At 72.4% G+C, this 55,711-nt stretch carries 55 protein-coding genes (2 of these 55 cut by a window edge); 34 read left to right on the forward strand and 21 right to left on the reverse strand.

Annotated features, from left to right (window positions below; translation table 11 throughout):
• Together ACPYO6_RS13795 and ACPYO6_RS13800 are read right to left on the reverse strand one after the other, a co-directional pair.
• Positions 1–409 carry the 5' end (the start) of an ATP-binding cassette domain-containing protein gene (locus tag ACPYO6_RS13795; RefSeq protein ID WP_425715331.1) on the reverse strand. It extends 497 nt beyond the left edge of the window, so only the first 409 of its 906 coding nucleotides appear in the window; it begins with the start codon at positions 407–409; its stop codon lies off the left edge, out of view.
• Positions 406–1,194, reverse strand: a complete 789-nt coding sequence (locus ACPYO6_RS13800) for a TetR family transcriptional regulator (protein WP_425715332.1) — start codon at positions 1,192–1,194, stop codon at positions 406–408. Before ACPYO6_RS13800 ends, ACPYO6_RS13795 begins: the two co-directional genes overlap by 4 nt.
• Before the next feature lie 83 nt (positions 1,195–1,277).
• Here ACPYO6_RS13800 and ACPYO6_RS13805 point away from each other — a divergent pair, with 83 nt between their 5' ends.
• Positions 1,278–2,543, forward strand: coding sequence for an IS1096 element passenger TnpR family protein (locus ACPYO6_RS13805; RefSeq protein WP_425715333.1), 1,266 nt, complete (start codon positions 1,278–1,280; stop codon positions 2,541–2,543).
• A 42-nt stretch (positions 2,544–2,585) separates the two neighbouring features.
• Here the strand turns inward: ACPYO6_RS13805 and ACPYO6_RS13810 are convergent, their stop codons facing one another.
• Together ACPYO6_RS13810 and ACPYO6_RS13815 are read right to left on the reverse strand one after the other, a co-directional pair.
• On the reverse strand, positions 2,586–3,311 hold the full coding sequence (locus ACPYO6_RS13810) for an NAD(P)-dependent oxidoreductase (RefSeq protein ID WP_425715334.1): 726 nt from the start codon (positions 3,309–3,311) through the stop codon (positions 2,586–2,588).
• Positions 3,308–4,354, reverse strand: coding sequence for an EamA family transporter (locus ACPYO6_RS13815; RefSeq protein ID WP_425715335.1), 1,047 nt, complete (start codon positions 4,352–4,354; stop codon positions 3,308–3,310). The genes ACPYO6_RS13810 and ACPYO6_RS13815 overlap by 4 nt, the downstream gene beginning before the upstream one ends.
• 79 nt (positions 4,355–4,433) lie before the next feature.
• Here ACPYO6_RS13815 and ACPYO6_RS13820 point away from each other — a divergent pair, with 79 nt between their 5' ends.
• From ACPYO6_RS13820 to ACPYO6_RS13830, 3 genes are all read left to right on the forward strand, one after another.
• A complete protein-coding gene (locus tag ACPYO6_RS13820) occupies positions 4,434–5,300 on the forward strand; it encodes a LysR family transcriptional regulator (protein WP_425715336.1) in 867 nt (288 codons plus the stop codon).
• A 95-nt stretch (positions 5,301–5,395) separates the two neighbouring features.
• Positions 5,396–5,680, forward strand: a complete 285-nt coding sequence (locus tag ACPYO6_RS13825) for a type II toxin-antitoxin system Phd/YefM family antitoxin (protein WP_425715337.1) — start codon at positions 5,396–5,398, stop codon at positions 5,678–5,680.
• The gene (locus ACPYO6_RS13830) at positions 5,677–6,072 is read left to right on the forward strand and encodes a type II toxin-antitoxin system VapC family toxin (protein ID WP_425715338.1); all 396 of its coding nucleotides are present in this window, start codon (positions 5,677–5,679) and stop codon (positions 6,070–6,072) included. The genes ACPYO6_RS13825 and ACPYO6_RS13830 overlap by 4 nt, the downstream gene beginning before the upstream one ends.
• A gap of 30 nt (positions 6,073–6,102) precedes the next feature.
• Here ACPYO6_RS13830 and ACPYO6_RS13835 read toward each other — a convergent pair whose 3' ends face one another.
• From ACPYO6_RS13835 to ACPYO6_RS13850, 4 genes are all read right to left on the reverse strand, one after another.
• Positions 6,103–7,056 (reverse strand): AEC family transporter, encoded by a 954-nt coding sequence (locus tag ACPYO6_RS13835; protein WP_425715339.1) that lies wholly within the window; start codon positions 7,054–7,056, stop codon positions 6,103–6,105.
• A 94-nt stretch (positions 7,057–7,150) separates the two neighbouring features.
• Positions 7,151–7,546 carry a hypothetical protein gene (locus ACPYO6_RS13840; protein ID WP_425715340.1) on the reverse strand — a complete coding sequence of 132 codons (396 nt, stop codon included), beginning with the start codon at positions 7,544–7,546 and terminating at the stop codon, positions 7,151–7,153.
• Positions 7,547–7,573: 27 nt separating this feature from the next.
• Entirely contained in the window at positions 7,574–7,873 is a 300-nt protein-coding gene (locus ACPYO6_RS13845; RefSeq protein WP_425715341.1) for a hypothetical protein, read from the reverse strand.
• Positions 7,870–8,055, reverse strand: coding sequence for a hypothetical protein (locus tag ACPYO6_RS13850; RefSeq protein WP_425715342.1), 186 nt, complete (start codon positions 8,053–8,055; stop codon positions 7,870–7,872). The genes ACPYO6_RS13845 and ACPYO6_RS13850 overlap by 4 nt, the downstream gene beginning before the upstream one ends.
• A 404-nt stretch (positions 8,056–8,459) precedes the next feature.
• Between ACPYO6_RS13850 and dnaK the strand changes: the two genes are divergently transcribed.
• From dnaK to ACPYO6_RS13870, 4 genes are all read left to right on the forward strand, one after another.
• On the forward strand, positions 8,460–10,358 hold the full coding sequence (dnaK, locus tag ACPYO6_RS13855) for a molecular chaperone DnaK (protein ID WP_425715343.1): 1,899 nt from the start codon (positions 8,460–8,462) through the stop codon (positions 10,356–10,358).
• Positions 10,355–11,125 carry a nucleotide exchange factor GrpE gene (locus ACPYO6_RS13860; RefSeq protein ID WP_425715344.1) on the forward strand — a complete coding sequence of 257 codons (771 nt, stop codon included), beginning with the start codon at positions 10,355–10,357 and terminating at the stop codon, positions 11,123–11,125. Before dnaK ends, ACPYO6_RS13860 begins: the two co-directional genes overlap by 4 nt.
• 178 nt (positions 11,126–11,303) lie before the next feature.
• Complete coding sequence (locus tag ACPYO6_RS13865; RefSeq protein ID WP_425715345.1) at positions 11,304–12,290, forward strand: DnaJ C-terminal domain-containing protein; 987 nt, start codon at positions 11,304–11,306, stop codon at positions 12,288–12,290.
• Positions 12,287–12,769, forward strand: coding sequence for a heat shock protein transcriptional repressor HspR (locus tag ACPYO6_RS13870; protein ID WP_425715346.1), 483 nt, complete (start codon positions 12,287–12,289; stop codon positions 12,767–12,769). Before ACPYO6_RS13865 ends, ACPYO6_RS13870 begins: the two co-directional genes overlap by 4 nt.
• Before the next feature lie 14 nt (positions 12,770–12,783).
• On the opposite strand, the gene ACPYO6_RS13875 is transcribed toward ACPYO6_RS13870, so the two are convergent.
• A complete protein-coding gene (locus tag ACPYO6_RS13875; protein WP_425715347.1) occupies positions 12,784–14,217 on the reverse strand; it encodes a YfcC family protein in 1,434 nt (477 codons plus the stop codon).
• A 218-nt stretch (positions 14,218–14,435) separates the two neighbouring features.
• Between ACPYO6_RS13875 and ACPYO6_RS13880 the strand changes: the two genes are divergently transcribed.
• Together ACPYO6_RS13880 and ACPYO6_RS13885 are read left to right on the forward strand one after the other, a co-directional pair.
• Positions 14,436–14,957, forward strand: coding sequence for a DinB family protein (locus ACPYO6_RS13880; protein WP_425715348.1), 522 nt, complete (start codon positions 14,436–14,438; stop codon positions 14,955–14,957).
• Between the two features lie 163 nt (positions 14,958–15,120).
• Positions 15,121–15,903, forward strand: a complete 783-nt coding sequence (locus ACPYO6_RS13885; RefSeq protein WP_425715349.1) for a hypothetical protein — start codon at positions 15,121–15,123, stop codon at positions 15,901–15,903.
• A gap of 320 nt (positions 15,904–16,223) precedes the next feature.
• Here the strand turns inward: ACPYO6_RS13885 and ACPYO6_RS13890 are convergent, their stop codons facing one another.
• Complete coding sequence (locus ACPYO6_RS13890; RefSeq protein ID WP_425715350.1) at positions 16,224–18,344, reverse strand: prolyl oligopeptidase family serine peptidase; 2,121 nt, start codon at positions 18,342–18,344, stop codon at positions 16,224–16,226.
• A gap of 260 nt (positions 18,345–18,604) precedes the next feature.
• Positions 18,605–18,793, reverse strand: coding sequence for an antitoxin (locus tag ACPYO6_RS13895; RefSeq protein ID WP_425715351.1), 189 nt, complete (start codon positions 18,791–18,793; stop codon positions 18,605–18,607).
• Positions 18,794–19,031: 238 nt separating this feature from the next.
• Between ACPYO6_RS13895 and ACPYO6_RS13900 the strand changes: the two genes are divergently transcribed.
• From ACPYO6_RS13900 to ACPYO6_RS13915, 4 genes are all read left to right on the forward strand, one after another.
• Positions 19,032–20,492, forward strand: coding sequence for an amidase (locus ACPYO6_RS13900; protein ID WP_425715352.1), 1,461 nt, complete (start codon positions 19,032–19,034; stop codon positions 20,490–20,492).
• Positions 20,493–20,707: 215 nt separating this feature from the next.
• The gene (locus tag ACPYO6_RS13905) at positions 20,708–23,497 is read left to right on the forward strand and encodes an ATP-binding cassette domain-containing protein (protein ID WP_425715353.1); all 2,790 of its coding nucleotides are present in this window, start codon (positions 20,708–20,710) and stop codon (positions 23,495–23,497) included.
• An 85-nt stretch (positions 23,498–23,582) separates the two neighbouring features.
• Positions 23,583–24,194 carry a hypothetical protein gene (locus ACPYO6_RS13910; RefSeq protein WP_425715355.1) on the forward strand — a complete coding sequence of 204 codons (612 nt, stop codon included), beginning with the start codon at positions 23,583–23,585 and terminating at the stop codon, positions 24,192–24,194.
• A gap of 148 nt (positions 24,195–24,342) precedes the next feature.
• Positions 24,343–24,723 (forward strand): hypothetical protein, encoded by a 381-nt coding sequence (locus ACPYO6_RS13915; protein ID WP_425715356.1) that lies wholly within the window; start codon positions 24,343–24,345, stop codon positions 24,721–24,723.
• A 117-nt stretch (positions 24,724–24,840) separates the two neighbouring features.
• On the opposite strand, the gene ACPYO6_RS13920 is transcribed toward ACPYO6_RS13915, so the two are convergent.
• Positions 24,841–25,920 (reverse strand): hypothetical protein, encoded by a 1,080-nt coding sequence (locus ACPYO6_RS13920; RefSeq protein ID WP_425715357.1) that lies wholly within the window; start codon positions 25,918–25,920, stop codon positions 24,841–24,843.
• 187 nt (positions 25,921–26,107) lie between these two features.
• On the opposite strand from ACPYO6_RS13920, the gene clpB reads away from it, so the two are divergent.
• On the forward strand, positions 26,108–28,729 hold the full coding sequence (gene clpB / locus ACPYO6_RS13925; RefSeq protein ID WP_425715359.1) for an ATP-dependent chaperone ClpB: 2,622 nt from the start codon (positions 26,108–26,110) through the stop codon (positions 28,727–28,729).
• 229 nt (positions 28,730–28,958) lie between these two features.
• Here clpB and ACPYO6_RS13930 read toward each other — a convergent pair whose 3' ends face one another.
• Positions 28,959–30,950, reverse strand: coding sequence for a VWA domain-containing protein (locus ACPYO6_RS13930; RefSeq protein ID WP_425715360.1), 1,992 nt, complete (start codon positions 30,948–30,950; stop codon positions 28,959–28,961).
• A 13-nt stretch (positions 30,951–30,963) separates the two neighbouring features.
• Entirely contained in the window at positions 30,964–32,481 is a 1,518-nt protein-coding gene (locus tag ACPYO6_RS13935) for a sigma 54-interacting transcriptional regulator (protein WP_425715362.1), read from the reverse strand.
• Positions 32,482–32,515: 34 nt separating this feature from the next.
• On the opposite strand from ACPYO6_RS13935, the gene ACPYO6_RS13940 reads away from it, so the two are divergent.
• From ACPYO6_RS13940 to ACPYO6_RS13950, 3 genes are all read left to right on the forward strand, one after another.
• Complete coding sequence (locus ACPYO6_RS13940; RefSeq protein ID WP_425715364.1) at positions 32,516–33,175, forward strand: histidine phosphatase family protein; 660 nt, start codon at positions 32,516–32,518, stop codon at positions 33,173–33,175.
• 154 nt (positions 33,176–33,329) lie between these two features.
• On the forward strand, positions 33,330–34,055 hold the full coding sequence (locus ACPYO6_RS13945; RefSeq protein ID WP_425715365.1) for an SCO1664 family protein: 726 nt from the start codon (positions 33,330–33,332) through the stop codon (positions 34,053–34,055).
• 212 nt (positions 34,056–34,267) lie between these two features.
• Positions 34,268–35,086 (forward strand): serine hydrolase domain-containing protein, encoded by an 819-nt coding sequence (locus ACPYO6_RS13950; protein ID WP_425715366.1) that lies wholly within the window; start codon positions 34,268–34,270, stop codon positions 35,084–35,086.
• 37 nt (positions 35,087–35,123) lie between these two features.
• On the opposite strand, the gene ACPYO6_RS13955 is transcribed toward ACPYO6_RS13950, so the two are convergent.
• Together ACPYO6_RS13955 and ACPYO6_RS13960 are read right to left on the reverse strand one after the other, a co-directional pair.
• Positions 35,124–35,789 carry a hypothetical protein gene (locus ACPYO6_RS13955; protein ID WP_425715367.1) on the reverse strand — a complete coding sequence of 222 codons (666 nt, stop codon included), beginning with the start codon at positions 35,787–35,789 and terminating at the stop codon, positions 35,124–35,126.
• Between the two features lie 88 nt (positions 35,790–35,877).
• Positions 35,878–36,669: an exodeoxyribonuclease III gene (locus tag ACPYO6_RS13960; RefSeq protein ID WP_425715368.1), complete on the reverse strand. Its 792-nt coding sequence runs from the start codon at positions 36,667–36,669 to the stop codon at positions 35,878–35,880.
• A 258-nt stretch (positions 36,670–36,927) separates the two neighbouring features.
• Between ACPYO6_RS13960 and exaC the strand changes: the two genes are divergently transcribed.
• From exaC to ACPYO6_RS13995, 7 genes are all read left to right on the forward strand, one after another.
• Complete coding sequence (exaC, locus tag ACPYO6_RS13965) at positions 36,928–38,451, forward strand: acetaldehyde dehydrogenase ExaC (protein WP_425715415.1); 1,524 nt, start codon at positions 36,928–36,930, stop codon at positions 38,449–38,451.
• Between the two features lie 58 nt (positions 38,452–38,509).
• Complete coding sequence (locus ACPYO6_RS13970) at positions 38,510–38,956, forward strand: DUF779 domain-containing protein (RefSeq protein WP_425715369.1); 447 nt, start codon at positions 38,510–38,512, stop codon at positions 38,954–38,956.
• Positions 38,957–39,060: 104 nt separating this feature from the next.
• Positions 39,061–39,648: an orotate phosphoribosyltransferase gene (gene pyrE, locus ACPYO6_RS13975; protein WP_425715370.1), complete on the forward strand. Its 588-nt coding sequence runs from the start codon at positions 39,061–39,063 to the stop codon at positions 39,646–39,648.
• Positions 39,641–40,285, forward strand: a complete 645-nt coding sequence (locus ACPYO6_RS13980; RefSeq protein ID WP_425715371.1) for a TrmH family RNA methyltransferase — start codon at positions 39,641–39,643, stop codon at positions 40,283–40,285. The genes pyrE and ACPYO6_RS13980 overlap by 8 nt, the downstream gene beginning before the upstream one ends.
• A gap of 139 nt (positions 40,286–40,424) precedes the next feature.
• Positions 40,425–41,447: a class II fructose-bisphosphate aldolase gene (gene fbaA, locus ACPYO6_RS13985; protein ID WP_425715373.1), complete on the forward strand. Its 1,023-nt coding sequence runs from the start codon at positions 40,425–40,427 to the stop codon at positions 41,445–41,447.
• 122 nt (positions 41,448–41,569) lie between these two features.
• On the forward strand, positions 41,570–41,875 hold the full coding sequence (locus ACPYO6_RS13990; protein WP_425715374.1) for a hypothetical protein: 306 nt from the start codon (positions 41,570–41,572) through the stop codon (positions 41,873–41,875).
• Positions 41,865–42,182: a hypothetical protein gene (locus ACPYO6_RS13995; protein ID WP_425715375.1), complete on the forward strand. Its 318-nt coding sequence runs from the start codon at positions 41,865–41,867 to the stop codon at positions 42,180–42,182. Before ACPYO6_RS13990 ends, ACPYO6_RS13995 begins: the two co-directional genes overlap by 11 nt.
• Before the next feature lie 50 nt (positions 42,183–42,232).
• On the opposite strand, the gene ACPYO6_RS14000 is transcribed toward ACPYO6_RS13995, so the two are convergent.
• Positions 42,233–42,448, reverse strand: a complete 216-nt coding sequence (locus tag ACPYO6_RS14000) for a hypothetical protein (protein WP_425715376.1) — start codon at positions 42,446–42,448, stop codon at positions 42,233–42,235.
• A gap of 47 nt (positions 42,449–42,495) precedes the next feature.
• A complete protein-coding gene (locus ACPYO6_RS14005; protein ID WP_425715377.1) occupies positions 42,496–42,972 on the reverse strand; it encodes an SRPBCC family protein in 477 nt (158 codons plus the stop codon).
• 66 nt (positions 42,973–43,038) lie between these two features.
• Here ACPYO6_RS14005 and ACPYO6_RS14010 point away from each other — a divergent pair, with 66 nt between their 5' ends.
• A complete protein-coding gene (locus ACPYO6_RS14010) occupies positions 43,039–43,680 on the forward strand; it encodes a TetR/AcrR family transcriptional regulator (RefSeq protein ID WP_425715378.1) in 642 nt (213 codons plus the stop codon).
• Positions 43,681–43,786: 106 nt separating this feature from the next.
• The gene (locus ACPYO6_RS14015) at positions 43,787–45,073 is read left to right on the forward strand and encodes an adenylosuccinate synthase (RefSeq protein WP_425715379.1); all 1,287 of its coding nucleotides are present in this window, start codon (positions 43,787–43,789) and stop codon (positions 45,071–45,073) included.
• 193 nt (positions 45,074–45,266) lie between these two features.
• Here ACPYO6_RS14015 and ACPYO6_RS14020 read toward each other — a convergent pair whose 3' ends face one another.
• Complete coding sequence (locus tag ACPYO6_RS14020; protein ID WP_425715381.1) at positions 45,267–46,235, reverse strand: hypothetical protein; 969 nt, start codon at positions 46,233–46,235, stop codon at positions 45,267–45,269.
• A gap of 213 nt (positions 46,236–46,448) precedes the next feature.
• Here ACPYO6_RS14020 and ACPYO6_RS14025 point away from each other — a divergent pair, with 213 nt between their 5' ends.
• The 5 genes from ACPYO6_RS14025 to purQ all read left to right on the forward strand — a co-directional run bounded on the left by ACPYO6_RS14025 (position 46,449) and on the right by purQ (position 51,804).
• The gene (locus ACPYO6_RS14025) at positions 46,449–48,302 is read left to right on the forward strand and encodes a phosphoenolpyruvate carboxykinase (GTP) (RefSeq protein ID WP_425715382.1); all 1,854 of its coding nucleotides are present in this window, start codon (positions 46,449–46,451) and stop codon (positions 48,300–48,302) included.
• Between the two features lie 30 nt (positions 48,303–48,332).
• Positions 48,333–49,718: a phosphoribosylamine--glycine ligase gene (gene purD / locus ACPYO6_RS14030; RefSeq protein WP_425715383.1), complete on the forward strand. Its 1,386-nt coding sequence runs from the start codon at positions 48,333–48,335 to the stop codon at positions 49,716–49,718.
• 101 nt (positions 49,719–49,819) lie between these two features.
• A complete protein-coding gene (locus ACPYO6_RS14035) occupies positions 49,820–50,737 on the forward strand; it encodes a phosphoribosylaminoimidazolesuccinocarboxamide synthase (protein WP_425715384.1) in 918 nt (305 codons plus the stop codon).
• 48 nt (positions 50,738–50,785) lie between these two features.
• On the forward strand, positions 50,786–51,106 hold the full coding sequence (locus ACPYO6_RS14040; RefSeq protein ID WP_425715385.1) for a phosphoribosylformylglycinamidine synthase subunit PurS: 321 nt from the start codon (positions 50,786–50,788) through the stop codon (positions 51,104–51,106).
• Positions 51,103–51,804, forward strand: a complete 702-nt coding sequence (gene purQ, locus ACPYO6_RS14045) for a phosphoribosylformylglycinamidine synthase subunit PurQ (protein ID WP_425715386.1) — start codon at positions 51,103–51,105, stop codon at positions 51,802–51,804. Before ACPYO6_RS14040 ends, purQ begins: the two co-directional genes overlap by 4 nt.
• Positions 51,805–52,039: 235 nt before the next feature.
• On the opposite strand, the gene ACPYO6_RS14050 is transcribed toward purQ, so the two are convergent.
• Positions 52,040–53,158 carry a hypothetical protein gene (locus ACPYO6_RS14050; protein ID WP_425715387.1) on the reverse strand — a complete coding sequence of 373 codons (1,119 nt, stop codon included), beginning with the start codon at positions 53,156–53,158 and terminating at the stop codon, positions 52,040–52,042.
• Positions 53,159–53,418: 260 nt separating this feature from the next.
• On the opposite strand from ACPYO6_RS14050, the gene ACPYO6_RS14055 reads away from it, so the two are divergent.
• Both ACPYO6_RS14055 and ACPYO6_RS14060 read left to right on the forward strand, forming a co-directional pair.
• Positions 53,419–53,988 carry a dihydrofolate reductase family protein gene (locus ACPYO6_RS14055; RefSeq protein ID WP_425715388.1) on the forward strand — a complete coding sequence of 190 codons (570 nt, stop codon included), beginning with the start codon at positions 53,419–53,421 and terminating at the stop codon, positions 53,986–53,988.
• A 93-nt stretch (positions 53,989–54,081) separates the two neighbouring features.
• A complete protein-coding gene (locus ACPYO6_RS14060) occupies positions 54,082–54,651 on the forward strand; it encodes a dihydrofolate reductase family protein (protein ID WP_425715390.1) in 570 nt (189 codons plus the stop codon).
• A 130-nt stretch (positions 54,652–54,781) separates the two neighbouring features.
• Here the strand turns inward: ACPYO6_RS14060 and ACPYO6_RS14065 are convergent, their stop codons facing one another.
• Positions 54,782–55,711: the 3' portion of a hypothetical protein gene (locus ACPYO6_RS14065; RefSeq protein ID WP_425715391.1), read on the reverse strand. 219 nt of this gene lie beyond the right edge of the window; only the last 930 of its 1,149 coding nucleotides appear in the window; the start codon falls outside the window, past its right edge; it ends in the stop codon at positions 54,782–54,784.

Raw genomic sequence — 55,711 nt, forward strand, 5'->3', positions numbered from 1 at the left:
TGCCCTTGGAGTAGGTGCGGGACTTCTTCGTGGGGTCGAGCTCGAAGCGCTCGATGAGCTCGTCGCGGCGCCTCCGGTCGGCGGTCCCGCCGTGCAGGCGGGTGAAGACGTCGATCGCCTCGCCGCCGGTGAGGTTCGGCCACAGGCTCGTGTCGCCGGGGACGTAGGCGAGGCGGCGGTGGACGGCGACGGAGTCGGTCCAGGGGTCCTGCCCGAGGACGGTCGCTCGGCCCGAGTCGGCGCGCAGCATGCCGAGCAGGACGCGGATGGTGGTGGACTTCCCGGCGCCGTTCGGGCCGAGGAAGCCGGTGACCTGGCCCGTCGGGACGGTGAGCTCGAAGCCGTCGAGCGCGCGGGTGGGGCCGAAGGTCTTGACGAGGTCGGCGACCTCGATCGCGTGCGTGGTCATGCGGTGCTCCTGTGGTCGGAGGTGGGAGGTGCGGTGTCGGAGGGGTCGGCGTCGCCGGCCGGTGTGTCGGGTGCGCCGGTGGGTGGGGCGCCGGGGGTGGCGTCGTCGTGCGGGGGTGGAGGTGGCGCGTCGTCGGCGACGGCACGCCTGCCCTCCGGGGAGTCGAGGTACGCGTCGAGCAGGGTGGAGTTGGTGAGCAGCGGCTCGGTGTAGATCTCGAGCAGCGGGAGGACCATCCGGTCGGTGTAGCTGCGCAGCATGTCGGGCATCTCGTCGAGGTCCCACTCGTCACGGTGCCCGGGCAGCTCGAGGAGCAGGGCGCCGAGGGACATGACGGACAGGGCGCGCGCGCGACGGCTCGGGCTCCGGCTCGGCCGCGCGATCCCGTCCCGGACGGCGTCGGCGAGGTACGTCTCGGAGCTGGTCACGAGGGCGTCGAGGAAGTGGTCGGTGAGGGCTCCGCCGGTCTGCATGGCGCGGAGGACGTAGGCGACGAGCTCGAGATAGCCGTCGAGCTCGGCCATCTGGGCGAGCGCGGTCGCGAACCCGACGTCGCCCCGGAGGATCTCGGTCTTGCTGTCCCGGATCCGCGCCAGGACGTGGTCGTCGCACGCCTCGCGCAGGCCGGCCCGCGAGCCGAAGTGGTGGAGGATCAGGCCCGCGCTGACGCCGGCGTCGGCCGCGATGCTGCGCAGGGACGCGTCGAAGCCGTGGGCGGCGAACCGCCGGATCGCGGTGTCCCGGAGGCGGGCCCGGGTGCTGAGATCCTCGGACGTTGAACTCATGTTCAGCACGCTATACGCGTGTTCAGTCGGGTGGCAAGGGGTTTTCGCGACTGCTGTGCACCGGCCCGTGCCACGCTGGAGCCATGGCGCGCACATGGCTGACGGTGACGGTCGAGCTCCTCGGCGGGCGGTGGGAGGAGCTCTGGCCACAGCCGGGGCGGGTGTTCGCCGTCGGGCCGTCCCACACGTTCGAGGCGCTCGCCGACGCGATCAACGACGCCTTCGGGCGCTGGGACCTCGCGCACCTGTCGGTCTTCACGCTCGAGGACGGGCGGGTGGTCTCCGACCCGGAGACCGTCGACGAGGCGGTGAGCTCGATGGCGGGGCCGCTCGTCGGCGGGCTCGACTCCGGTGCCACCAAGGTGGCGAAGGTCGTGGGCACGGGCGACGAGATGAGGTTCGAGTTCGACCTCGGCGACGGCTGGGTGCACCGGTGCGTGGTGGGGGTGAAGGTCGATCCCGACGAGGTGCTCGGGCTGCGGCCGAAGCGCCCCGTGGCGTTCCGGGGCTGGGGCACGCTCCCGGACCAGCACGGCCGCCGGTGGTGGGGCGACGACGGTGAGGGCCGGGTGCCGCGGCGACCGCCGCAGGCGGACCCGATGCTCGCGGGGGAGTGGCCGCCGGCGGACCGGGCGCCGGGGCTCGATCTCCGCGAGGTGCGTGCAGCCGTCGCGGCGCGGGATGCGCAGTGGTTCCTCGACGCGGTCCTCGGCCGCGACGTCGACGACGCGCTCCAGCAGGTGGGCGCCGGACTCCCGTGGGCGCTCGTCGATGATCGCGGGGCCGTGGAGGGGCTCGCGCTGGCGATCGTCAACCGGCTCGGCGTGCGTGACTTCGAGGGGGACCGCGTGCTGGCGGACGACCTGCTCGCCCTGCTGAGGCAGGAGCCGCTGGGTGACCGACTACTCCCGGTCGACCTCGCGACGCTGGCCGAGGTCATGCACGAGGACCCCGAGTCCTCCGAGGCCGGTTACGTCGACCTGGAGACCGGCGCGGTGTTCCACGCCTTCGAGGCGGACGACGGAGTCGTCGGCGACGACGTGGCGATCGACGTCGAGTCCGACCCGGACCGGTACCTCGAGGTCGAGCCGGTCGAGAAGCGGGCCGCCTGGCAGGACATGGCGGCCTTCGCCGAGGCGCAGGCGGGGCGCGAGGGCGGGTCCGAGGTTCAGGATCGGCTCGAGCGGGCGATCGACGGGTCCGGTGCCTTCCGCCGGTTCCGGGACCTCATCGAGAAGGAGGGACTGGTCGAGCGCTGGATGGCGTTCTCCGAGGACCGGCGGATCGGCCGTGCGCGGGCGGTTCTCGCCGACGAGGGCATCCGGGTGGGGGAGCCTGTCAGGGACTGACGGCTGACGGTTGATGGCTGACGGCTGACGGTGGTTGGCCGCTCAGGTCTCGGCGACCGTGACGTGCCTGTCGTGGCCCGGGTGTTCGAGCTCGTCGACAACTGCCGCGGCGAGGTCCTCGGCGGAGATCCGGGAGACGCCGTCGGCATCGGTGAGCAGTGTCGTCGTGCCGCGACGGTAGGAGCCGGTGCGCTCGCCGGGCTCGAGGACGGCCGGGGGGCTGAGGTAGACCCAGTCGCGGTTCGCGTGCCGCTCGCAGATATCGAGCTGGGTGACGCTCGCGCCGGCGATCTCGCGCCACTGCGCCGGGACGTACGCGGGGTCGTCGACCACGACCCGGTCCGCGCCGCGGGGTGATCGCAGCGGACCCGCCCCGCCGACGACGAGGAGTCGCGCGCCCCGGCGCCCTGCGGCGTCGAGCACGGCCTCGGTCACGGGCACGATCGCGCCGGGTCGGCCCGCGGGAGCGCGCACGGTTAGGACCGCCGCGTCCGCCCCGCCGAGGGCGTCCGCCACCTGGTCGGTCGCGGCGGCGTCGAGCGCGAGGGGCTCGACGGTTCCTGTCGGTTGGTGGACGTGCGTGCCGGGATCGAGTGCAGCGTGGACGTGCGTGCCGAGGACGTCCGCGCCGGGAACGTGCGCGCCGTGGGTGTGGCGGTGCCGGCCCGGCGTCCGGGCGGCCGCGGTGACGTGATGCCCACGCGCGGCGGCCTCGGCGACGATCCGCGTGCCCACCATGCCGGTAGCGCCGATGACGAGGATCCTCACGGCGCGACCACCTCCTCGCGGTCCGCGTCCGCGTGTGGGTGCTCCGGCGGCTCCGGCTGTTGCGGAGGCTCCGGCGCCTCCGGCCCCGGCCGGCCACGACGTGTCCGCGGCGAGAGCTGCCCCGTCGCCAGGGCAGCGAGAGCCACGGCGAACCCGACGAGCTGGACCCCGTTCAGCGACTCGCCCGCGAGGAGCGCGCCGAGCGAGGCCGCGACGAGCGGTGAGAGCAGCCCGAGCAGGGCGGTCGGAGCGACCGGGAGCCGCCCGATGCCGCGGAACCACAGCGTGTAGGCGAGCAGCCCGCCGACGAGGCCGAGCCAGAGGTAGCCCGCCACGCCCCCGGCGTCGACGTGGGTGGGAACGCCGTCGATCACCAGCGCGGGGACGAGGAGCACGAGCCCGCCGGCGGTCAGCTGCCACGACGCGAGGCCAACCGCGCTCACCCCCGCCGGCCGCCCCCACCGCTTGGTGAGCACGACCCCGGTGCCCATCGAGGCGGCGCCCGCGATCCCGGCGACCACCCCGACGAGATCCAGCCCTGCTCCCGGTCCGAGGACGACGAGACCCACCCCGACGACGCCGGTCACGCCCCATGTGAGCCGCCATGCGGAGAGCCGCTCGGGAAGCAGCGCAGCCGCAAGGAGGGCGACGAGCAGGGGTTGCGTGGCCCCGAGTGTCGCGGCGACGCCGCCCGGCAGCCGCTCGGCCGCGACGAACAGGAGCGGGAAGAAGATCCCGATGTTGAGCGTGCCGAGGACCGCGGCGCGCCACCACCAGTCGCCGCTGGGGAGCTGCCGCGCGACGAGCAGGCCGAGGAGTCCCGCGGGCAGGGCGCGCATGAGGCCGGCGAAGACCGGGTGGTCCGGCGGCAGCAGCTCGGTCGTCACGATGTACGTGGTCCCCCAGACGGCGGGCGCGACGGCGGTCGCGAGCAGGAGGCCCGCGCGCCGGGCGCCGTGCGGTGCCGGAGGAGAGGTCGTGGCCGGCGCGGACACCGGTGGGGTGACGCCGCGGGTGGGCGTCGTCGTCGGCTGGATCGTCATGTCCTTACCTTCCGCCTCCGACCGGCGATCGGTCCAACACATCGTTGTCATGGGAACGATCGCGCAGCATGATGGATGGATGGAGCTCCAGCAGCTGCGCTACGTCCTCGCCGTCGCCGAGACGCGGAACTTCACGCGCGCGGCGGCGCAGTGCTTCGTCGTCCAGTCGGCGCTCAGCCACCAGGTGGCCGCGCTCGAGAAGGAGCTCGGCGTCCGGCTGTTCGCCCGCACGAGCCGCCGGGTCGAGCTCACGGCCGCCGGCGAGGCATTCCTCCCCGCCGCCCGGGCGAGCCTCGAGGCGGCCGAGCGTGCGGCGGCGCAGGCTTCGGCGGCCGCCGGGGAGGTGCGGGGCACGCTGCGGATCGGCCTCATCCCCACCGTCACCGCCCTCGACGTGCCCGCCACGCTGCGCCGCCTTCACGACGCGCACCCCGCCGTCCGGGTCACGGTGCGGGGCGGGGACAGTGACCGGCACGTCGCGGCGATCCGGGCCGGGGAGCTCGACGTCGCCGTCCTCGGCCTGTCCGAGCGGACGCCGCCGGCCGGGGTCGCCTCGCGCGAGCTCACGCGGGACCGGCTCGTCGCCGTCCTGCCGGCGACGCATCGCCTCGCTCGTCGTCGTCGGATCCGACTGGCGGACCTCGAGGGCGAGACGTTCGCCGACTTCGGCGAGGGCTCGCCCGGGCGGGCCCAGAGCGACCTGGCGTTCGAGGCGGCCGGCCTCGCGCGGTCGGTGACCTTCGAGTCGATGGGCTCGGAGCTCATCCTCGGGCTCGTGGCGGAGGGGCTCGCGGTGGCGCTGCTCCCGCCCGCCGTCGTCCCGGCCGATCGGCGCACGGTCACGGTCGAGGTGACGGACGGCCCGGTCCGGGTCGAGCACCTCGCGTGGAGCGACTTCAACCCCGCCCCGGCGACGACGGCGTTCCTCGAGCTCGTCGGTCCCTGACGGCAGCATCTGACGCACTCATGGTCGCGGTCGTGTCGCCGCGAGGGCCGCGCCTGCCGGTCGACGTGTAGCACATGAAGTGCTACCGTGTGGGGATGGAACGTATCGGTGTCCGCGAGCTGCGACAGAACGCGTCGCGCTACCTGGCGCTCGTCAAGTCCGGATCGACGGTCGAGGTCACCGAACGAGGCGAGCTTGTCGCGCTCCTCACCCCGCCGTCTGGAGCCGTGACCGCACGGGATCGACTGGTGGCCTCCGGCCACCTCCGGCCGGCAGGCAGCCCGAGCGGTCGTGCGCGAACCCCCCGGCCCTTGTCGATCGCGAACGGCGGGCCGACGAACCAGGAGCTGCTCGACGTCGAACGGCAGGAGCTCCTGTGATCTACCTCGACTCGTCGGCGCTCATGAAGCTCGTGCGTCGTGAGGCCGAGACCGATGCTCTGGTCGAATGGATGGGCGCGCGTCCGGACGACCTCCTGGTGACGAGCGAGCTGGGAAGGGTCGAGGTCCTCAGGGCGGCGCGGAGGGCGGGCGATCTGGCCCTCGCCGAGGCCCGGCTCGTGGTCGGTGACCTCGATCTGGTCCCTCTCGGCCGTGACGTTCAGGATCTCGCGTGCGACCTCGGTGTGCCGATGCTGCGCACGCTCGACGCCCTGCACCTCGCGTCAGCACTGGTGCTCGGGAATGCGCTCGGCTCGTTCGTCGCCTACGACCACCGACTTGTCGATGCCGCCGGGGCTGCCGGTCTTGCCGTCGTCGCACCCGGCACCTGATCGGCCCTCCGCTCGCCTGCGTACAGCCGGCTACATCCACCCGGCAGCGGACAGGGCGAGCATCCAGCCCGTCAGCGTGAGGAACGAGCACGCGGTCTGGAGCATCATCGTCGCCGTCGGCACGTCGGTCTCCCCGTACTGCTCGGCGAGCGCCGGCAGCACCGAGTAGGTCGGCAGCGCGCACATGAGCACGGCGGCGGCCCGCAGTTCGTCCGGCAGCGAGGGCAGTCCGGCGGCGTCGAACGCCAGGAGCAGCCCGACGGCGATCGCCGGCATCACCGCGAGCTTCCCGACCACGGTGGCGAGCACGTCGCCGAGCGCCCCGCGGATCCGTAGGCCGACGAACATCCCGCCGACGGCGAACAGCGCCACCCCGGTCGACGCCCCCGCGAGGAGGTCGACGCCGTTGCCCAGCGCGGACGGCACCTCGAGCCCGGCGGCGCTGAGCGCGAGCGCGGCGACGATCGCGACGACCATCGGGTGCAGGAGGACGCCGCGGACGGTCGCGACGAGCCGGTCCCTCACCGTGCCCGTGCCCGTGGCCCGCTCGGCCAGGAGGAGGGTGAGCGGGATGATGAGCGCGTTGTCGACGATCATCCCCATCCCGACGGCGGCTCCCGCCTGCTCCGTGAACAGCAGGAGGAAGACGGGGAACCCGATGAACCCGTTGTTCGTCCCTGCCATCCCGGTGCCCATGAACACCGTGCGCACCCGGTCGCGACCGCGGGCACGGCCGTAGAGGGCCGCGAGGCCGAACATCACCAGCGCGGCGAGGGCGTAGGTGAGCAGGTAGGCGGCGTGGAAGACCTCGGCGGGGGAGCGGCCGGCGAGGTTGGCGAAGATGAGCAGCGGGAGCGCCACCTTGACGACGAACCGCGAGAGCACGCTCGCGTCCTCGCGCCGGAACATCCCGATGCGCGTGAGCACGTAACCGAGCGCGACGACGAGGAACACCGGCACCGTCGCCGCCAGCACGTGCTGCACGTTGCCTCCAGGGTGGTCGACGCGGGGTTCGTCGTCGTCGGGCGATTGTCGCCCTACCCGAAGGTGTCGGTGTGCTTGCTCGACCCGCCGTTGGTCACAGTGCTTGAAGCCGCGACGTGTTCGTCGGTGGCGCAGGATCGGGTGCGGTGATGCGATAGCCCAGCTCGTCGAGGATCGCCACGGCCTCGTCCGGGGCGTCGCGGACGACGGAACGAGTCTGCTGGCGTCGCCAACGTTCGCGACCTCGGCGAAGAGACTCGCGCCCCTCGGGGGACACGTCGACGCCGAGCTCCGAGACGAGCATCTCGAGCAGGTCCTGGAGGCACGGGCGGAAGCGGTGACCGCCGAGTGGAAAGTGCAGCTCCGCGAGCTTCGGGACCTCGGTGGCCGCGGCGCGACGTTTGCCGCGCATCGTGGACGTCCCGGCCTGGGACATGACGTAGGTAGCAGCGTCGCGATGGGCGTGCACCTGCAGGTGGGCGCCCGGCATCTCGGACTTCGGATGACGGACGTAGTCTTAGCGGAACAGGGGCTCGCCGGAGGCCCGCTCACCGGCGTATACCGCGAAGCTCGAATGCTCGACCGCGAGGAACGTCGCTGACGAGTCGAGCTCGCAGTGGAACTTCACCTTGAGGGTGAGGAGGCGACCGCCGTCGACGTTCAGCGGTATCCCGGTCGCGGGAGCCTGTTCAACGGTCACCCGGTTCTCGAGGGCCACGGCGGTGAAGGGTGCGGCGTCCGGTGCGAGCGACCGGACGGTGTCGGAGATGTCTGTGGCGAACGCCTGGGCCTGGCGGACCAGGTCGTCGGACGTCACCTCGACAGGAGGAAGTCGAGGCTCTCGAGCTCGTCGAACAGCGCCAGCTCCTCGGCCGAGAGGAGGTACTCGGACGCGCGCGTCCGGAACGCGTCCTCGTCCTCGCCGACACGGCTGAGGATCGCGTCGCGCCGCGCGTTCGCCTCGACGGCATTCAGGTGGCTGACGACGACCTGGGTCATGGCGTGGGCTCCTTCGGGGATGGAAGGGCCGACGGTATCCGTAGGCACTGACAGTAGCGCTGCGACGGGGCGACTCGGCTGATGCTCGTGTGTGGCGAGGCTGCGGCGGCTCCCGGTCCTGGGCGCGGTGGGCCTCACCTGCGATCTCGACGACGAACCGCAATCTCGACGACGACGAACCGCAATCTCGACGACGACGAACCGCAATCTCGACACCGAGGGGCGGGCGAGGGAATGGATCCCGCAGCGCCAAGGTTGAGCCATGCAGACTCAACTTCACACCCGCGCGGCTGGACAGCGGAACCGCGCACGGTGCAAGGTTGAGTGCATACGACTCAAGACCCAGTCGGGAGTCGCGGCCGCCCCGGTCGCGTCGCCGGCGTGACCACCAAGGAGCACCTCTTATGGCACGAGCAGTCGGGATCGACCTCGGCACCACGAACTCCGTCGTCTCCGTCCTCGAGGGCGGCGAGCCCACCGTCATCGCGAACGCCGAGGGCGCGCGCACCACGCCGTCCGTCGTCGCGTTCAGCAAGTCCGGCGAGGTCCTCGTCGGCGAGATCGCCAAGCGTCAGGCCGTCACCAACGTCGACCGCACGATCTCGTCGGTCAAGCGCCACATGGGCACCGACTGGTCGGTCGACATCGAGGACAAGTCCTACTCGGCGCCCGAGATCTCGGCGCGCATCCTCGGCAAGCTGAAGAAGGACGCCGAGTCCTACCTCGGCGAGCCCGTCACCGACGCGGTCGTCACCGTGCCGGCGTACTTCAACGACGCCGAGCGCCAGGCCACGAAGGACGCCGGCCAGATCGCCGGCCTCAACGTCCTGCGCATCGTCAACGAGCCCACCGCGGCCGCCCTCGCCTACGGCCTGGAGAAGGGCAAGGAGGACGAGCTCATCCTCGTCTTCGACCTCGGCGGCGGCACGTTCGACGTCTCCCTGCTCGAGGTGGGCAAGGACGAGGACGACTTCTCCACGATCCAGGTCCGCGCGACCTCCGGCGACAACCGCCTCGGCGGCGACGACTGGGACCAGCGCGTCGTCAGCTGGCTCGTCGACACGGTCAAGGGCCGCGGCGGCCCCGACCTGTCCAAGGACAAGATCGCGCTCCAGCGCCTCAAGGACGCCGCGGAGCAGGCCAAGAAGGAGCTCTCCTCGGCCACGTCGACGAACATCTCGCTGCAGTACCTGTCGATGACCCCCGAGGGGCCGATCCACCTCGACGAGCAGCTCACGCGCGCCAAGTTCGAGGACATGACCAAGGACCTCCTCGACCGCACCAAGGCGCCGTTCGAGAACGTCATCCGCGACGCCGGGATCCAGCTCTCCGAGATCGACCACGTGGTTCTCGTCGGCGGCTCGACCCGCATGCCGGCCGTCACCGAGGTCGTCAAGTCGCTCACCGGTGGCCGCGAGCCCAACAAGGGCGTCAACCCGGACGAGGTCGTCGCCGTCGGCGCCGCCCTCCAGGCCGGTGTCATCAAGGGCGACCGCAAGGACGTCCTGCTCATCGACGTCACCCCGCTCTCCCTCGGCATCGAGACCAAGGGTGGCGTGATGACCAAGCTCATCGAGCGCAACACGGCGATCCCGACCAAGCGGTCCGAGGTCTTCTCCACGGCCGAGGACAACCAGCCCTCGGTGCTCATCCAGGTCTTCCAGGGCGAGCGCGAGTTCGCGCGGGACAACAAGCCGCTCGGCACGTTCGAGCTCACCGGCATCGCGCCGGCGCCCCGCGGCATGCCGCAGGTCGAGGTCGCGTTCGACATCGACGCCAACGGCATCGTTCACGTGTCCGCCAAGGACAAGGGCACCGGCACCGAGCAGTCGATGACGATCACCGGCGGCTCCGCCCTGCCCAAGGACGAGATCGACCGCATGATCAAGGAGGCCGAGGCCCACGCCGCCGACGACGCCAAGCGTCGCGAGGAGGCCGACACCCGCAACACCGCCGAGCAGCAGGTCTACTCGGTGGAGAAGCAGCTGACCGACAACGCCGACAAGCTCCCCGAGGACGTCTCCTCCGAGATCCAGGCGTCCGTCGACGAGCTGAAGAAGGCGCTCGAGGGTGAGGACGTCGAGGCCATCAAGACGGCCCAGAACGACCTCAACACGAAGGCCATGAAGATCGGCGAGGCGCTCTACGCCGCGCAGGGCGCCGAGGACGTCGGCGCGCAGGACCAGCCGAACTTCGGTGACGCCGGTGCGACCGATGCCGGGGCCGGCGAGGGTTCCGGGTCCGGTTCCGACGAGGACGTGGTCGACGCCGAGATCGTCGACGACGAGGAGGACAAGAAGTGACCGAGCAGCCCGACCGACCGCGGGAGGAGCCGGTGGTCAACGACCGTCGGCGCATCGACCCCGAGACCGGCCGGGTGCGTCCGCCCGCGGCGGGCGGCGCCGGTGCGGCGCCCGAGCCGGGTTCCGGTCCGGGTGCGGCTGCCGGTCCCGACGACGCGGCGAGCGTCCCGGGGCCCGACGGCGCGGGCCAGGTCCCGGGGGAGGCTCCGGCCGCGCAGGGCGCAGGCGGGCCCGACGCCGGGGCGGCAGGTGCCGCCGGCTCGCCTGATGGCGCCGGCGATGCCGGGGACGCCGGTTCCGCCGGTGACGCCGACCCGCTGGCCCAGGCGCAGGCCGAGGTCCTCGACCTGCAGGACCAGGTCGCGCGCCGCAAGGCGGACCTCTACAACGTCGAGCAGGAGTACGCGGCGTTCGTGCGGCGCTCCCGCACGGAGGCCTCGGGCCACCGGCAGGCCGGCGTCGAGTCCGTCGTCGAGTCGCTGTTCGGCGTCCTCGACGACGTCGCGCTCGCGCGGCAGCACGACGACCTCACCGGGCCGTTCGCCTCGATCGCCGACAAGCTCGAGCAGACGCTCCAGCAGCGGTTCGGGCTCGAGCGGTTCGGCGCCGTCGGGGAGGAGTTCGACCCCACCGTGCACGAGGCGCTCATGAGCACCGACAGCGCGGAGGTCGAGGTCACGACGATCGACCAGGTCCTCCAGCCGGGCTACCGCATCGGCGAGAAGGTCGTGCGGGCCGCCCGCGTGGCGGTGCACTCGCCCGCGTGAGGACGGCCGACGATGCCCGTGGGCGCCGCAGCGATGTGGCGCCCACGGGCACGCGCTCGCGGCGGGGCATGTACCCGCCCACGGGCACGCGCTCGCGGAGCGCAACGAACCCGCGGATGCGTGCGAACCCGCGGCGGGAGGACCACAGGTGGAGCTGGGACGAGGGAGGTGGTGAGTGATGGCAGGGCAGGACTGGCTGGAGAAGGACTTCTACCAGGTGCTCGGCGTGTCCAAGGACGCCGACGCCGACACGATCAAGAAGGCGTACCGGAAGCTCGCGCGGAAGTACCACCCCGACCAGAACCCCGGTGACACCAAGGCCGAGGAGACCTTCAAGAAGGTCGGCGAGGCCTACGACGTGCTCTCGGACCCCAAGGACCGCAGCGAGTACGACGCGCTGCGGGCCATGGCCGGCGGGCGGCCCCGGTTCTCCGGCGGCCCCGGCGGGAGCGCGGGGGCCTCGGGCTTCGAGGACGTCTTCTCCTCCGGCTTCGGTGCCGGCGGGCGCGGGCAGTCCTACGCGTCGGCGGGGGACGCCCCCGGGTTCGACGACATCCTCAGCTCGATGTTCGGGTCGGCGGCGCCGTCGGGCTTCGGCTCGCGGCGTCGGGCGCAGCGCGGCCAGGACGTCCTTGCCACCACCACGCTGCCGTTCCGGCAGGCGGTCGACGGGTCGACGGTCGAGCTGACCGTGGACGGGCGCAGCGTCACCACCCGCATCCCGCCGGGCGTGCGCGACGGCCAGAAGATCAAGATCTCCGGCAAGGGGCGCCCCGGCTCCGGCGGGGCTCCCGCGGGCGACCTCATCATCACGGTCGAGGTCACGCCGCACCCGGTGTTCACGCTCGACGGCGCCAACCTCCGCGTGACGGTGCCCGTGACGTTCGACGAGGCCGCGCTCGGGGCCACGATCGAGGTGCCGACGCTCGACGGCGACCCGGTGCGCGTCAAGGTGCCGGCGGGGACGCCGTCGGGCCGGACGCTGCGCGTGCGCAAGCACGGCGTCCAGCGCGCCAAGGGTGCGCCGGGCGACCTCATGGTCACGGTCAACGTGGTGGTCCCCTCGCGGCTGAGCGCAGCGGCGCGGAAGGCGGTCGAGGAGTTCGCCGCCGCGAACGGTGACGCGAGCCCGCGCGAGTTCCTCTTCGAGCAGGCCGCCCGATGAGCGCGGCCCGGGCAGGGGCGGGTCGCGGGCGCGGCCGTGCCCGGGTGCGGGCGGAGGACCAGATCGGGCCCGACTCCGCCGTCCTCACCATCTCGGTCGCGGCCGAGCTCGCCGGCATGCACCCGCAGACGTTGCGCCAGTACGACCGGCTCGGGCTCGTCGAGCCGCACCGCACCCCGGGGCGCGGGCGCCGCTACTCGCTGCGGGACGTCGCGCGGCTGCGGGAGGTCCAGCGGCTGTCCCAGGACGAGGGCGTCAACCTCGCGGGCATCCAGCAGGTCCTCCGCCTGCGCGACGAGCTCGACCGCGTGACCGCCGAGCTGGAGTCGCTCCGCGCGCGCGTCGAGCCCGGCAGCCGGGTGTTCACGGCGAGCCCGACCGGCGTCGTCGTGGCGGGTCCGCGCGGGAGGCGCGTGCGCGGGGAACGGCGCGAGACCGGGGCGCTCGTCCTGTGGCAGGGCTCCCGGTACGGGCGCTGACGCCGTGACCTGCGTCAGCTCCAGCCGGTGAGCTGGGCGTAGACGAGGAACCCGACGGCGACGAGCGCCCAGATCCCCAGCAGCGGCGCGTAGAAGCGCAGCCACTTGTTGTACGGCACGCGGGCCACCACGAGCGAGGCCATGAAGTAGCCGGACATCGGGTAGACCACGTTGGTCAGGCCGTCGCCGAGCTGGTACGCGAGCACCGCGCTCTGCCGCGAGACGCCGAGGATGTCGGACAGCGGTCCGAGGACCGGCAGCGTGACGAGCGCCTGCCCCGAGCCCGAGGGCACGATGAGGTTGAAGAACGCCTGGACGACGAACATGCCGACGACGAACAGCACGGGCGGCAGGACGCCGACCACCTCGAGCCCGTGGACGATCGAGTCGAGGATCTGACCGTCCTCGAGCAGGATCGCCACACCGCGCGCGACGCCGACGACGATCGCCCCCGAGAGCACGTCCCGCATCCCCTGCTCGAACCCGTTCGCGACCTCGCTCGGACGTAGCCCGCCGACCAGCCCGACCACGAGGGCGATGACGATCCACATGCCCGCCATCTCGGGGAAGAACCAGCCCTGCGCGATGATCCCCCAGATCAGCAGGCCGGCCAGCGCGAGGAACGCGATGCCGGCAGCGACCTGGCGGCCGGTGAAGGCGTGGTGCTGGGTCGTGTCGAGGACGACGTCCTTGCCGTCGGCGCGCTGCTCCGCGGTCAGCAGCGAGCGGCTCGGGTCCTTCGCCACCCGGCGCGCGTACCAGGTGACGTAGAGGCAGGCCGTCGTGATGAGGACGACGTAGAGGACGATGCGCAGCCCGATGCCGGAGAACGGCTCGAGGCCGGTGATCTGCTGGCCGAGCCCGGTGTTGATCGGGTTGAGGAAGCCCGCGGCGAAACCGGCGCCGGTCCCGAGCAGGGCGACGGCGGCGGCCACGATGCGGTCGTACCCGAGCGCGAGCATGAGCGGGAGGATCGCGGGGATGTAGACGAGGCTGAGCTCGGGGACGCCGATGAAGCTGGCCACCAGCGAGAACGGCACCATGAGCGCCGGGATGACGAGCGCCCCGCGGTTCGCGAACACGCGGGCCACCCACGAGAGCACCGTGTCGATGAGCCCGGTCCGGCGGACCACCTCGAACATGCCGCCGACGGTGAACACGAAGAAGACGATCTGCCCCGCGTCGATGAGGCCGCGCGGGAACGCCGTGAGGAGCTGCATCGCCGAGACGGGGTCCGCGTCGACCCGCCGGAAGCTGTCCGGGTCGACGACCTCCCGCCCGTCCGGCCCGGGCACGCGGTCGTAGAGGCCGGCCGGGACGAGGTAGCTGAGGATCGCCGCGAGGAGACCCAGGGCCACGAGGACCACGAGGACGTGCGGGAACTCCCGACGGCGGCGCTCGGTGGTGGTGGTCGGCTCGCTCGCGTCGGGACGCGGTGATTCGGACATGCTCCGACCCTAGGAACGTGTGTCTGGTCCCGTGCGGCTCCCGGACTCGGTCTCAGATCCTGGTCCGGCGATGGTGCGGCGCTCCTCACCGGCTCGAGATCAGGTGAGGGTGGCGAGACCAGGGGTGGTGTCACCTGGTCTCGTGCACCTTCCCCTCCTCTCGTCGGGGCGTGCGGCGTAGCGTGGCCGGTGACCGCGCCGCGAGAGGGAGGATCACCGTGATCGAGCCGGAGACGAAGGACTGGACCTGGGTCCTCACGAGGCGCTGCGAGGAGTGCGGGACGGAGTCCTCCGCGTTCACGCCCGCCGACGTCGCGTCCGAGCTCGCCGACGCCGCCCGTCGCTGGGCCGAGGTGCTGCGTCGCGACGCCGTCGCCGACCGCCCGGACGACTCGACCTGGTCGCCCCTCGAGTACGGCGCCCACTCGGCCGACGTCCTCGACGTCATGTCGACCCGGCTCGCGCTCATCCGCGGCGGCGACGGCCCGACGTTCGCCGACTGGGACCAGGACCGCGCTGCCGTCGACGGCAACTACCTCGCGCGCGACCCGGGCGAGGTCGCGCGCACGTTCGCCGAGCGGGCGGAGGAGACCGGCATCGTGTTCGGCGCCGTGCCCGAGGCCGCGTGGGAGCGCCCCGGCTACCGCTCCGACGGCGCCGCGTTCACCGTGCGCACCCTCGCCCAGTACCTGCTGCACGACATCCGCCACCACCTCCACGACGTCGGGAGTGCGGCCTAGCCCCACCCCCTTCCGTCGAGATTGCGGTTCGTTGTCGTCGAGATTGCGGTTGGGAGCCCCACCAACGGTCGAGAGTGAGGCTGAGGCGGCCGTTCGTCGTCGAGAGTGCGGCTGAGGACGGCCGGTCGGCGTCGGCGGTCCGAACCCTTGGCACACTGGGCGGGTGACATCCGCGCCCGGTGAGCAGCCGGACCCCGACGCCGAGCCGGTCCGCGACCCCGAGCCGGAGCCCGACCCGTCCCGCGACGACGCGCGAGGCCCCGACGACGCCGAGCCGGAGCCAGACCAGTCCCTCGACGACGCGCGAGGCCCCGACGACGCCGAGCCGGAGCCAGACCAGTCCCTCGAAGCTGCGCGAGTCCCCGACGACGCCGAACACCCGTCCGCCGACGACCGCGGCACCGGCCCCGCGCCGAGGCGGATTCGCCCGACCACGACCCGCGCGGCGGTCCTCTGGATGATCGTCGGCGTCCTCGTCGGCGCGCTCGTCCCGGCGTTCGCCCTGGCCTGGGGGACGAACTCGGCGACGGGCGTCGTGCGCGAGGCCGTCGACGCGGCGTCGCCCGTCGGCACCGGCCGCCACGAGCTGGCGGGGGAGAGCACGTATCTCATCGTCGGCGAGCGGGGCACGACGGGGCAGTGCGTCGTCACCGGCCCCGACGGCTCCTCGCTCGACATCGAGCTCGAGGAGGTCTTCCAGGCCGGCGGGGGCTCGCGCGAGGTCAGCCTCGGCAGCTTCGCCGCGGGCTCGGACGGGACCTACGACGTCGACTGCGACGCCGGCGGCGCGGACCTCGGCATCACGCAGTCACCGTCGCTCGGCGGCTGGTCGGTGATGGGGGCGCCCCTCGTCGTCGGGATCCTCGGCCTCCTCGCGGGGTTCGCGATCGGTCTCACCGGCCTCTTCGCCTGGATCAAGGCGCGGCAGAACCGCTGGAACCGCTGATCTGCGCAGCGCACCGTTCATCGAGATTGCGGTTGGTGCACGCCGAGATTGCGGTTGGTGCGACGCAACCCAACCTCGGCGACGACGCCGACGAACCGCAACCTCGACCGTGTGCCGACCTGTCCGGCGGTGCTGAGCCGCACTCTCGACACGAGCGAGGCGGAGCTCCCAACCGCAATCTCGACGACGACGAACCGCAATCTCGACGACGACAAACCGCAATCTCGACGACGACAAACCGCAGTCTCGACGACGACGAACCGCAATCTCGACGACGACGAACCGCAATCTCGACGAAGGAGACGAAGGAAGCTGCGCGGTCAGTCGCCGAGCTGCTGCCAGAGGAACTCGTACGCCAGCGCCTGGAGGTAGGCGCGCTGGGCGTTCGTCGCTGCGCCCCCGTGGCCGCCCTCGATGTTCTCGTAGGAGCGGACGTCCTTGCCGGCCTCGAGCATCTGGGCCGCCATCTTGCGGGCGTGGCCGGGGTGCACGCGGTCGTCGCGGGTCGAGGTCGTCAGCAGCAGCGGGGGGTAGTCCTTGTCGGCGTCGAACAGGTGGTACGGCGAGAAGGTCTTGATGAAGGACCACTGCTGCGGGTCGTCGGGGTCGCCGTACTCGGCCACCCACGAGGCGCCGGCGAGCAGGTGCGAGAACCGCTTCATGTCGAGGAGCGGGACCTGCGCGACGACGGCGCCGAACTTCTCCGGGTAGAGAGTGAGCATGACGCCCATGAGCAGGCCGCCGTTCGACCCGCCCTGGATGCCCAGGTGCGCGGGGTCGGTGACCTGGCGGTTGACGAGGTCGTCGGCCACGGCGGCGAAGTCCTGGTATGCGCGGTGTCGCCGGTGGGTGAGGGCGGTGCGGTGCCAGCGCGGCCCGTACTCGCCGCCGCCGCGGATGTTGGCCACGACGTACACGCCGCCGCGCTCGAGCCAGGCCCGACCCACGGAGCCCGAGTAGGACGGCAGCAGGGAGATCTCGAAGCCGCCGTACCCGTAGAGCAGGGTGGGCTGCGGCTTCCCGCCGTCGCGCCGCCACTCCGCCGTGCCGACCCCGGCCTTGCCGACCTGGAAGTACGGGACCTGGGTGCCGTCGTCGGAGGTGGCGAAGAACTGCTCGACGACGAGGTCCTCGTCGTCGAAGAACTGCGGCATCATCTTCAACGGCTCGACGGCCTTGGTCTGGCCCGCGCCGGAGAGCCGCACGAGGTTGAGCGAGCTGGGCTGGAGGAAGTCGGCGGTCGTCAGCCACACGTCGTCGGACTCGAGCTCGTCGACGGCGGCCACCGACATCGACGCCATCCGGGACACGGCCAGGCGCGGCGACCCGGCGGCGGACAGGGCGAGCGGACGCTCGAGCCACTCGCCGTCGGAGGTGGGCGGCGGCGTGCGCAGCTCGAGTCGGTTCGTCACGTCCTCGAGGACGTTGAGCACGAGGTGGTGCCGGGTCCAGGCGTAGCTCGACAACGCCGTGGTCGGCGTCGGCACGAACAGCGTGGAGATCGTGCCCTCGCCGGCGAGGAACTCCTCGAGGTCGACCCCGAGGAGCGTGCCCGCGCGGTACATCGTGCCGCGCAGCTTGCCGGTCTCGCGCAGGAGGATCGTCAGCCACTCGCGGTGGACGTCGACGGACGCGGTGGTCGGGACGTCGATGCGCACGAGCGAGCCGTCCTCGCGCTCGAGGTGGATCTCCTCGTCGAAGAAGCCGACCGCGCGGCTGACGAAGGTGCGCTCGAAGCCGGGCGTCGAGTCGTACGAGGCCGCGACGGCCACGTCCGAGACCTCGCCGGCGAACAGCTCGGGCGCGTCCGCGAGGTCGGTGCCGCGCGCCCAGCGGCGCACCGTGCGGGGGTAGCCGGACTCGGTGAGGGAGCCCTCGCCGAGGTCGCGGCCGACGAGCAGCACGTCCCCGCTCGCGTCGCCCCACGCGGCGAAGCCCTTGGACTCCTCGAGCCGGAAGCCGTCCTCGACGAACTCGCGGGTGGTGAGGTCGAACTCGCGCACGACGTCAGCGTCCGAGCCGCCCCTCGAGAGCGAGACGAGGGCCCGGTCGAAGTCGGGGCGCCGCACCCGCGCGCCGTGCCACACCCACTGCTCGCCCTCGGCCTCGCCGAGTGCGTCGACGTCGAGCAGGACGTCCCACTCGGGCTCGCGCGTGCGGTAGGACTCCCAGGTGGTGCGGCGCCACAGGCCGCGGGGGTGCTCGGCGTCGATCCAGTAGTTGTAGAGGTGCTCGCCGCGCTGGACCACGGCCGGGATCTTCTCGGTCGAGTCGAGGACCTCGAGGATCTCGGACCGGATCTCGTCGAACCGCGTCGTCGAAGCGATCTCCTCGGTGACCTCGGCGTTGCGTTCCTCGACCCAGGCGAGGGCGTCGGCCCCCTCGACCTCCTCGAGCCACTCGTGGGCGTCGTCGGGCTGGGCCTGGGCCGTCGAAGTCATGCGCACATTCCACCACGTCGTCATGCAGGTCACATGGGTACCGCTGCCGGAGATGTCGCCCGGGCCGCCTCACCGGGTCGGCGTGTCACTGTGCGGTCGGCGCGCGGACGGCGGGGTCGGCGCGCGGACGGCGGGGTCGGCGCGCGGACGGCGGTCCGAGCGATCGCACGGCAGACAGAGCGACGGCCGGCCCCCGGACTGGGGGACCGGCCGTCGAGCGTCGGGGGCTAGCTCCCCGAGAGTGTGCTGATCGGTCGCGCTCAGTTCTCGCCGGCGCCCTCGTTGCCGATGCGGCCGTCGGCGCCCTCGCGAGCGCTGTCGATCTTGTCGGAGTACTTCCCACCGGTGGCGTTGTCCGCGGCGTTGCCTGCGGCGTCGAGCCCCTTGTCGGAGAACTCCTCACCCTTGTCGCTGGAGACTGCGTCCTTGGCCTTGTCGAAGATGCCCATACGTGCTCTCCTTCCAGTCGCGTCAACCGTCCGGGTGGCACGGCCGATCTCCATCCTTGCGCATCCCGGGGGGCCCGGGTCAAGCGCGATCGACGACGACGAACGGCGCGTGGGCCCTCCCTGCCGAGACGGGCGACCGCCCCGTGGGCCCACGACAGAAGGGGCCTGGGACGACCCGGTCGGTCCCTCGACCCGACCGCCCCGACCGGTCCCTCTGCCCGGCCCGTAGTCTCGGGTCATGGCCCAGATCCACGAGCTGACCGCCCTCGACCTGGCCGCCGCGATCCGGTCCGGCGACGTCTCGCCGACCGAGGTCGCCGAGCACACGTTGCGCCGCATCGAGGCCCTCGACCATCGGGTGGGGGCGTTCGTCCACGTCGCCGCCGACCGCGCGCTCGCGGACGCGACGGCCGCGGAGCAGGTCCTCGCCTCGGCCTCGCCCGGACCCGGCGGCTCGCCCGACGCCGACTCGCTGCCCCCGTTCCTCGGCGTCCCCGTGCCCATCAAGGACCTCAACCAGGTCGCCGGCCTGCCCTTGCGCCTGGGCTCGGCCGCGTTCGCGGACAACGTGGCCACGCTCGACGACGGCATCGTCACCCTGCTCTCCGACGCCGGCACGACGATGGTCGGCAAGACGACCACCCCCGAGTTCGGCATGCCGCCGTACACGGAGCCGGACGTCGGACCGACCGCCCGCACGCCCTGGGACACGACCCGGTCGGCGGGCGGCTCCTCCGGCGGCGCCGGGGCGGCGGTCGCGGCGGGTCTCGTCCCCGCGGCCCAGGGCTCCGACGGCGGCGGGTCGATCCGGATCCCGGCCGCCGCCTGCGGACTGGTCGGGCTGCTGCCGACCCGGGGTCGCATCTCGTCCGGCCCGCACCAGACCGACGGCGTGGGGCTCACCCGCAGCGGCGTCCTCACCCGCACGGTGCGCGACACGGCGGCGCTGCTCGATGTCCTCGCCGTTCCCCGGCCCGGCGATGTCTATCGCGCGCCCGAGCAGGCCGGTACCTTCCTCGCCGCCTGCGACACCCCGCCGGAGCGGCTGCGCATCGGCGTGCTGCGCGAGCCGATCTCGATCGCGACCGAGGTGCACCGCGAGGCGCTCGCCGGGGTCGACCGCGCGATCGCGCTGCTCGAGGCGATGGGGCACGAGGTCGTCGACGTCGGCGTGCCGTTCGGGGTGGCGGAGTGGGAGGCGTTCCAGCCGGTGTGGGCCACCGGCGCGGCGGCCGCGCCGCTCGAGCCGGAGCAGGAGGAGCTGCTCGTCCCACTCACCCGGTTCCTGCGGGAGCAGGGTGCGTCGGTCACCGGGGTCGAGTACTCGAACGCGGTGACGGCGATGCACCTGCTCACCCGCCGCACCGCACAGGTCTGGGCCGACGTCGACGTGGTGCTCAGCCCCACCCTGTCCGGCCCGCCGGCGCCGGTGGGGTCGATGCGCGACGACGACGACCCGCAGCAGGACTTCCTCGACCAGCGCGCGTACACGCCGTGGACCTCCACCTGGAACATCACCGGCGCCGCGGCGATCTCCGTGCCGCTGCACCGCGCACGGGTGGACGACGCCGGACCCGAGCTCCCGTTCGGCGTCCACCTCGGCGGGAAGGTCGGGTCGGAGGCGCTCCTCCTCGGCCTCGCCGCGGCGCTCGAGGCGGCGGACCCGTGGCCGCACGTCGCACCCGCCTGGGAGGCGTGACGCGTCCCGCGGGGGAGCGGCGAACCGGTCCGACGCACGTGCCCGGACCTTCCGGCGCGCCGGCCGTCGACGGGACCGGGTGACGCGGACGACCCGGCCCGGGGACCTCTGACGCGTCCTCGGCGTCCCGTGGCCATTAGCATGCCGTGGGGCGGCGCCCCGCAGGACGGCGCCCGGCGGTCGCACGACCCACGCTTTTCGAGAGGAACCACTGCATGCGGACGGGCATCGAGATCGCCTCGCCGATGGGGACCGCCACGCGGCCCCCGGGCGGACGGGCACTGGTCGGCAGCGCCCCGCCGGCCGACCTCATCATCGGCCACCCCGCGGTGGCGCCACAGAACCTCGAGATCGCCGAGACACCGAACGGCTGGATGATGCGCGTCGTCGGCGGCGCCGCGTTCGTCGGCGGCCGCCAGCTCACCGCGCCGGCCGCGATCGGGCAGGGCGTCGTCGTGCGGCTCGGGCACCCGGCGCAGGGCCCGGAGATCCGGATCCGTCCCGTCGGCGCGCCCGCCGGTGCGGGTGGCCCGACAGCCGGCCCGTCAGCCGCCTCGGCCCACTCCGCCGGCCCGTCCGCGGCATCGGCCCACTCCGCGGGCCCCTCCGCCGCGTCCGCCCACTCCGCAGGGCCGTCCGCGGCGTCGGCCGCGAGCGCCGGCCCGCCGGCCTCGTCGGTCCCCACGCCTGCCAACCCGCGCTCCACGCAGGCGCCCCCCTCCCCGCAGGGTGCCCCTGCGGCGTCGGGCGCCCGGCCGGCCGACTCCCGACCGCCGGCCGGCCCCCCGACGGGAGCTCCGGCGTCGGGCCCGTCCCGTCCCGCACCCACGCCCTCGAACGCGGAGCCCTTCAGCGGCGCGAGCGGCCCCGATGCCCCCGGCGCCCGCCGGCCGTCCACCCAGGAGCTGACGGTCGGCGCGCCGCTCGCGCCCGCCCCGTCCGGCAGCCCGGCGGCCGGCTCACCCGCGTCCGCCGCTGCGGGCCGACCGCCCGGCACGCTGACCGTCGGCCGCGCCCGCAGCGCCGACATCACGCTCGACGACCCGCTGGTCTCCGGCCGGCACGTCGACCTCGTCCCCACCCAGGGTGGCTTCCGCGTCATCGACCGCGGCTCGCTCAACGGTACGTTCGTCAACGGCGCCCGGGTCACCCAGGGGATGCTCCAGATGGGCGGGATCCTCGGCGTCGGCGGCTCGTTCCTCCAGCTCGTGCCCGGCGGCCTCGTGCCGATCGACATCTCCGGCGGCGAGGGCAGCCTCGAGGCTGAGGACCTCACGGTGCGGGTCGACGCATCCTCGGAGGAGCGGAAGAAGCTCAAGGCGCAGGGCGCGAAGGACCCGTCGAAGAAGACGATTCTCGACGACGTCACCTTTTCGCTGCCCGGGCGCTCGCTGCTCGCCGTCATCGGCCCCTCGGGCGCCGGCAAGTCCACGCTGCTGCGCTCGCTCGTGGGCCGCCCGCCCGCCGACGAGGGCATCGTCCGCTTCTCCGGCCTCGACGTGTACGAGCACGAGGCCACGATGCGCAACCGCATGGGCGTGGTCCCGCAGGACGACGTCGTGCACCGCACGCTCACCGTCCGCAAGGCCCTCGACTACGGCGCCGAGCTCCGGTTCGACGAGTCGGTGCAGCGGCGCGACCGCGAGCAGGCCGTCGAGCGTGTGATGAGCCAGCTCGGGCTCACCGAGCACTCCTCGACCCGGATCGACCGGCTCTCCGGCGGTCAGCGCAAGCGCGTGTCCGTCGCGCTCGAGATGCTCACCCAGCCGGACCTGCTCTTCCTCGACGAGCCGACGTCGGGGCTCGACCCCTCCCTCGACGCCGAGGTCATGCACCTGCTCGCGGAGATCGCCCACGGCGACGACTCCCGGGGCGTGCGCGGCCGCACGGTCGTCGTCATCACGCACAACGAGGTCAACCTCGCCCAGTGCGACAAGATCCTCCTGCTCGCGCCCGGCGGCAAGACCGCCTTCTACGGGGCGCCCCACGAGGTCAAGCCGTACTTCGCCAAGGCGATGCGCTACCTCGGCCGCGAGGTCAAGGACCCCGACGACCTCACCTACGCGCAGATCTACGCGTTCATCAAGGAGGACCCGACCCGGTCCAAGCAGATGTTCGAGGGCGCGTCCGCGCGGCCGCACGTGCGCCGCGTCAACGTGGCCCGGCCCCAACAGCTCGACCGCCGCAGCAAGCAGTCGGTGGGCAAGCAGGTCTCCACGCTCGCGCGCCGCCAGCTCAGCCTGATGTTCGCCGACGGGAAGTACCTGTTCTTCCTGCTCGTGCTGCCGGTGCTGTTCGGCCTGCTCACGGTCGCGGTCGGGGGTGAGCTGGGCCTGCGGCAGCCCGATCCCGGCGAGACCATCACCGGGGAGTCGATGCAGATCCTCACCGTGCTCATGGTGGGGCTCGCGTTCGGCGGCCTCGCCGTCTCGGTCCGAGATCTCGTCGGCGAACGGCACATCTACAAGCGGGAGTCGGCGGTCGGGCTCAGACCGGACGCCTACCTCACCGCGAAGATGGTCGTGCTCGGCGCCTTCGCGGTGTACCAGGGGCTCGTCGCATCGATCATCACGCTCATGCTCCACGACCCGCCGACGAACTCCGCGCTCCTGCCCGACGGAAGCATCGAGATCGTCGTGGCCGCCGTCGTGCTGGCCTTCACCTGCATGGTCATGGGGCTCATGCTGTCCGCGATCGCCTCGAACTCCGAGCAGATCATGCCGCTGCTCGTCGTGGCCGTCATGCTCCAGCTCGTGCTCTCCGGCGGCGTCATCGACGTGGCCGGCCAGCCCGTGTTCGAGCAGATCGCCTGGCTGATGCCGGCGCGCTGGGGCTTCAGCATGGCGATGTCGAGCGTCGGCATCACCGACTGGCACCCGTACCAGGACGACCCGCTGTGGGCGCAGGAGCCGAGCATGTGGTTGCTCGGGCTCGGCATGCTGATCGTGTGGGCGATCGTCTACGCGATCGTCGCGCGCTGGCGGCTCGTCAAGCAGGCGGACTGACAGGAGACCGGATGTGAGCGACGTCGGCGGGGCACAGGGTGGTGCCCCGGGTGGGCAGGCGGGGAGCCGGCGACGGTCGTCACCGGTGCTTCTCGTCGTCGGGCTGCTCGTGGGCGCCGCCCTCGGTGTGGGCGGGACCCTCGCCGTGACGGGCGGGCTGCTGAGCTCGGAGCCGGACGGGGTGACGCTGCCCGCCACGCTCGGCGGGATGCGGCCCCACTCCGAGGTCGCCGCCGACCAGGACGGACCCGCCGAGTTCGCGGCGTTGCGCGAGGAGGCGGTCGCCGAGGTGGCCGACGGCCTGTCCGCGGCGCACGACGGCGCCGCCGCTGCCGGCCAGGTCTACATGTCCGACGATCTGGCGGAGACCGTCACCGTCTACGCGGTCGCTGCCGAGGCGCCGGGTCTGTGGTCGTCGGAGGACTCGCTCGCCGCGGCGGAGACGATGGGGATCGCCACCCCGATGGCGTGGGTGGAGACGGACGGGGAGGCGCAGTGCCTCGTGCGACAGCGCGAGTTCGGCCCGTTGCTCCAGGAGGGCGAGACGCCGTCACGCGATGTCGAGAACGTGGTCGTCTCGATGTGCCAGGAGGTGCGGGACGGCGTGACCGTCCTCGTCGAGGCCCACGGTGAGGTGCCGCTCCCGCGCGGCCTCGAGCTGGTGCGCGAGGCCGCCGACCAGGTGCAGGTCGACTGAGCGGTCGGGCGCGTGACGACGGCGGCGTCGTTGCGGGTGGGATCGCCGATCGATAGCGTCGGGGTGACGGCAGGCGTCCCCACCGTCCGGACCGTGATCGCCCCAGGCTCGCCCCTACCGCAGCGCCCGAGGCCATGGAGGTTCCCCGATGACTGCACCGACGACCCCTCGCTCCGTCCACGACCGGACCGCCCGACTCGTCTACATCGGCCCGCTGCTCGGGTTCCTCGCCGCGGGGGCGCTCGTCCTCACCGGCCTCGATCCGGCGCGCGACGGTGGGAGCACGAACCTGCTCTCGCTGGTTCCCGTGTACATCCCGCCGCTCATGCTCGCGCTCGCCGTCGGCAACCCGCCGAAGAACCACCCGCGCCGCCACGTCCTGCTGACGACGCCCGCCGCCGCCTTCGGTCTGGTGACGGTGACCCTCGTCGTCGGGTCGATCCTGCTCGACACCCTGGCCTGGTGGATCGGGGGAGCGGTCGGCAGTGCGGTGCCGTTCGTCGTCGTGGGGCTCGCGGCGCGGCGCTGACGCACGAGGGGTGACGCCGGGATGCGCCGGGCGTCGTCGTCGACCCCTTGCCGACGCCGGTGGTGACCGGACTCGGACCGGACGGGGCGACCCCTGGGCGCGACGGCGCGCTCTCGGTCAGCGACCGGGGACGACCACCCCGTAGGTCTGCGAGAGGACGTGGAGGAGCACGTCGAGGTTGGCGATCTCGGCGGGGTTGATGATCACCTGGGTGGCGCCCTCCCGGTCGCGCACGTGCAGCGAGAGGTTGTCCTTCTCCTTGACGAGGTTGATCGCGGCCAGCGACCCGGCGTCGAGCTTCTTCTTCCTGAACGTCACCGTGCGGCCCGCGAGCGTGACCGCACGGAAGTCGACGGGCTCGCCGGTCTCGGCGCTGCGCTCGACCCGCGCGCGGGTGAGGGTGTTGATGCGGGCGCGCATCGTCGCGAAGAACTCCTCGTCGTCGATCGAGAGCTGGCGCTTGGACCCCGTCCAGCCGAGCTCCATGAACGACGACGACTGGAGGTCGACGAAGTACTGCATGTCCTCCCATGCCACGTCGTGCGACCGGCTCTGCGTGACGATGCGGACGTGCGAGTCGTAGGCCCACACGAGCGTGCTGCCCTTTGGCCGGGCCATCCACAGGATGACGAGGCCGCTGACGGCGCCCGCCGCCATGATCGCGAGCCCGATCGGATTGAGGTCCGAGACCCCGCGCAGCCAGACCCCCACGCCGAGGCCGCCGGCGCCCACCGCGGCCGCCCCGAGGAAGCCCATGCCGGCGCCGATGCTGGTGGTGGTGGAGTACGAGGTCACCGGGGCCTGCTGGCCGTCGAGGGTGCGGGCGAGCGCGGTGTCGCGGCGCCATCGGATGACGACCAGCACGATGAAGATGACGGCGATGACCGCGACCGCGATCCCCGCCCACACCCATGCCTCGTGGCCGCGGGCGGCCGCCTCGAGCCGCTCCTCGTACGTGTAGGTGGAGGTGCCGCCGCCGGCACGCCTCCGGCGCCGGCCCGACGACATGGTGCACATGTCGCCCGGTGCCATCGTGTCGTCACCGCACATGGCGATCGCCTCGGCCCCGAGGTGGCGGGAGGCGAGGTACAGGCCGGCCGCGACGAAGAGGCCGAGGAAGACGGTGATGCCGACGGGGAACCGGCGGAAGGCGGCCATCGCGTCGGTGGTCGGGCGCGGGGTCGAGGGTGTGGTCACGGCGGATGATGGTAGTGCCTGCCTGGAGCGCGTCGGCCAGCCGCGTCCTGTGCCGAGAGTGCGGTTGAGCGGCGCCTTCCTCGCGCCACTCCACCACCACCCCTGGCGCCCCAACCTTGAGCGGAATAGACTCAACTTTGCGTGCGTTCCATCATCAGCGACCGCACACACCGCATCGAGGAGACCGATGGACACGAAGCTCACCACCCGCTCGCAGGAGGCCGTCGCCTCCGCTCTCCAGCTCGCCACCACCGGCGGCAACCCGCAGATCGAGCCCAGCCACCTGCTCAAGGCGCTCCTCGAGCAGGGCGAGGGCATCGCGCTCGCCCTGCTCGACGCCGTCGGCGCCGACCGCGCGGACCTCACCCGCCGCACCGACGCGGCGCTCGCCGCCCTGCCCGGGGCCTCCGGGGGATCCGTCGCGCAGCCGCAGACCTCGCGCGCCTTCCTCACCGTCATCAGCGGCGCCACCGACGAGGCCCGCGCGCTCGGGGACGAGTACGTCTCCACCGAGCACCTCCTCCTCGGCCTGGCCGCCGCGCCCGGCACGGACCAGGTCCTCGGCCACGCCGGCGCCACCGCGGACGCCCTGCGCGCCGCTGTCCCGTCCGTCCGCGGCAACCGCCCCGTCACGAGCCCCGACCCCGAGAACACGTTCGAGGCGCTCGAGAAGTACGGCCAGGACCTCACGGCCGCCGCGCGCGAGGGCAAGCTCGACCCGGTCGTCGGCCGTGACGCCGAGATCCGCCGCGTCGTCCAGGTCCTCTCCCGGCGGACCAAGAACAACCCCGTCCTCATCGGCGAGCCCGGCGTCGGCAAGACCGCCGTCGTCGAGGGCCTCGCCCAGCGCATCGTCGACGGCGACGTCCCCGAGTCCCTGCGCGGCAAGACCCTCGTCGCGCTCGACATGGCGGGCATGGTCGCGGGCGCGAAGTACCGCGGCGAGTTCGAGGAGCGCCTCAAGGCGGTCCTCCAGGAGATCGCGGACTCCGACGGCCAGGTCGTCACGTTCATCGACGAGCTGCACACCGTGGTCGGCGCGGGCGCCGGCGGCGACTCCTCCATGGATGCCGCCAACATGCTCAAGCCGATGCTCGCGCGCGGCGAGCTCCGCCTCGTCGGCGCCACCACGCTCGACGAGTACCGCGAGCACATCGAGAAGGACCCCGCGCTGGAGCGGCGCTTCCAGCAGGTCCTCGTCGGCGAGCCGTCGGTCGAGGACACGGTGACGATCCTGCGCGGTATCGCCCCGAAGTACGAGGCGCACCACCAGGTGACGATCTCCGACGGCGCCCTCGTCGCCGCTGCCACCCTCTCCGACCGCTACATCACCGGCCGCCGTCTCCCGGACAAGGCCATCGACCTCGTGGACGAGGCCGCGTCGCGCCTGCGCATGGAGCTCGACTCCTCCCCGGAGGAGGTCGACGTCCTGCGCCGCCAGGTGGACCGGCTCGGCATGGAGGAGGCGTACCTCGCGGAGAACATCGACGACGACGACGCCGCCACGGCCGAGCGGCTGGACGCCCTGCGGGCCGAGCTCGCGGACCGGCGCGAGGAGCTCAACGGTCTCACCGCGCGCTGGGAGTCGGAGAAGGCCGGCCACAACCGGGTCGGTGACCTGCGTGCCCGCCTCGACGAGCTCACGACCAAGGCCGAGCTCGCTGAGCGTGAGTCCCGCTACGAGGACGCCGGCCGACTGCGCTACGGCGAGATCCCGCAGCTGCAGTCCGAGCTCGACGCGGCCGTGGCGAGCGAGGAGGCCGAGTCCGCCGACACTTCGTCGTCGGACCCGATGATCGCCGACAAGGTCTCCGCCGAGGAGATCGCCGAGGTCGTGGGCGCGTGGACCGGCATCCCGGTCGGTCGCCTGCTCCAGGGCGAGTCCGAGAAGCTCCTGACGATGGAGGACGAGATCGGGCGGCGACTCATCGGGCAGACCGCGGCCGTGCGCGCCGTGTCGGACGCGGTGCGACGCTCGCGCGCCGGCATCGCCGACCCCGACCGGCCGACAGGCTCCTTCCTGTTCCTCGGCCCCACCGGCGTGGGCAAGACCGAGCTCGCGAAGTCGCTGGCGGACTTCCTCTTCGACGACGAGCGGGCGATGGTCCGCATCGACATGTCCGAGTACTCCGAGAAGCACGCGGTGTCCCGCCTGGTCGGGGCCCCGCCCGGGTACGTCGGGTACGAGGAGGGCGGGCAGCTGACCGAGGCCGTTCGTCGTCGGCCGTACACGGTGGTCCTGCTCGACGAGGTGGAGAAGGCCCATCCCGAGGTCTTCGACATCCTGCTGCAGGTGCTCGACGACGGCCGGCTCACCGACGGCCAGGGCCGAACGGTCGACTTCCGCAACGTCATCCTCGTGCTGACGTCGAACCTCGGGTCGCAGTTCCTCGTCGACCAGACGGTGGCCGAGGAGGCGCGGCGCGAGAAGGTGATGGAGGTCGTGCGCGCGTCGTTCAAGCCCGAGTTCCTCAACCGGCTCGACGACGTCGTCATGTTCGACGCGCTCGGCCTCGACGAGCTGGGTCGGATCGTCGACCTGCAGATCGAGCGGTTCGCCGAGCGGCTCGCGCCGCGGCGGATCACGCTCGAGGTCACCGGTGCCGCGCGGGAGTGGCTGGCGTTCGAGGGCTTCGACCCGGCGTACGGGGCGCGGCCGCTGCGCCGCCTGGTCCAGCGGGAGATCGGCGACCGCCTGGCCCGGCTGCTGCTCGGCGGCGACGCGGCGGACGGCGGGCACGTCGTCGTCGACCATCCGGTCGGCTCCGAGACCCTCGACGTCACGACGACGGAGGCGCCCTCCGCCTGACCCGCCCTCTCGTCGAGATTGCGGTTGGTGCCCGCCGAGATTGCGGTTGGGAGCAGGCGTCCGTTCCGAGAGTGCGGGTGAGGGGTGTAGCCCCGTGTCGAGAGTGCGGGTGAGAGGCCCGCAGCCGGGTGCCCCGGCCCCTCCCACCCGCACTTTCGACCGGGGGCGGGGCCGACGAACCGCAATCTCGACGACGACGAACCGCAATCTCGACGGCGGGTTGGCGGGCTCAGAGGTCCCAGAGTGAGCGGGCGTGCATGTACTCGCCCACGACGGCGGCCCCGAGGTCGTCGAGGTCCGGCGCCACCACGCGGCCGCGGGCCCGGCGGGCCATCGCGTCGAGGAACCGGGCCAGCCCGGGGTCGTCACCGAGCCGGAAGAACGTGGTTTCGGCGCCGAGTCGCACCACGCGGTCGAGCTCGGCGACGGTGAGCTGCAGCGTCCGCGGCATCGGCGGGTAGTCGAACCACGACTCGCCGCCGGGCTCGAGGTGGGCGGTGGGCTCGCCGTCGGTGACCACGAGCAGCACGGGCTGCATCGTCGGGTGCTGCCGGAAGAACCGGGTCGCGAGCATGAGCCCGTGGTGCAGGTTCGTGCCCTGCTCGCGGAACGGCGGCAGGGCGGTGAGCTCGGCGAGGTCGACCCGCTGGGCGTACCGGCCGAACTGGACGAGCTCGAGCCGGTCGCCGCGGAAGCGCGTGGACAACAGCTGGTGCAGGGCGAGCGCGGTGCGCTTCATCGGCAGCCACCGTCCCTCGGCGGCCATGGAGAACGACGTGTCGACGAGCAGCGCCACCGCCGCCTGCGTCCGCGCCTCCGTCTCGGCGATCTCGACGTCCGCCACGTCCAGCCGCAGCCCCCGGCTCGGGTCGCCGCCCTCGCGTGCGGTACGCAGGGTCGCGTTCGTCAGCGACCGGGTGACGTCCCACGGTTCGGTGTCGCCGAATGCCCAGGCCCGGCTCGAGCCTGTCTGCTCGCCGGCCGCCCCCGCCTGCCGGGTGTCCCGCGATCCGCTGCGACCCGACAGCCGGCCCGCGGCGTCCTGGAGCAACGACCGGCCGAGCCGGCGCATGCCACGAGGGGACAGCCGCAGGTCGCCGTCGGAGCCGCGGTGGAGGTAGTCGGACTCCCGCAGCGCGCGCTCGAGCTCGGCGAGGGTCCGCGCGGACACGGCGGCGTCGTCGCCGAGGTGGCGGCCGAGCGCCTCGAGGTCGAGATCGGAGAGCGGGGGGCCCGACGACGCCTGCTCGATCTGTTCGGCGAGGCGATCGAGGTCTGCGAGCTCCTGGAGCGCGCCGGTGCCGTCGCCGAGTCCCAGACCCTGATCGCCGTCGAACTGCTCGGAGCCCGTCCAGTCCTCGCCTGGACGTAGGGCGCGCAGGCCGGCGTCGACGCGGGCGAGCTGCTCCATCAGCTGAGGCGAGCCGAACGCCTGCTGGGAGAGCTGCATGAGCTCGTTGCGCTGCTCCGGCGTCATCGAGTTGAGCATCCGGCGCGCCGCGGCCGAGCGCTTCGCGAGCGTGTCGATGAGCTCGTCGACGTCTCGCGGGTTCTCCGGGAACTGGTCGCCGTGCTTCGACATGAACTGATCGAAGTCCGCCTCCGTGTCCTCGCCGCGCGCGTGCTTCTCGAGCAGGTCGCCGAGGTCGGAGAGCATCTCGCTGATCGCGGCCCGGTCCTCCTCGGTGGCGCCCTCGAGCGCCTGCTTCATCCCGGCGAACCGCTGCTCGAGCACCTCGCGGCCGAGCAGGTCCTTGATCTGCTCGTACGCCTGCCGCGCCTCGGCCGACGCCCAGTCGTAGGTGGCGAGCTCGCTGACCGCGGCGGCCGTCGACTCCGGGAGGTTGTCGAGGACCATCTCGCGGAACGTGCGGTCGGTGTCGTCCATCTCGATGTCCCGCGCGAGCTGGCCGCGCTCGGCGAGCACGGCGGAGTCGAGGAGCTGCTTCACCTCCTGCAGCGTGCCGTCGAGCCGGTGCCGGCCGAGCAGGTCTCGACGCCGCTGCTGGACCCGCCCGGCGAGGTCGTCGAGACCGCGCGTGCCCCTGGTCCCGCGGCGCAGGAGCTCGCGCAGGGCCTGGTCGGGGCTGTAGCCGGACATGACGTCGTCGGCGATCTCGTCGAGCGCCGCCCCGAGGTCGATCGGAGGAGCGAGCGGGTCGGGCCCACCGGCGTAGCGGCCGTACCGCGCGGGGCGCGGCGAGCGGGGCTGCGGGGTCATGGTCTCGCTCCGGTCATCCGTAGACGGTCTCGCCGTCGCCGGTCTCCTTCGAGATCCGGCGGGCGAGGAAGAGGCCCTCGAGCGCGAGCTCGACGGCCGAGGCTCGCGAACCGTCGTCCGTGGCGCCGAGCCGGGCGGCCACCTGGTCGTAGACGTCGCCGGCAGTTTCGTCGTCACCGGTGGTCCGGTCCCCTGACGATCCGTCGCCCGCCGACTCGCCACCGTCGCTCGACCGCCCGTCGTCCCCGGCGGACTCGTCGTCGCCTGCCTGCCCCCCGTCCGCACGACCCGGAATCTCCGGCAGCGAGGCGAGGAACTCGGCGGCGGTCACCTGCTCGCCGGTGGTGACGACCTCGTCGGCGGCCTCGATCGCCGCGACCAGCGGCCCCAGGTCGATGCCCGCGAGGTGGGCGCGCACCGTCTCCGCGGTGGCCGTGCGCAGGACGTGCTCGAGGAGCTCGTCCTCGCGGCCCTCCTCGCCGACCTCGAACTCGACCTTGCCGCCGAGCACGTCGACGGCGGTGCGGACGTCGACGACGCGCGCGACCGCCCGGTCCTCCCCGCGCACGGTGGCGCGGTGCAGGGCGGCGGCCGCCACGGTCTCGGCGCCGGCGATCGCGAAACGCGCCGAGACGCCGGAGGACTGGTCGACGGCGGAGGACTCGCGCAGGTTTCGCGCGAACCGGGAGAGGATCTCGAGGACGGCCGGCGGCACGTCGGCGCCGAGGTGCGCCTCCTGGGTGATGATGGCGATCTCGTCGTCGAGCTCGATCGGGTAGTGCGTGCGGATCTCGGCGCCGAAGCGGTCCTTGAGGGGGGTGATGATCCGGCCGCGGTTCGTGTAGTCCTCGGGGTTCGCCGTCGCGACGACGAGGACGTCCAGCGGGAGCCGCAGCACGTAGCCGCGGATCTGGACGTCGCGCTCCTCCATCACGTTGAGCAGCGACACCTGGATGCGTTCGGCCAGGTCGGGGAGCTCGTTGATGGCGACGATGCCGCGGTGCGAGCGCGGGACCAGCCCGTAGTGGATGGTCTCCGGGTCGCCGAGCCGCCGGCCCTCGGCCACCCGCATCGGGTCGACGTCGCCGATGAGGTCCGCCACCGAGGTGTCCGGGGTCGCGAGCTTCTCGACGTAGCGCTCGTCGCGGTGCCGCCAGACGATCGGCAGGTCGTCGCCCAGCTCCGCGGCCCGCGCGCGCGAGGCGTCGGTGATCGGGTCGAACGGGTGCTCGCCCAGCTCGGAGCCCTCGATGACGGGGGCCCACTCGTCGAGGAGAGCGGCGAGGGTGCGCAGCAGGCGGGTCTTGCCCTGGCCGCGCTCGCCGAGCAGCGCGATGTCGTGCCCCGCGAGGAGTGCGCGCTCCACCTGCGGCAGCACGGTCCGGGAGAACCCGTGCAGGCCGGGCCAGGGGTTCTCCCCGGCGGAGAGCGCGGCGAGCAGGTTCTCGCGGATCTCGGTGCGCAGTGTGCGGAAGGTGTGGCCGGAGGAGCGGAGCTCCCCCACGGTGCTGATGTCTGGGCGATCGCTCACGTCCCCAACGTACGTCGCGCCTACGCTGGCGTCGATGACCGAGGAGAAGGCGCCCCCGCCCACGCTGGTCCTGCTGGTACGACACGGCACGACGCCGACGACCGGACGCGTGATGCCCGGCCGCGCGCCCGGACTGAACCTGTCCGATCGGGGTCGTGACCAGGCTGAACGCGTCGGTGAGCGGGTGGCAGCGGCGTCGCCGTCGGCGATCTACTCCTCCCCTCTCGAGCGCGCGCGGCAGACCGCCGAGCCCCTGGCCCGCCGCACGGGGCTGGCGGTCGTCGAGGAGCCCGGGCTGCTCGAGTCCGACGTCGGCGACTGGACCGGTGAGCCGCTCGCGGACCTCGCGCGGCTGCCCGCGTGGCGCACCGTGCAGGAGAGGCCCGCCGAGTTTCGCTTCCCAGGTGGCGAGAGCCTGCTCGAGATGCAGGAGCGGATGGCGGCCACCCTCGAGTCGGTCCGCGCGGAGCACGCGGGGTCGACCGTCGCGTGCTTCTCGCACGCCGACCCGATCAAGGCGGCCCTGTCCTACGCGTTCGATCTCTCCCTCGACCGGTTCCAGCGACTCACCGTCTCCCCGTGTTCCGTCTCCGCGATCGCGTACCCCGCCGCGGGCGACGGGGTCCACGGCGATCCCGTGGTCCTCACCGTCAACTCCACGCTCGAGTCGCTCGGCGACCTGCGGATCTCCTGAGGGCGGCCCGGTGGAGGCGGAGCGCGCGACGGGGGAGTGTCCGACGACCGACGAGGCCGCGCAGTCGGGCTCGCCCCGAGCCGTTGACCTGACGGCGGCGGGGGAGCCCGCGTCGGGAGCCGCCGATCCGTCGGGATCGCCGGACCGGTCCGCGGTGACCGGCCCGGCCGGATCCGCCGAACCGATCTCCGCGACCGACCTCCTCCTGGACGGCGAGATCTCCCTGCTCGGACAGCTCGCGGACTCGAGCAACGAGACGTTCCTCGTCGAGGTCGCCGGCGCAGGTGACCCGGTCTGGGCCATCTACAAGCCGGAGCTCGGCGAGGCGCCGCTGCGGGACTTCCCCCCGGGCCTCTACCGGCGCGAGCGCGCGGCCTACCTGCTGAGCGAGGCGCTGGGCTGGCACCTCGTGCCACGGACCGTGATCCGCGAGGACGCCCCGTTCGGCGTCGGCTCGCTCCAGCGGTTCGTCGAGCACGACCGGTCCGCCCACTACTTCACGCTCGTCGACGACGACCCCGCGACCCACGACGACCTGCGGCGGATCGCCGTGTTCGACGCGCTGACCAACAACACCGACCGGAAGTCCGGCCACGTGCTCCACGGCGTCGACGGGCGCGTGTGGGGCATCGACCACGGCCTGTGCTTCTCGGCGACACCCAAGCTGCGGACCGTGATCTGGGACTTCGCGGGCGAACGTATCGACGCCGACCTGCTGGCCGCGGTCGCCCCGGTCGTCAGCGAGGTCGACGAGGAGATCGCCGCGCTCCTCGACAACGACGAGGTTGTGGCTCTGCGTCGTCGTGCGCTGCGGCTGGTGACCGAGGGACGCCTACCCGTCGACCTCACCGGGATGGCCTTCCCCTGGCCGCTCGTGTAGCCCAGGGGCGCGGGGGTGAGGCACCCGCCACCGGGTCGAGAGTGCGAGTGAGCCGGCGCGCCCGATGGCCATCGCCGCCTCCCCACCGCACTCTCGACGGGAAGCAGTCCGACAAACCGCAATCTCGATGAGGGGTCTCCCAACCGCACCGTCGGCATACGGGGGAAGGGTGACGCGTCGCCCGGGCGTGGCCGATGCGTCATCCTGGGTGCGTGGCTACCTACGCGGCACTGGACCGGTTCGACTTCGACGTGGCGCTGCTCGTCGCCACGCACGACGACGGCGTCGTCTCCTCCGACGGCGACGTCGCGAAGGTCTTCCCCTGGAAGTCCGTGACGAAGCTGCTCACCGCGACCGCGACACTGATCGCCGTCGAGGCCGGGCACCTCACGCTCGACGAGCCCGCCGGCCCCGAGGGCTCGACCGTCCGCCACCTCCTCGCCCACGCCTCCGGCCTGCCGATGGACGCCGGCGGCCCGACGCAGCCCCCGGAGAAGCGGCGCGTCTACTCCAACCTCGGATTCGAGACGCTCGGCGAGCTCGTCGGGAGCCGCGTGGGCATGCCGATCAACGACTGGGTCCGCGCCCAGGTGGTCGAGCCGCTCGGGCTGACGTCCGTGGTGACCGAGGGCAGCTGCGCGCACGGCTACTCGGGCTCGACCGCCGACCTCATGACCTACGGGTTCGAGCTGCTCGACCCGGCGCTGATCTCGGCCGACCTCCACGCCGACGCCACGGCCACCGTGTTCCCGGGGCTGTCCGGCGTGCTGCCCGGATTCGGCCGGCAGACCCACAACGACTGGGGCCTCGGCTTCGAGATCCGCGCCGACAAGGACCCGCACTGGACCGGACCTGGCGTTTCCTCGACGACGTTCGGCCACTTCGGGCAGTCCGGATCGTTCCTGTGGGTCGACCCGACACGGCGCGCCGCGGCGGCGTTCCTCGGGGACAAGGGCTTCGACACCGAGGTCCACGGCGCTATCTGGCCCGAGCTCAACGAGCAGGTCGTCGCCGCGCTCGACGCGCGCTGAGTCGCTCGCCGCGCGGTAGGACGCGGGGTAGCCGGCGTCAGAGGTCCCGCGGCACCACGACGAGCCAGGCGAGCGTCGCCAGCTGACCGATCACCGCCAGCGCGACGAGGTGGCCGAAGATGATGGAGACCGGGCTGACGAGGGCGATCACGGCCGCGGCACCACCGAGCCCTGCTCGCACACCGTCGATGAGGTTCTCGTCCCGGAGACGCCAGGCGGCCACGGCCGTGACGACCCCCAGCCCGACCGCCGTCGGGTACAGCCACAGGCCGAGCGCCAGGAGGACGAGTACCGAGGGTGCGAGGGCATCCTGCGCCGCGTCGATGTGCGCCGTGCGGTCCACCAGGTGAGCGACCCAGGACACCACGGCGGCCACCGCGGCCGCGCCGCCGGCGAGCAGTCCGCCGACGGCTGCCAGGTCGGGCAGGGAGTCGTGCTCCCCGAACGCCCGTAGGAGGCCGCGCATGCGCAGACCGACCATCGGGAGGAGGAGCCCGAGCGGCAGCAGGAAGGCCGCGGCCTGCCACCGCGGCTCGACGTGCTGGAACTGCTCCAGCACGTCGTCGACCGGCTGCCAGAGGATGTCGAAGGGGCCGAAGATCTGACTGAGGAGGGTGAGCCCTGCGACGACGCAGAACAGCGCGGCCGGGACCGCCCAGGCGGCCGGCGAGGCGCCGGTGTGCTTGCGCTCGACGCGACCCACGCGGGACTCCGTTCATGCAGGCGACAGGTTCGGCCCCACCATAGGCAGCGGCCGTGCCGACGGCGCCGGAGCAGCCGCCCCTACGGCCTCACAACGACAGGTCGACGTCGACGATCACCGGTGCGTGGTCGGATGCCCCCTTGCCCTTGCGCTCCTCGCGGTCGACGTGCGCGTCGGTGACCATCGTCGACAGCTCGGGGGAGGCGTAGACGAAGTCGATGCGCATGCCCTCGCCCTTGGGGAACCTCAGCTGCTGGTAGTCCCAGTACGTGTAGACGCCGGGCGTGTGCGGGCGCGTGACCTCGGCGTAGCCGGCGTCCTCGAACGCCCCGAACGCCGCCCGCTCGGGTGCCGTCACGTGGGTCTTCCCCTCGAAGAACTCCATGCTCCACACGTCCTCGTCGAGCGGCGCCACGTTCCAGTCACCCATGAGGGCGATGCGCCTGTCGCCGTCGTCCTCGAGCCAACCCCGGGCGACGTCCTTGAGCGTGCCCAGCCACTCGAGCTTGTACGCGTAGTGCGGGTGGTCGATCTCCCGACCGTTCGGCACGTAGAGGCTCCACACCTTCACCCCGCCGCACAGCGCGCCGATCGCGCGGGCCTCGGCCACGGGCGGGTCGCCGAACTCGGGCATGCCGGGGAACCCCACGGCCACGTCGTTGAGCCCCACCCGCGACGCGATCGCCACGCCGTTCCACTGGTTGAGCCCGTGCAGCGCGACCTCGTAGCCGGCCTCCTCGAACGCCGCCATCGGGAACTGCTCGGGCTTGCACTTGAGCTCCTGCATGGCCAGGACGTCGACGTCCCACCGCTCGAGGAACGCGACGACGCGGTCGATGCGTGTCCGGATGGAGTTGACGTTCCAGGTGGCGATGCGCATGGCACCACGCTAGCCGCGCCCACCGACGCGCATCACCCCGCGCAGCACCCCTCACCCACCGACGCGCATCACCCCGCGCCGCAGCGCTCACCCCCCATCACAACTCCGACAACCCGGACAACCCCGACACCCGCCCACACCCACCTCGCACATCTGCGCGACCTGCCGACCCGACCTGCCACCGGCCGCCCGACCTCCCTATGCTCGAGGGACCCGCCACACCGACGTGGCACTGACGCCGAAGGAGTCGTGACCCGAATGACCGTCTACGCCAACCCGGGCACCGAGTCGAGCATCGTCAACTACCGCACGCGGTACGACCACTGGATCAACGGCGAGTACCGCGCCCCGGTCAACGGGCGCTACTTCGAGAACCCGAGCCCGCTGACGGGCAAGACCTTCACGGAGGTCGCCCGCGGCGACGCGGACGACATCGAGGCCGCCCTCGACGCCGCGCACGCCGCCGCCCCCGCCTGGGGCAAGACGTCGGCCACGGAGCGCGCGATCATCCTCAACAAGATCGCCGACCGCATCGAGGAGAACCTCGAGGAGATCGCCGTCGCGGAGACCTGGGAGAACGGCAAGCCCGTCCGCGAGACCCTCGTCGCCGACATCCCGCTCGCGATCGACCACTTCCGCTACTTCGCCGGGGCGATCCGCGCCCAGGAGGGCAGCATCACCGAGATCGACGGCGACACGATCGCGTACCACTTCAACGAGCCGCTCGGCGTCGTCGGGCAGATCATCCCCTGGAACTTCCCCATCCTCATGGCGGTGTGGAAGCTCGCCCCGGCGCTCGCTGCCGGCAACGCGATCGTGCTCAAGCCGGCCGAGCAGACGCCGACGTCGATCCTCTACCTGGTCGAGAAGATCGCCGACCTGCTGCCCCCGGGCGTCCTCAACGTCGTCAACGGGTTCGGCGCCGAGGCCGGCAAGCCGCTCGCCTCGAACCCCCGCATCCGCAAGATCGCCTTCACCGGCGAGACCACGACCGGCCGGCTGATCATGCAGTACGCCAGCCAGAACATCATCCCGGTCACCCTCGAGCTCGGCGGCAAGAGCCCGAACATCTTCTTCTCCGACATCGCCCAGGCGAAGGACGACTTCTACGACAAGGCGCTCGAGGGCTTCACGATGTTCGCCCTCAACCAGGGCGAGGTCTGCACGTGCCCGTCGCGCGCGCTCGTCTCGGGGGACATCTACGACTCGTTCATGGCCGACGCCATCGAGCGCACCCGCGCCGTCAAGGCCGGCAACCCGCTCGACACCGAGACGATGGTCGGCGCCCAGGCCAGCAACGACCAGCTCGAGAAGATCCTGTCCTACATCGACATCGGCAAGCAGGAGGGCGCCAAGGTCCTCCTCGGCGGCGAGCGGCTCGAGCACGACGGCGAGCTCGGCGGCGGCTACTACGTGGCACCGACGATCTTCGAGGGCCAGAACTCGATGCGGATCTTCCAGGAGGAGATCTTCGGCCCGGTCGTGTCCGTGGCCAGGTTCGACGGCTTCGACGACGCGATCTCGATCGCCAACGACACGCTCTACGGCCTCGGCGCCGGCGTCTGGTCCCGCGAGGCGACGACCTGCTACCGCGCCGGTCGCGCGATCCAGGCGGGCCGCGTGTGGACGAACACCTACCACCAGTACCCCGCGGGTGCGGCGTTCGGCGGCTACAAGGGCTCGGGCATCGGGCGCGAGAACCACCAGATGATGCTCAGCCACTACCAGCAGACCAAGAACCTCCTGGTCAGCTACGCACCGAAGCGGCTCGGCTTCTTCTGAGCCGCCCGACGGCGGGTGCCCGGCCCGGGCGGGCCGGGCACCCCGGGAAGGACCTGACATGACGACGACGGAGCGGGTCGCGCTCACCGACGACGCGGCGGCGCTGCTGCGGCGGCTGCGCGCCACGCACGGCGAGCTGATGTTCCACCAGTCCGGCGGCTGCTGCGACGGGTCGTCGCCCATGTGCTTCGCGCAGGGCGACTTCCTCACCGGCGACGCCGACGTCCACCTCGGCGACCTCACCGTGCCCGCGGAGGAGGGGGCCGGCGGCGGGTCGGGCGATGCGTTCACCGTGCCCGTGTGGATGAGCCGCAACCAGTTCGAGGTGTGGCGGCACACGCACCTGACGATCGACGTCGTGGCCGGCCGCGGGGCGGGCTTCTCCCTCGAGGCGCCCGACGGCGTGCGGTTCCTCATCCGCTCGCGCCTGTTCACGGACGCCGAGGCCGAGGCGCTCGGCGTCGACGACGCGTCGCGCGTGGGGGAAGCGGCGACCGCGGGCTGAGTCCCGGCGTCGGGGGCGGGCACTCGACCCGCCCCTGACGTCCGGCGCGCGTGCCGCCGCGGGGTGAGCATCGGCGTCGGGCGCGGGCCGGATACCCTCGGCGCGTGACCTCGACGCCCGCCCCCGCCGCGAACGACCCCCAGCGCGCCCGCCTTGCCTCCTACGTCGCCGACCTCGGTGTCGTGCGCGGGCGCGTCGTGCTGTCCTCGGGCAAGGAGTCCGACTACTACGTCGACATGCGCCGCGTGACGCTCCACCACGAGGCGGGGCCGCTGCTCGGGCACGTCCTGCTCGACCTGCTCGAGGAGGAGGGGCTCGGGGTCGGCGAGATCGACGCCGTCGGCGGCCTCACCCTCGGCGCCGACCCGGTGGCGCTCGCGATCATGCACGCGGCGGCGTCGCGGGGGCAGGCGCTCGACGCGTTCGTCGTGCGCAAGGAGGCCAAGGCGCACGGCATGCAGCGGCGGATCGAGGGGCCGGACATCACGGGGCGGCGGGTCGTCGTCGTCGAGGACACGTCCACCACGGGCGGGTCCGCGCTGACCGCCGCGCACGCGGTCCAGGAGGCGGGCGCCGAGATCGCGGCCGTCCTCGTGGTCCTCGACCGGGCGACCGGCGCGCGCGAGGCCGTCGAGGCGCAGGGCCACCGGTACCTCAACGCGCTCGAGCTCGCCGACGTCGGACTTGACTGACGACACCGGCGACGACGACGAGCGGATTGTCGGCGTCGGGCCGTGGGAGGGCGAGCCGCCGGACGACCCGCGCCTGGACCCGGAGCTGCTCGCGGCGGTGGACCGGCGCAACGTGGCCGACCACTACCGGTACTGGAGCGTCGAGGCGATCCGCGCCGACCTCGCCGCCCGCGCGCAACCGCTGCACCTCGCGCTGCTCAACACCGGCCGCGACCTCAACATCGGCTCGCTCGTGCGCACGGCGAACGCGTTCAACCTGGCGTCGGTGCAGATCGTCGGGCGGCGCCGGTGGAACCGCCGCGGCGCGATGGTCACCGACCGCTACCTCACCGTCGAGCACCGCCCCGACGTCGCCGCTCTGTTGACCTGGGCGCGCGACCGGGGGCTTGCGGTGCTCGGCCTCGACAACCTGCCCGGCGCGGTCCCGCTCGAGGGGCGGGCGCTGCCGCGGGAGGCGGTGCTCGTGCTCGGCGAGGAGTCCGCGGGCCTGCCCGACGAGCTGGTGGACGGCTGCGACCTGCTGCTCGAGATCAGCCAGCACGGCTCGACCCGGTCCCTCAACGTGGCCGCCGCCGGGGCGATCGCCATGCACGCGTGGATGTCCCAGCACGCGGCGCCGCCGTCGACGCCCCGGTGACCTGACGCCCCGCCGACCGACGACGAGGGGCCCGATGCTGTTCGTCCCGTCGTCGAGGACCGGAAGGCCCGGACGCGGCACCCCGATCGGTGGGATGATCGGGAGGACAGCACCACGTCCCAGCTCCAGGAGGTCCACGATGCCCATCGCCACCCCCGAGGTGTACGTCGACATGATCGACCGGGCCAAGGCGGGCAAGTTCGCCTACCCGGCCATCAACGTCACGTCCTCGCAGACCCTGACGGCTGCGCTGCGCGGGTTCGCCGAGGCCGAGTCCGACGGCATCATCCAGGTCTCCGTCGGTGGCGCCGAGTACGCGTCCGGCTCCACGGTCAAGGACCGCATCGCCGGCTCCCTCGCGCTGGCCGCGTACGCGAAGGAGGTCGCCAAGGGCTACCCGGTGACCGTCGCCCTGCACACCGACCACTGCGCCGAGTCCAACCTCGACTCCTGGGTCCGCCCGCTGCTCGAGATCGCCAAGGCCGAGGTCGACGCCGGCCGCCTGCCCGCGTTCCAGTCGCACATGTGGGACGGCTCGACGGTCGACCTCGAGACGAACCTGCGGATCGCCGAGGAGCTCCTCGAGAAGTCCGTCGCGGCCCGCACGCTGCTGGAGATCGAGATCGGCGTCGTCGGCGGCGAGGAGGACGGCCATGAGGCCGAGATCAACGAGAAGCTGTACACGACCGCGGAGGACGGCCTGGCCACGGCCCGCGCCCTCGGCACCGGCGAGAAGGGCCGCTACCTCACGGCCCTGACCTTCGGCAACGTGCACGGCGTGTACAAGCCCGGCGCCGTCAAGCTGCGCCCGGAGCTCCTCGGTGACATCCAGAAGGCCGTCGGCGCCGAGGTCGGCAAGGAGAACCCGTTCGACCTCGTGTTCCACGGCGGCTCCGGCTCCACCTCGGAGGAGGTCGCCACCGCGGTGCGCAACGGCGTCATCAAGATGAACATCGACACCGACACGCAGTACGCGTTCTCGCGCCCCGTCGTCGAGCACATGTTCCGCAACTACGACGGCATGCTGAAGATCGACGGCGAGGTCGGCAACAAGAAGCAGTACGACCCGCGCGCGTGGGGCAAGGCGGCCGAGGCCGGCATGGCCGCGCGCATCGTCGAGGCCTGCGAGTGGCTCGGCTCGGCGGGCAAGAAGATCTCCTGACCTGAGGCTGAGGGCGCTCGACGCTGTGGCCCCCGACCGGTATGCACCGGTCGGGGGCCACATGACGTGGGGCGCGACCGCCCAACCTCCCGCATTGTCACACATTGCGATACGCTTCCTCTGTGTATCGCGGGCTGTGGTGGCCAGAGGAGCAGGCCCGATACATCCGTGCTCGCGGTGACCGCTATCCGGGTGCGCTTGGGATCGAACCTCGATGGACGTTGGAGGCCGCCGGCGATCCGTCTGCGGTCGTGCGCGACCCAGACCCCGCAAGCCGAATGGGTGCCGTGCGGATCATCGGTTACTCGCGAAGTGCCGGCTTCGTGGTCACGGTGATCGTCGACCCCGTCGACGGGGCAGGAATCACCGCGTGGAAGACCAACGGAGCTGATCTTCGTTCATACGAGGGAGGGCATGATGACCGCTGACGAGCAGGCACGTGCGCGCCGGCAGGCGATTCGCGACGAGTATGCGGAAGAAGAAGCCGAGGCTGCGGAGATCGAGGTCGCCGAGAGTGGGGCAGCACTCGACGTCGCGCTCAACATTCGAATCACCCGTGGTCTGGATGTGGAACTTCGTCGGCGTGCCGCCGTGGAGCAGATCCCGACTTCCGCGCTGGTGCGACGCCTCCTCACGCGGTCGGTCCAGGAGGATACGACGCCCGTGCTGACGGTGGACCAGGTCGAGGCCATCGCGCGCCGAGTCGCCGATGAGGTCGCCGCCTCGCGGAAGTAGTTGGATCCACGGGCCATCCCGCGGGTGTGCTCGAACGGCCTCCAGGTCCCCTACGCCCGGTCGCTCGCAGGCTCCTCGGAGCGCCGCGCGGCCGCGCGCCGCCGGCGCAGCACCTCGAAGACGGCGGTCAGGATCAGGACCACCGCCAGCACGACGATCCAGCGGACCAGCCTGGGCGGGTCGAGGGTGACGTCGAGGACGAGATTGACGACGAACGCGACCACCACTGCGGCGAGGAACCGGATCGAACCCTCGTGGCGCCGCATGCCGCGAACGTATCAGCGGGCGTCCGCGCACGGGTGGTCGGCTGCTGTCACGATCCTTGCGTGGGCCGGGTGCGGTCGTCCGCGTCCAGTGCGCGTGCCTCCCGGTGCTCGGCGGCGCGCCGCATTCCCGCCGCCTCGAGCTCGACGAGCCGTCGCGTCCGGCCGCCGAGCAGGACGTGCGCGGCCCGCGCCAGCGGGCCGGAGTGTGACAACCGGAGGGCGAGGCGGGTGCGGTCGCGGGTGACCCGATGAACGACGTGCTCGGCCGTCGTCACGACCGCCGGTGCCCGCGAGACCATGGTGAACGCGGCGGGCGGCCGATGGTCGGTCACGGTCCAGACTGCCGGCGGGAGCCCGGGCTGCCTGATCCGCAGGCGTGACCCCGCCTTGAACGTTCCGTCGAGGAGCTCGACGGTACGCATCGACGACGTCCACCGGGGCCACTCCTCCGGGATGGCGAGGACCTCCCACACGGCGGCGCTCGTGGCCTCGATCGACGTCGCGGTTCGTGTCTCGGTCTCCATGGCTCAGGGCCTCCGTCCTCGACCGATCTGTACCGTCCGGTACATCCCGCGTGTACCATACGGTACATGGCGACGACGGCACCACCCTCCGGACGGGACGAGCTGCTCCGAGCCGTCATCGAGCACCTCGCGGACGGCCGCGTGGACAACCAGAGCCTGCGTGGCATCGCCGCGGCGGTCGGGACGAGTCATCGGATGCTCATCTACCACTTCGGCTCGAGGGAAGGACTCCTCGTCGAGGTCGCGGCCGCGGTCGAGCAGATGCAGCGCGACGCGTTCACCGTGGTCGCGGAGGGTGGCATCGGCGGTGCGGGCCCCGCCGACGGCACCTTGCCGACGGCCTCGACCCGTGAGGTGGCCACGCAGTTCTGGGCGCGGGTCGTCGGGCCGGCGATGCGGTACGGGCCGCTGTTCTTCGAGATGTCCGCGCACGCGATGCAGCGGCGACCGTACGCGGCCGACCTCGCGGCGCATCTCGTCGAGCCGTGGATCGAGGTGGTCGCCGAGGAGCAGGTCCACCTCGGGGTGGACGCGGCCCGCGCCCGCACCCGGGCCCGCCTCGGCACGGCGGTCGTCCGGGGCCTGCTGTTCGACCTTCTCGTCACCGGCGACCGGAGCGGGGTCGACGAGGCCTTCGAGCTCTTCCTCGACATCCTCGACGCCGACGCCGACGCCGACGCCGACGCCGACGCCGACGCCGGACCGTGACTCTCGACGAGCCCGCGCTCCGAGGGGCAGCCCGACCCCGTCGCCCCGCGGGTACGCTCGAGCGGTCGTCGGGGCACCCGGCGCCAGCGAGCAGAGGGAGCAGCACATGCCGGCAGTCGTGGTCGTCGGGGCCCAGTGGGGCGACGAGGGCAAGGGCAAGGCCACCGACCAGCTCGGCAGCCGGGTCGACTACGTCGTCAAGTTCAACGGCGGCAACAACGCGGGCCACACGGTCGTCGTCGGCGACGAGAAGTACGCCCTCCACCTGCTCCCGTCCGGCATCCTCAGCCCGGGAGTGATCCCGGTGATCGGCAACGGCGTGGTCGTCGACGTCGACGTGCTGTTCGAGGAGCTCGACGCCCTCGAGGCCCGCGGCGTCGACGTGAGCAAGCTCCGGGTCTCCGCGAACGCCCACCTCATCCCCAGCTACAACCGCACGCTCGACAAGGTGACGGAGCGCTTCCTCGGCAAGCGCCAGATCGGCACCACCGGCCGCGGCATCGGCCCCACCTACGCGGACAAGATGAGCCGCGTCGGCCTGCGCGTCCAGGACCTGTTCGACGAGTCGATCCTGCGCCAGAAGGTCGAGGCCGCGCTCGACTTCAAGAACCAGGTCCTCGTCAAGATCTACAACCGGCGGGCGGCGGAGGTCGACGTGGTGGTCGACGAGCTGCTCACCCACGCCGAGCGGCTGCGCCCGATGGTCGGCGACGTCTCGCTCGAGCTCAACCAGGCTCTCGACGCCGGGAAGATCGTCCTGTTCGAGGCCGGTCAGGCCGCGATGCTCGACGTGGACCACGGCACCTACCCGTTCGTCACGTCCTCCTCGGCGACGGCGGGCGGCGCGAGCACCGGCTCGGGCATCGGCCCCACGCGCATCGATCGCGTGGTCGGCGTCATCAAGGCCTACACGACCCGCGTGGGCGAGGGCCCGTTCCCCACCGAGCTGCACGACGACATGGGCGAGCACCTGCGCAAGACCGGCGGCGAGTTCGGCGTGACCACCGGCCGCCCGCGCCGCACGGGCTGGTACGACGCCGTCATCGCCCGCTACGCCTCCCGCGTCAACGGGCTCACCGACCTCGTCCTCACCAAGCTCGACGTGCTCACCGGCCTGGAGAAGGTCCCCGTGTGCGTCGCGTACGAGGTCGACGGCGAACGGCTCGACGAGATGCCCGCCGACCAGTCCGCGTTCCACCACGCGCGGCCGATCTACGAGGAGCTGCCCGGCTGGTGGGAGGACATCAGCCACGTCCGCGAGTTCGACGACCTGCCGCAGAACGCGCGCGACTACGTGCTCGCGCTCGAGGAGATGTCCGGGACACGGATCTCCGCGATCGGCGTGGGCCCGGACCGCGAGGCGACGATCGTCCGCCACGACCTCATCGACTGAGGACACAACCCCGCACGACGACGGGGCACCGCCCGGCGCGCGACCGCCCTGCCCGCCACGCCCCTCCCCGCCGACCCCACCCGCACGCGACGACGGCCGCCTCCCGAAGGAGGCGGCCGTCGCTGCTACGTGAGAGGTGCTGCGCCCGGGCGAGGTGGGCCGCCCGGGGTGAGCTCCGGCGTCGGGCGGGGCCTTATGACCAGCCCTGCTGCTGCGGCGGGGGCTGCTGACCGCCCGGGCCCCAGCCCTGCTGACCCTGGCCAGGGCTCTGCGCGCCCCAGCCCTGCTGGCCACCGGCGCCCCACTGCTGGCCCTGGTCGGCGCCCCAGCCCTGCTGGCCGCCGGCGCCCCACTGCTGCGGCTGGCCCTGCTGGGCGCCGCCCCACTGCTGGCCCTGGTCCCACTGCGGCTGACCGCCGTAGCCGCCACCGCCGTAGCCACCCGGACCGCCGCCGTAGCCGCCGGACTGCTGCGCGGCCGCGCGCTTCTTCTTCGAGCCGCTGCGCACGACGAGCACGATGATGAGGGCGAGGATCGCCACGACGACGCCGATGCCGACCCACAGCGCCCAGCCCGGCAGGCTGTCGAGGAGGCCCGGGGAGGCGGAGCCGGTGGCGGTGATGCCGTCGCGCATCCACTCGATGCCCTCGAAGGTCACCTCGTTGCCGTTGACCTCGCCGCCGCCGCCGTCGATGACCCCGCCCGGGAAGACGACGGTCGTGGTGAGCTCGGGGGCGCCGCCGAGGGCCGCCATCTCGTCGGGGTTGAGCGTCGGGTCGCCGTGCAGGTCGAACGTGAGGGTGTCGCCCTCCTGGGTGACGACGTAGCTGCCGTCGTCCTCGTTGATCATCTCGTTCGTGGGCCCGGACCCCTCGATCGTGCAGCCCGGCATCCCGTTCTCCTCGTAGTCCTCCGCCGTGATGTTGCCGCCCTCGACGGGGGAGTCACCGCCCTCCGCGAGCGTGGAGCAGTCGACGTCCTCCCGGGTGATGCCCGGCATGGTCGCCACGCCCTGCGCGTGGATCGTCGTGTTGCCGTCGGTCCCGATCTCGTAGGTCGTCTCGGCGCGGAAGCACCCGGTGAGCACGAGGAGGAGGACAGGGAGGGACAGAAGGGCCGTGATGCGGCGGCGCAGGCCACTAGGCTGGGGGTGACGTCTCATGGCGTCACGGTAGCGGTCCACGGGCGGGTCGGACGTGGGTAGATCACCCACGGATGTCTCCGTCGGCAGGACCCGGTGCAGAGCGGCGCCGGGGGAGCGGTACCGGGAGTGGACGGCCGCGAGATCGGGTCCGGTGGCGCGGCACCGGTCGAGCGGCACGGGCGACGAGGCCACGGGGGAGCGGACCCCCGGTAGCGAGGAGGACGATCAGCGATGACCACCCAGACCCCGGCGATCGAGCTGGCCCGAGAAACGGCGCCCGGAGGCGTCCCGGAGGACCTGCTCGAGTGGGTCGCCGGGATCGCGGCCCTGACCAGGCCGGCGCGCGTGCTGTGGGCCGACGGCTCGCAGGAGGAGTGGGACCGGCTGACCGGCGAGATGGTCGAGACCGGCACGCTCATCAGGCTGAACGAGGAGCTGCGCCCGAACAGCTTCCTCGCGCGGTCGGAGCCCTCGGACGTGGCGCGGGTCGAGTCGCGCACGTTCATCTGCTCGGAGAAGGAGTCCGACGCCGGGCCGACGAACAACTGGGCCGAGCCCGCCGCCATGCGCGAGACCCTGCGCGGGGTGTTCGACGGCGCGATGGCCGGCCGCACGATGTACGTGGTCCCGTTCAGCATGGGCCCGCTCGGCGGCGACATCTCCAAGCTCGGCGTCGAGATCACGGACTCGCCCTACGTCGTGGCGAACATGCGGATCATGACGCGGATGGGGGCGCCGGCGCTCGAGCTCATCAAGGGCGGCGAGTACTGGGTGCCGGCGGTGCACTCGGTGGGCTACCCGCTGGTCGACGCCGCGGGGAACGAGCGTGCGGACGTCCCCTGGCCGTGCTCGGAGGACAAGTACATCACCCACTTCCCCGAGACCCGCGAGATCTGGTCCTACGGCTCCGGCTACGGCGGCAACGCCCTGCTCGGCAAGAAGTGCTACGCCCTGCGCATCGCGTCGGTCATCGCCCGCGACGAGGGGTGGATGGCCGAGCACATGCTCATCCTCAAGCTCACCGACGAGCGGACCGGGAAGGCGTACCACGTGACCGGCGCGTTCCCCTCGGCCACCGGCAAGACGAACCTCGCGATGCTCCAGCCCACGATCCCGGGGTGGCGGGTCGAGACCGTCGGGGACGACATCGCGTGGATGCGCCAGGGCGCGGACGGGCGGCTGTACGCGATCAACCCCGAGGCCGGCTTCTTCGGCGTGGCACCGGGGACGGGGCGCTCGACCAACCCCGTCGCGATCGACACCCTGGGCGAGAACATCCTCTTCACGAACGTGGCCCTGACCGACGACGGCGACGTGTGGTGGGAGGGCCTGACGAAGGAGAAGCCGGCGCACCTCGTCGACTGGCAGGGCAACGACTGGACGCCGGACTCGCCCACGCCGGCCGCCCACCCGAACAGCCGCTTCACCGCCCCCGCCGCGCAGGCCCCGACGATCGCGGACGACTGGGAGGATCCGCGCGGCGTGCCGATCGACGCGATCCTCTTCGGCGGCCGGCGCGCGTCCAACGTGCCGCTCGTGTCCGAGGCCTACGACTGGGAGCACGGCGTGTTCATGGGCGCGACGGTGGCCTCCGAGCAGACGGCCGCCGCCGAGGGCACCGTGGGGGCGCTGCGCCGCGACCCGTTCGCCATGCTCCCGTTCTGCGGGTACGACATGGCCGACTACTGGGGCCACTGGCTGGCGATGGGGGAGAAGCTCGGCGAGCACGCGCCCCGCATCTACACGGTCAACTGGTTCCGCAAGGACGCCGACGGGCGCTTCATGTGGCCCGGCTTCGGCGACAACTCCCGCGTGCTCGACTGGATCATCCGCCGCGTGAGTGGCGAGGTCGACGCCGTGGACGGGATCACCGGGCGCATGCCGCGGGTCGAGGACCTCGAGCTGGGCGGGCTCGACCTCGCCCCGGAGGTGCTCGAGGAGATCTTCCGCGTGGACCCGGACGCGTGGGTGGCCGAGTCCGACGCCACCGAGACCTACCTCGAGCAGTTCGGGGACAAGGTACCGGCGGCGGTGCGCGAGCAGCTGGCCAGGCTGAGGGAGCGCATCGCGGCCGCCCGCGGCTGACCGCTGCACCCGCCCCGTACCCTTGCGCGGGTGAAGATCCTCCTGCTCGGCTCCGGCGCGCGCGAGCACGCCCTCGCGCGCGCCCTCGCCGCCGACCCCGCCACCGAGTCCCTCGTCCTCGCCCCCGGCAACCCGGGGTGCGCCGACCTCGGCGAGCGGGTCGACATCGACATCCTCGACGGCGCCGCCGTGGTCCGGCTGGCCATGGACAAGGCGGTGGACCTCGTCGTCGTGGGCCCGGAGGCCCCGCTCGTGGCGGGCGTCGCCGATCCGGTCCGCGCCGCCGGGATCCCCGTGTTCGGCCCCAGCGGCGCCGCCGCACGCCTCGAGGGCTCCAAGGCCTACGCCAAGGAGATCATGGCGCTCGCCGAGGTCCCCACGGCGATGGCGCACGTCTGCGTCACGCGCGAGGAGGTCGAGGCCGCACTCGACGCCTTCGGCCCGCCGTACGTGGTCAAGGACGACGGGCTCGCCGCCGGCAAGGGCGTCGTCGTCACCGAGGACCGCGACGCCGCGCTGAACCACGCGGTCGCCTGCCTCGCGCCGGCCGTCGGCGGGGACGAGTCGACCGGGGGGCGCGCCGCCGTCGTCGTCGAGGAGTTCCTCGACGGCCCCGAGGTCTCCCTGTTCTGCCTGTCCGACGGCGAGCGCGTCCTCCCGCTCGCCCCCGCCCAGGACTTCAAGCGCATCGGCGACGGCGACACCGGCCCCAACACCGGCGGCATGGGCGCCTACTCCCCGCTGCCGTGGGCACCGGCCGACCTCACCGAGCAGGTCGTCGAGCGCGTCGCGCAGCCCGTGATCGACGAGCTCGCGCGGCGGGGGACCCCGTTCGTCGGCCTCCTGTACTGCGGGCTCGCGCTGACCTCGCGCGGCCTGCGGGTCATCGAGTTCAACGTCCGCTTCGGCGACCCCGAGGTCCAGGTCGTCCTCCCGCGCCTGCGCACGCCGCTCGCCGGGCTCCTGCACGCCGCCGCCACGGGGAGCCTGCCCGCCGGTGGCGTCCTCGAGTGGGACGAGGGCGCGGTGGTCGGGGTCGTCGTGGCGTCGTCCGGGTACCCCGGCAAGGTCCGCACCGGCGACCGGGTCGAGGGGCTGACCGAGTGCGAGGCGATCGACGGCGTGCACGTGGTCCAGGCGGGTACTGCTGAGGCCGGGGTCGCGTCCGGGAGCCGGTCCGGGGGCGGGTCCGGGAGCGGGTCCGGAACCGGGGCCGACGACGACGCCGCCTCCCGCGCGGTGGTCTCGGACGGCGGGCGGGTGCTGACGGTGGTCGGACGGGGCGCGGACCTCGCCGCCGCGCGCGACGCCGCCTATGCCGGCGTGGCCGAGGTGCGCCTCGAGGGCTCGCAGCACCGCACCGACATCGCGCTCGCGGCCGTCGAGGGGCGGATCTCGGTGCCGGAGCTCGGCTGACGGGGTTTCGTCGTCGGGCACGTGTGTGTCAGGCCGCCCACCCCTCGGACCCCGGACGGACAGCCCTACTCCCGCCACGCCGCCGGTGGGAGGATGGCGGCATGAGCATCCTGGTCGGTGAGGCGCCGCACCTGCGCGGCTGGACCCACGTCTACAGCGGCAAGGTGCGGGACATGTACGTCCCGGCGGACCAGGAGTCGGGGCGCGGCGGGGACGTCGTGCTGATGGTGGCCTCGGACCGGATCAGCGCGTACGACCACGTGCTGCCGACGACGATCCCCGGCAAGGGCGTCGTCCTCACGCAGCTGACCCTGTGGTGGTTCGAGCAGCTGGCCGACCTCGTGACCAACCACGTCGTCTCCCTCGAGGTGCCGCCCGAGGTCGAGGGGCGCGCGATGATCTGCCGCCGCCTGCAGATGTTCCCGCTCGAGTGCGTGGTCCGTGGGTACCTCACGGGCTCCGCGCTGGCGGAGTACCGGGCCACGGGCGAGGTCTGCGGGATCGCGCTGCCGCAGGGGATGGCCGAGGGCGACCGCATCGACCCGCCGATCTACACGCCGGCGTCGAAGGCGGCGGTCGGGGACCACGACGAGAACATCACGTTCGAGCAGTCCGTCGAGGCGGTCGGGGTCGTGGCCGCGCGCCGGCTGCGGGATCGCTCGCTCGCCGTGTTCGCCCGCGCCTCCGAGATCGCGGCGGAGCGCGGCCTGGTCCTCGCCGACACCAAGTTCGAGTTCGGCCGGGAGAACCGGCCCGGGGACGCCGAGCTCGTCCTCGCCGACGAGGTCCTCACGCCCGACTCCTCGCGCTTCTGGCGGGCCGAGGACCTTGCCCCCGGCGTGACGCCGCCGAGCATCGACAAGCAGTTCGTCCGCGACTGGCTCACCTCGCCGGCCGCGGGCTGGGAACGCACCTCCGACGCGCCGCCGCCCCCGCTGCCGAACGAGGTCGTCGAGCGCACGCGCGAGCGCTACGTCACCGCGTTCGAGACCCTCACGGGGCGGACGGCCGACGTCTGATCCCGCGCCCCGGCCTACGCTGGGGCCAGCCGTCAGGAAGGACACCACATGGGCCGCATCGTCGTCGACGTCATGCCGAAGCCGGAGATCCTCGACCCGCAGGGCAAGGCCGTCGCCCGCGCGCTCGAGCACCAGGGGATCGCCGGCGTCGCCGTGCGCCAGGGCAAGCGGTTCGAGCTGACCGTCGAGGGGGACGTCACCGATGCCCACCTCGAGGCCGCCCGTCGGGCCGCCGCGGACGTGCTGTCCAACCCGGTGATCGAGGACGTGGTGAGCGTGCGCGCGGAGGAGGCTGCGGCGTCGGGCACCGTCCCGGCCGGGACGGCCGGTACCACCACGCCCGACGCCGGCACCCAGGTCGCGCAGTGACCGCTCGCATCGGGGTGGTCACCTTCCCCGGCACCCTCGACGACGTCGACGCCGCCCGCGCGGTGCGCCTCGCCGGTGCGGAGCCGGTGGCCCTGTGGCACGCGGACGCCGACCTCCAGGGGGTCGACGCCGTGGTCCTGCCCGGCGGGTTCTCCTACGGCGACTACCTCCGGGCCGGCGCCATCGCGGCGCTGGCGCCGGTGATCCGGTCCGTCGTCGACGCCGCCCGCGCCGGCACGCCGGTGCTCGGCATCTGCAACGGCTTCCAGGTGCTGTGCGAGGCGCACCTGCTGCCCGGGGCGCTCGTGCGCAACGACCGGCAGCGGTTCGTGTGCCGTGAGCAGCGGCTGCGCGTCGTGTCGGACCGGACCGCGTGGACGAACCGGTTCGAGGCGGGCCAGGAGATCGTCGTCCCGCTGAAGAACGGTGAGGGTCGGTACGTCGCCACCGACGAGACGCTCGACGAGCTCGCCGCCGAGGGGCGCGTGGTCTTCGAGTACGTCGGGGTCAACCCGAATGGCTCGTTCCGCGACATCGCCGGTGTGTCCGACGCGTCCTGCCGCGTCGTGGGGCTCATGCCGCACCCGGAGCACGCCGTGGAGAAGGGCTTCGGGCCGGACACGGCCGCGGGTGTGCGTGCGGGCACCGACGGCCTCGAGCTCTTCCGCAGCGCGATCGAGTCGCTCATCCCCGCCTGACCCCCGCTTCTTTCATCGAGATTGCGGTTGGTGCACGCCGAGATTGCGGTTGGGAGCTGCGCGCCAGTGGTCGAGAGTGCGGCTGAGCCGGGCACCAACGGTCGAGAGTGCGGCTGAGGTGCACCGACACTTCGGTTCTCACAACCCAGGTGGGTGCCCGCTGAGTACCAGGCCTGACTTCCCGGTACCCGAAGGACGTGGATCAGCAATGCGCTGATGTTGCGGGCCCGGCGTCTCAGGACGACCCGTGCAGGGTCCCCTCCAGCGCTCCTCCGGCTGTGCCTGGACGTGCCGGCGGTGTCGCCTTGGCCAGCGCCTTCCGTGTTGAATCGATATCCGACATGAATGTCCAGTGTGCGATGCGGGCCGCGGCAGCGCCAAGCGACCAGGAGGAGATGGCCGTCCCCGCCGAGCGACTGGTGATGATCGCCGAGACCAGCAGCAGAACGATGACGGTAAGCGTCGGAACAAGGGCAACGAGGTTTGACGCACGGTGGAGGAGAACCGCCCCCATCAGTACGGCGGCCGACACCCCCACGCCGATCGCGGCGCTGACGGCGCGGTAGAAGAAGTTCCAGCTGTTATGGCGCCGGAACGACGGAGTTCTTCCTAGAACGAAGGCGAATGCCACGAGAGTTGAGAACACGCCGTACGCCACGAGGCATCTGAGGGTGTGTGGCAGATCGCGCGACGTGTTCTCGAGTCCGAGGAGCATTGCCAGCACGGTCCCAATCATTGCTCCGGCGACGACGTGTGCTGCGATCACATAGAAGGCCTTACGCCCCATGCGAGGGAGTCCCACAAGTGATATTTCGGCATTCCTGATCCGGTTCTCGCGGCGCGCGCGAAGGCTTGAACGGTCGAAGGTCGCAAAGGTGACGGATTGCGCGGTCAGCGCGAGGAGGACCCCCATCGTCGGGATGAGCGCGATCGCCAGGCCCCCGCTCTGCCCGCTCGTCACGGCCCACCAGGTCACTAGCAATGGCGGCGGCAGCATGAGTCCGGCCAGGATCAGCAGGTCGCGTGTGACGTGAGCTCTTCTCGCTTGTTCGTCGTCGCCGCCGACCCGTTGGAGCCCCGCGAGCAACACGTAGCCGCCGAGCAGGAGCGTGGCCCAAAGCGCGACGGACCAGCCGACGTGACCAGAGAGCTGCGACCCCCAGGTTGTAGCGGACGAGCCTGCGCGGGACAGGAGATCCGGGCCGTCTCCGAGTGCCGCCGCCAGACACACCAGCCCCAGCACGGAGCTGAGGGACATGGTGGACGTACCGATGACGGCGTCGACCATGGATGGCTGCCCGAGCTCGGCGTCCGATGTCGGTCGTGGCGATGATGTGTCCTTCGTATCCCCCATGTCTCGAACGTAGGCATGCCCACCGACGTCGGCAGGGAGTGCGTGTTGTCACGAGCTCCGCCGACATTGCGGCTGGGATCCGGAAGAATTTCATTGCGACACGGGTTCGAGCTCCCAACCGCAATCTCGATGAACGGGGCGCGGGAAGTTCGTCGTCGTGCGAATTTCCCCCTGCGCAAGCCCCGCACGAGGAGTACGTTCCTCCGCACGGGACCGCCCACGAACGGACGCCCCGTCACTCGACGACGATCGGAACGGCCATGGGACGGCTCCTCTACTCGATGCAGGTCTCCCTCGACGGCTACGTGCAGGACCCGGCCGGCGACTTCTCCTGGGCTGCTCCCGAGGCCGGCGACCACCAGGCGATGAACGACGCGATGTCCGACGTCGGGACGTACCTCATGGGCCGCCGCATGTACGAGATGATGCACGTCTGGGAGACGGACCCGTCGATCGCCGAGCAGGGCCCCGAGGCCGCGGAGTTCGCGCAGATCTGGCAGCGCGCCGACAAGATCGTCTTCTCGACCACGCTCTCCGACCCCATCACGGCGCGCACCGAGCTGCGCCGCACGTTCGACCCCGCCGAGATCCGCGCGCTCAAGGACGCCTCCGACGAGGACCTCACGATCGACGGCCCCACCCTCGCCGCGCACGCGCTGCGCCACGGCCTCGTCGACGCCGTCATGCCCGTGATCTACCCCGTCTCGATCGGCGGCGGCCTCCGCTTCCTCCCCGACGACCTGCGCCTCGACCTCACGCTGCGCCGCGACCGCGTGGTCGGGCGAGGGATCGTGTTCCTCGAGTACGACGTCGTCCACGCCCGCGACTGAGCACGGCTCACCCCGGGGACACCCCGGACACGCGGGAACGAGCCCGACGACGAACCCCCGCCACCCCACCGCCGCCACGACGGAGTCACCACGATGGGCCGCCTGATCTACTGGATGAACGTCTCGCTCGACGGCTACGTCGCAGGCCCGGACGGCAGCCCCGGGTGGGCCGAGCCGAGCGCCGAGGTGATGGCCGCGTTCAACGCCGACACGGCCGAGGTCGGCACCTACCTCTACGGCCGCCGCATCTACGAGCTGATGAGCGTGTGGGAGACGGATCCCGCGATCGCCGCCGAGTCCGCCGGGAACGCCGAGTTCGCCCGTCTCTGGCAGGCCGCGGAGAAGGTCGTGCACTCCGCGACCCTCGGAGTCGTCCCCACGCGGCGCACGCGCGTCGAGCGGACCTTCGACCCGGCCCGGGTCCGCGAGCTCAAGGACTCGACGACGACGAACATCACCGTCAACGGGCCCACCCTCGCCGCTCAGGCGCTGCGTGCCGGCCTCGTCGACGAGGTGGGGATGTACCTCTGGCCGGTCGCCCTCGGCGGGGGCCTGCGGTTCCTGCCCGACGACGTGGCGCTCGACCTGCGGCTGACGAGCGAGCGGCGGTTCGGCAACGGGACCGTGCGCCTGCGTTACGACGTCGTCCACGGCCGCGCGTAGGGGCGCCTCGTCGGAACGAGCACGACGACGAACCCCACTCTCGACTGGTGTCGGGCTCCCAACCGCAATCTCGACGTGCACGAACCGCAATCTCGACGTGCACGAACCGCACCGGCCGCGATCCCTCGGGTCAGAGGTCGGCGTCCTCGGGGGTCAGCCGGGAGCCCTCCGCCCAGGCGTCGACGAGGTCCGGGCCGGCCTGACCGAGCGGGCCGACGACGAACTCGAGCTCGTCGCCCGTGAGCGGCTCCGCGTCCTCCACGGCGGCCAGTGCGTCCTCCACGGTGTCGACCATCGCGCCGGTGGTGGTGAGGTACTCGGGGACCTCGAGCTCCGCGTCGACCGTCCCGACCAGCGGCGTCCCGATCGCCGCGATCTTGGGGAACACGCTCCCGGGGATGCCGACGGCGACCTCGGCGCGCGCCGCCGCCTCCACCGAACCCTCCTCGGCGATCTCGAACTCCTCCCACAGGGACGCGTCCTCGCGCGGGTGCATCCCGACGAGGATCTCGTACCCCTCGTCGCTCAGCGCGTGCGCGGTGTCCAGCAGGAGCTCGGCGCTCGGCGCGGCTCCACCGGTCTCGTCCGGGTACGTGACGCTGGTGAGGATGAGGACGGTGTCCGGCTCCGGCTCCCACTCGGGTGTCTCGTCCAGCTCCGGGACGCCGACCACCTCGATGTCCTCCTCGTCGACGCCGAGGTACACCGCGAAGGTCTCCTGCTCGGCCGGCGAGCTCGCCGTCACCGCGGTGAGTCGCGGCCGGATGTCGTCGGCGAAGGGGGCCTCCTCGGCCTCGAGGTAAGCGGTGCTGCTGGCCACGACCGGCAGGTCCTCGAACGCCTCGACCACCTCGGCCGGCCACTCTTCGGCACCGTTGACCACCAGCAGGTCGTAGTCGGCGGGATCGGCGTCGTCCAGCGGGACGGAGGCGACCGCGGCCTCCTCGTCCACCTCGGACATGTCGGGGACGATGAGCTCGATCGTGCCGCCCTGGGCCTCGATCTCGTCGGCGACGTGCTCGACGTGGTAGGCGCCCCACGGCTCGTTCGTGGCCACGGC

Source organism: Georgenia sp. Z1344 (assembly GCF_049856295.1).
Lineage (GTDB): Bacteria > Actinomycetota > Actinomycetes > Actinomycetales > Actinomycetaceae > JB111.

Excerpts from the sequence above, each read along its gene's own strand:
- ACPYO6_RS13970 (WP_425715369.1), top strand. The coding sequence starts at position 38,510 with ATGACGACGACGGAGCGGGTCGCGCTCACCGACGACGCGGCGGCGCTG.
- ACPYO6_RS13915 (WP_425715356.1), top strand. The coding sequence starts at position 24,343 with ATGACTGCACCGACGACCCCTCGCTCCGTCCACGACCGGACCGCCCGA.
- ACPYO6_RS13995 (WP_425715375.1), top strand. The coding sequence starts at position 41,865 with ATGACCGCTGACGAGCAGGCACGTGCGCGCCGGCAGGCGATTCGCGAC.
- ACPYO6_RS13805 (WP_425715333.1), top strand. The coding sequence starts at position 1,278 with ATGGCGCGCACATGGCTGACGGTGACGGTCGAGCTCCTCGGCGGGCGG.
- ACPYO6_RS14005 (WP_425715377.1), bottom strand. The coding sequence starts at position 42,972 with ATGGAGACCGAGACACGAACCGCGACGTCGATCGAGGCCACGAGCGCC.
- clpB (WP_425715359.1), top strand. The coding sequence starts at position 26,108 with ATGGACACGAAGCTCACCACCCGCTCGCAGGAGGCCGTCGCCTCCGCT.
- ACPYO6_RS13905 (WP_425715353.1), top strand. The coding sequence starts at position 20,708 with ATGCGGACGGGCATCGAGATCGCCTCGCCGATGGGGACCGCCACGCGG.
- ACPYO6_RS13900 (WP_425715352.1), top strand. The coding sequence starts at position 19,032 with ATGGCCCAGATCCACGAGCTGACCGCCCTCGACCTGGCCGCCGCGATC.
- ACPYO6_RS13850 (WP_425715342.1), bottom strand. The coding sequence starts at position 8,055 with ATGACCCAGGTCGTCGTCAGCCACCTGAATGCCGTCGAGGCGAACGCG.
- ACPYO6_RS13820 (WP_425715336.1), top strand. The coding sequence starts at position 4,434 with ATGGAGCTCCAGCAGCTGCGCTACGTCCTCGCCGTCGCCGAGACGCGG.
- ACPYO6_RS13960 (WP_425715368.1), bottom strand. The coding sequence starts at position 36,669 with ATGCGCATCGCCACCTGGAACGTCAACTCCATCCGGACACGCATCGAC.
- ACPYO6_RS14015 (WP_425715379.1), top strand. The coding sequence starts at position 43,787 with ATGCCGGCAGTCGTGGTCGTCGGGGCCCAGTGGGGCGACGAGGGCAAG.
- ACPYO6_RS14055 (WP_425715388.1), top strand. The coding sequence starts at position 53,419 with ATGGGACGGCTCCTCTACTCGATGCAGGTCTCCCTCGACGGCTACGTG.
- ACPYO6_RS13815 (WP_425715335.1), bottom strand. The coding sequence starts at position 4,354 with ATGACGATCCAGCCGACGACGACGCCCACCCGCGGCGTCACCCCACCG.
- ACPYO6_RS14000 (WP_425715376.1), bottom strand. The coding sequence starts at position 42,448 with ATGCGGCGCCACGAGGGTTCGATCCGGTTCCTCGCCGCAGTGGTGGTC.
- ACPYO6_RS14010 (WP_425715378.1), top strand. The coding sequence starts at position 43,039 with ATGGCGACGACGGCACCACCCTCCGGACGGGACGAGCTGCTCCGAGCC.
- ACPYO6_RS14050 (WP_425715387.1), bottom strand. The coding sequence starts at position 53,158 with ATGGGGGATACGAAGGACACATCATCGCCACGACCGACATCGGACGCC.
- exaC (WP_425715415.1), top strand. The coding sequence starts at position 36,928 with ATGACCGTCTACGCCAACCCGGGCACCGAGTCGAGCATCGTCAACTAC.
- ACPYO6_RS14020 (WP_425715381.1), bottom strand. The coding sequence starts at position 46,235 with ATGAGACGTCACCCCCAGCCTAGTGGCCTGCGCCGCCGCATCACGGCC.
- ACPYO6_RS13800 (WP_425715332.1), bottom strand. The coding sequence starts at position 1,194 with ATGAGTTCAACGTCCGAGGATCTCAGCACCCGGGCCCGCCTCCGGGAC.
- dnaK (WP_425715343.1), top strand. The coding sequence starts at position 8,460 with ATGGCACGAGCAGTCGGGATCGACCTCGGCACCACGAACTCCGTCGTC.
- ACPYO6_RS13875 (WP_425715347.1), bottom strand. The coding sequence starts at position 14,217 with ATGTCCGAATCACCGCGTCCCGACGCGAGCGAGCCGACCACCACCACC.
- ACPYO6_RS13825 (WP_425715337.1), top strand. The coding sequence starts at position 5,396 with ATGGAACGTATCGGTGTCCGCGAGCTGCGACAGAACGCGTCGCGCTAC.
- ACPYO6_RS14060 (WP_425715390.1), top strand. The coding sequence starts at position 54,082 with ATGGGCCGCCTGATCTACTGGATGAACGTCTCGCTCGACGGCTACGTC.
- ACPYO6_RS13895 (WP_425715351.1), bottom strand. The coding sequence starts at position 18,793 with ATGGGCATCTTCGACAAGGCCAAGGACGCAGTCTCCAGCGACAAGGGT.
- ACPYO6_RS13865 (WP_425715345.1), top strand. The coding sequence starts at position 11,304 with ATGGCAGGGCAGGACTGGCTGGAGAAGGACTTCTACCAGGTGCTCGGC.
- ACPYO6_RS13940 (WP_425715364.1), top strand. The coding sequence starts at position 32,516 with ATGACCGAGGAGAAGGCGCCCCCGCCCACGCTGGTCCTGCTGGTACGA.
- ACPYO6_RS13840 (WP_425715340.1), bottom strand. The coding sequence starts at position 7,546 with ATGCCGGGCGCCCACCTGCAGGTGCACGCCCATCGCGACGCTGCTACC.
- ACPYO6_RS14040 (WP_425715385.1), top strand. The coding sequence starts at position 50,786 with ATGGGCCGCATCGTCGTCGACGTCATGCCGAAGCCGGAGATCCTCGAC.
- fbaA (WP_425715373.1), top strand. The coding sequence starts at position 40,425 with ATGCCCATCGCCACCCCCGAGGTGTACGTCGACATGATCGACCGGGCC.
- ACPYO6_RS14025 (WP_425715382.1), top strand. The coding sequence starts at position 46,449 with ATGACCACCCAGACCCCGGCGATCGAGCTGGCCCGAGAAACGGCGCCC.
- ACPYO6_RS14035 (WP_425715384.1), top strand. The coding sequence starts at position 49,820 with ATGAGCATCCTGGTCGGTGAGGCGCCGCACCTGCGCGGCTGGACCCAC.
- ACPYO6_RS13890 (WP_425715350.1), bottom strand. The coding sequence starts at position 18,344 with ATGACTTCGACGGCCCAGGCCCAGCCCGACGACGCCCACGAGTGGCTC.
- ACPYO6_RS13930 (WP_425715360.1), bottom strand. The coding sequence starts at position 30,950 with ATGACCCCGCAGCCCCGCTCGCCGCGCCCCGCGCGGTACGGCCGCTAC.
- ACPYO6_RS13870 (WP_425715346.1), top strand. The coding sequence starts at position 12,287 with ATGAGCGCGGCCCGGGCAGGGGCGGGTCGCGGGCGCGGCCGTGCCCGG.